Source organism: Shinella yambaruensis (genome assembly GCF_050859155.1).
In the GTDB taxonomy this organism is placed as follows: Bacteria; Pseudomonadota; Alphaproteobacteria; order Rhizobiales; family Rhizobiaceae; genus Shinella; species Shinella yambaruensis.
Genome location: NZ_CP150640.1, coordinates 346,029 through 403,133 on the forward strand (window position 1 = coordinate 346,029; position 57,105 = coordinate 403,133).

51 protein-coding genes (2 of these 51 running past the window's edge) are annotated in these 57,105 nt (G+C 66.4%); 17 read left to right on the forward strand and 34 right to left on the reverse strand.

The window, feature by feature from the left end; translation table 11 throughout:
* Positions 1-426: the 3' portion of an ABC transporter ATP-binding protein gene (locus tag WMC41_RS27465; RefSeq protein WP_432349457.1), read on the forward strand. 261 nt of this gene lie to the left of the window's left edge; the window shows 426 of its 687 coding nt (coding positions 262-687); the start codon falls outside the window, past its left edge; its stop codon occupies positions 424-426.
* Positions 423-1,703 carry an FtsX-like permease family protein gene (locus WMC41_RS27470; protein ID WP_432349458.1) on the forward strand — a complete coding sequence of 427 codons (1,281 nt, stop codon included), beginning with the start codon at positions 423-425 and terminating at the stop codon, positions 1,701-1,703. The genes WMC41_RS27465 and WMC41_RS27470 overlap by 4 nt, the downstream gene beginning before the upstream one ends.
* 77 nt (positions 1,704-1,780) lie before the next feature.
* On the opposite strand, the gene WMC41_RS27475 is transcribed toward WMC41_RS27470, so the two are convergent.
* The 6 genes from WMC41_RS27475 to WMC41_RS27500 form a co-directional block, all read right to left on the reverse strand.
* Positions 1,781-3,481: a dihydroxyacetone kinase family protein gene (locus tag WMC41_RS27475; RefSeq protein WP_432349459.1), complete on the reverse strand. Its 1,701-nt coding sequence runs from the start codon at positions 3,479-3,481 to the stop codon at positions 1,781-1,783.
* 35 nt (positions 3,482-3,516) lie between these two features.
* Entirely contained in the window at positions 3,517-4,455 is a 939-nt protein-coding gene (locus WMC41_RS27480) for a sugar phosphate isomerase/epimerase family protein (RefSeq protein ID WP_432349460.1), read from the reverse strand.
* A 39-nt stretch (positions 4,456-4,494) separates the two neighbouring features.
* Positions 4,495-6,033 (reverse strand): tripartite tricarboxylate transporter permease, encoded by a 1,539-nt coding sequence (locus WMC41_RS27485; RefSeq protein ID WP_244770255.1) that lies wholly within the window; start codon positions 6,031-6,033, stop codon positions 4,495-4,497.
* A 33-nt stretch (positions 6,034-6,066) separates the two neighbouring features.
* On the reverse strand, positions 6,067-6,567 hold the full coding sequence (locus WMC41_RS27490; RefSeq protein ID WP_244770254.1) for a tripartite tricarboxylate transporter TctB family protein: 501 nt from the start codon (positions 6,565-6,567) through the stop codon (positions 6,067-6,069).
* A 64-nt stretch (positions 6,568-6,631) separates the two neighbouring features.
* Positions 6,632-7,624, reverse strand: coding sequence for a Bug family tripartite tricarboxylate transporter substrate binding protein (locus WMC41_RS27495; RefSeq protein ID WP_432349461.1), 993 nt, complete (start codon positions 7,622-7,624; stop codon positions 6,632-6,634).
* A 70-nt stretch (positions 7,625-7,694) separates the two neighbouring features.
* Complete coding sequence (locus WMC41_RS27500) at positions 7,695-8,729, reverse strand: 4-hydroxythreonine-4-phosphate dehydrogenase PdxA (RefSeq protein WP_432349462.1); 1,035 nt, start codon at positions 8,727-8,729, stop codon at positions 7,695-7,697.
* Positions 8,730-8,916: 187 nt separating this feature from the next.
* Between WMC41_RS27500 and WMC41_RS27505 the strand changes: the two genes are divergently transcribed.
* From WMC41_RS27505 to WMC41_RS27530, 6 genes are all read left to right on the forward strand, one after another.
* A complete protein-coding gene (locus WMC41_RS27505; RefSeq protein WP_244770251.1) occupies positions 8,917-9,618 on the forward strand; it encodes a GntR family transcriptional regulator in 702 nt (233 codons plus the stop codon).
* Positions 9,619-10,196: 578 nt separating this feature from the next.
* Positions 10,197-11,159, forward strand: coding sequence for a galactofuranose ABC transporter, galactofuranose-binding protein YtfQ (ytfQ, locus tag WMC41_RS27510; protein ID WP_272808314.1), 963 nt, complete (start codon positions 10,197-10,199; stop codon positions 11,157-11,159).
* Between the two features lie 105 nt (positions 11,160-11,264).
* Positions 11,265-12,785, forward strand: coding sequence for a galactofuranose ABC transporter, ATP-binding protein YtfR (gene ytfR / locus WMC41_RS27515; protein WP_432349463.1), 1,521 nt, complete (start codon positions 11,265-11,267; stop codon positions 12,783-12,785).
* Positions 12,782-13,807, forward strand: a complete 1,026-nt coding sequence (locus WMC41_RS27520; protein WP_432349464.1) for an ABC transporter permease — start codon at positions 12,782-12,784, stop codon at positions 13,805-13,807. The genes ytfR and WMC41_RS27520 overlap by 4 nt, the downstream gene beginning before the upstream one ends.
* On the forward strand, positions 13,804-14,772 hold the full coding sequence (gene yjfF / locus WMC41_RS27525) for a galactofuranose ABC transporter, permease protein YjfF (protein ID WP_288079992.1): 969 nt from the start codon (positions 13,804-13,806) through the stop codon (positions 14,770-14,772). Before WMC41_RS27520 ends, yjfF begins: the two co-directional genes overlap by 4 nt.
* 189 nt (positions 14,773-14,961) lie before the next feature.
* Positions 14,962-15,684 (forward strand): FadR/GntR family transcriptional regulator, encoded by a 723-nt coding sequence (locus WMC41_RS27530; RefSeq protein WP_432349636.1) that lies wholly within the window; start codon positions 14,962-14,964, stop codon positions 15,682-15,684.
* Between the two features lie 17 nt (positions 15,685-15,701).
* On the opposite strand, the gene WMC41_RS27535 is transcribed toward WMC41_RS27530, so the two are convergent.
* From WMC41_RS27535 to WMC41_RS27575, 9 genes are all read right to left on the reverse strand, one after another.
* Entirely contained in the window at positions 15,702-16,406 is a 705-nt protein-coding gene (locus WMC41_RS27535) for a cytochrome c3 family protein (protein WP_272808453.1), read from the reverse strand.
* 2 nt (positions 16,407-16,408) lie between these two features.
* On the reverse strand, positions 16,409-16,900 hold the full coding sequence (locus WMC41_RS27540) for a nitrate reductase cytochrome c-type subunit (protein ID WP_244770245.1): 492 nt from the start codon (positions 16,898-16,900) through the stop codon (positions 16,409-16,411).
* Positions 16,870-19,374 carry a periplasmic nitrate reductase subunit alpha gene (napA, locus tag WMC41_RS27545; RefSeq protein WP_244770244.1) on the reverse strand — a complete coding sequence of 835 codons (2,505 nt, stop codon included), beginning with the start codon at positions 19,372-19,374 and terminating at the stop codon, positions 16,870-16,872. Before napA ends, WMC41_RS27540 begins: the two co-directional genes overlap by 31 nt.
* The gene (locus WMC41_RS27550; RefSeq protein ID WP_288079994.1) at positions 19,349-19,633 is read right to left on the reverse strand and encodes a chaperone NapD; all 285 of its coding nucleotides are present in this window, start codon (positions 19,631-19,633) and stop codon (positions 19,349-19,351) included. The genes napA and WMC41_RS27550 overlap by 26 nt, the downstream gene beginning before the upstream one ends.
* Positions 19,626-20,126: a ferredoxin-type protein NapF gene (gene napF / locus WMC41_RS27555; RefSeq protein WP_432349465.1), complete on the reverse strand. Its 501-nt coding sequence runs from the start codon at positions 20,124-20,126 to the stop codon at positions 19,626-19,628. Before napF ends, WMC41_RS27550 begins: the two co-directional genes overlap by 8 nt.
* Positions 20,127-20,136: 10 nt before the next feature.
* Positions 20,137-20,304, reverse strand: a complete 168-nt coding sequence (gene napE, locus WMC41_RS27560; protein ID WP_398432221.1) for a periplasmic nitrate reductase, NapE protein — start codon at positions 20,302-20,304, stop codon at positions 20,137-20,139.
* Positions 20,305-20,698: 394 nt separating this feature from the next.
* The gene (locus WMC41_RS27565; protein WP_432349466.1) at positions 20,699-21,778 is read right to left on the reverse strand and encodes a DUF2218 domain-containing protein; all 1,080 of its coding nucleotides are present in this window, start codon (positions 21,776-21,778) and stop codon (positions 20,699-20,701) included.
* A 9-nt stretch (positions 21,779-21,787) separates the two neighbouring features.
* A complete protein-coding gene (locus WMC41_RS27570) occupies positions 21,788-22,888 on the reverse strand; it encodes an ABC transporter substrate-binding protein (protein WP_432349467.1) in 1,101 nt (366 codons plus the stop codon).
* A gap of 41 nt (positions 22,889-22,929) precedes the next feature.
* The gene (locus WMC41_RS27575) at positions 22,930-25,155 is read right to left on the reverse strand and encodes a TonB-dependent siderophore receptor (protein ID WP_432349468.1); all 2,226 of its coding nucleotides are present in this window, start codon (positions 25,153-25,155) and stop codon (positions 22,930-22,932) included.
* A gap of 222 nt (positions 25,156-25,377) precedes the next feature.
* Between WMC41_RS27575 and WMC41_RS27580 the strand changes: the two genes are divergently transcribed.
* Positions 25,378-26,388, forward strand: a complete 1,011-nt coding sequence (locus tag WMC41_RS27580; RefSeq protein WP_432349469.1) for a helix-turn-helix transcriptional regulator — start codon at positions 25,378-25,380, stop codon at positions 26,386-26,388.
* A 10-nt stretch (positions 26,389-26,398) separates the two neighbouring features.
* Here the strand turns inward: WMC41_RS27580 and WMC41_RS27585 are convergent, their stop codons facing one another.
* The 5 genes from WMC41_RS27585 to WMC41_RS27605 are packed head-to-tail and all read right to left on the reverse strand — an operon-like array spanning position 26,399 to position 31,958.
* Positions 26,399-27,388 carry a phosphotransferase enzyme family protein gene (locus WMC41_RS27585; RefSeq protein ID WP_432349470.1) on the reverse strand — a complete coding sequence of 330 codons (990 nt, stop codon included), beginning with the start codon at positions 27,386-27,388 and terminating at the stop codon, positions 26,399-26,401.
* A gap of 4 nt (positions 27,389-27,392) precedes the next feature.
* Positions 27,393-28,676, reverse strand: a complete 1,284-nt coding sequence (locus WMC41_RS27590; protein WP_432349471.1) for an aspartate aminotransferase family protein — start codon at positions 28,674-28,676, stop codon at positions 27,393-27,395.
* Positions 28,673-30,040, reverse strand: coding sequence for an aspartate aminotransferase family protein (locus WMC41_RS27595; protein WP_432349472.1), 1,368 nt, complete (start codon positions 30,038-30,040; stop codon positions 28,673-28,675). The genes WMC41_RS27590 and WMC41_RS27595 overlap by 4 nt, the downstream gene beginning before the upstream one ends.
* A gap of 11 nt (positions 30,041-30,051) precedes the next feature.
* Positions 30,052-30,705, reverse strand: coding sequence for an HAD family hydrolase (locus WMC41_RS27600; protein WP_432349473.1), 654 nt, complete (start codon positions 30,703-30,705; stop codon positions 30,052-30,054).
* Complete coding sequence (locus WMC41_RS27605; RefSeq protein WP_432349474.1) at positions 30,702-31,958, reverse strand: Tm-1-like ATP-binding domain-containing protein; 1,257 nt, start codon at positions 31,956-31,958, stop codon at positions 30,702-30,704. The genes WMC41_RS27600 and WMC41_RS27605 overlap by 4 nt, the downstream gene beginning before the upstream one ends.
* 581 nt (positions 31,959-32,539) lie before the next feature.
* Between WMC41_RS27605 and WMC41_RS27610 the strand changes: the two genes are divergently transcribed.
* Positions 32,540-34,033 carry a pyridoxal phosphate-dependent decarboxylase family protein gene (locus tag WMC41_RS27610; RefSeq protein ID WP_432349475.1) on the forward strand — a complete coding sequence of 498 codons (1,494 nt, stop codon included), beginning with the start codon at positions 32,540-32,542 and terminating at the stop codon, positions 34,031-34,033.
* Positions 34,034-34,093: 60 nt separating this feature from the next.
* On the opposite strand, the gene WMC41_RS27615 is transcribed toward WMC41_RS27610, so the two are convergent.
* Together WMC41_RS27615 and WMC41_RS27620 are read right to left on the reverse strand one after the other, a co-directional pair.
* A complete protein-coding gene (locus WMC41_RS27615) occupies positions 34,094-35,572 on the reverse strand; it encodes an aldehyde dehydrogenase (protein ID WP_432349476.1) in 1,479 nt (492 codons plus the stop codon).
* Positions 35,573-35,618: 46 nt separating this feature from the next.
* Complete coding sequence (locus tag WMC41_RS27620) at positions 35,619-37,070, reverse strand: APC family permease (protein ID WP_432349477.1); 1,452 nt, start codon at positions 37,068-37,070, stop codon at positions 35,619-35,621.
* Positions 37,071-37,337: 267 nt separating this feature from the next.
* Here WMC41_RS27620 and WMC41_RS27625 point away from each other — a divergent pair, with 267 nt between their 5' ends.
* Positions 37,338-38,087 (forward strand): IclR family transcriptional regulator, encoded by a 750-nt coding sequence (locus tag WMC41_RS27625; protein WP_064334037.1) that lies wholly within the window; start codon positions 37,338-37,340, stop codon positions 38,085-38,087.
* Positions 38,088-38,102: 15 nt separating this feature from the next.
* Here the strand turns inward: WMC41_RS27625 and WMC41_RS27630 are convergent, their stop codons facing one another.
* Entirely contained in the window at positions 38,103-38,567 is a 465-nt protein-coding gene (locus tag WMC41_RS27630; protein WP_064333838.1) for an Lrp/AsnC family transcriptional regulator, read from the reverse strand.
* A 125-nt stretch (positions 38,568-38,692) separates the two neighbouring features.
* On the opposite strand from WMC41_RS27630, the gene alr reads away from it, so the two are divergent.
* Complete coding sequence (alr, locus tag WMC41_RS27635; RefSeq protein WP_432349478.1) at positions 38,693-39,826, forward strand: alanine racemase; 1,134 nt, start codon at positions 38,693-38,695, stop codon at positions 39,824-39,826.
* 27 nt (positions 39,827-39,853) lie between these two features.
* A complete protein-coding gene (locus tag WMC41_RS27640; RefSeq protein ID WP_432349479.1) occupies positions 39,854-41,104 on the forward strand; it encodes a D-amino acid dehydrogenase in 1,251 nt (416 codons plus the stop codon).
* Positions 41,105-41,150: 46 nt separating this feature from the next.
* Here the strand turns inward: WMC41_RS27640 and WMC41_RS27645 are convergent, their stop codons facing one another.
* The 4 genes from WMC41_RS27645 to WMC41_RS27660 are packed head-to-tail and all read right to left on the reverse strand — an operon-like array spanning position 41,151 to position 44,922.
* The gene (locus WMC41_RS27645; RefSeq protein ID WP_272808333.1) at positions 41,151-42,200 is read right to left on the reverse strand and encodes an extracellular solute-binding protein; all 1,050 of its coding nucleotides are present in this window, start codon (positions 42,198-42,200) and stop codon (positions 41,151-41,153) included.
* 15 nt (positions 42,201-42,215) lie between these two features.
* Entirely contained in the window at positions 42,216-42,989 is a 774-nt protein-coding gene (locus tag WMC41_RS27650; RefSeq protein WP_244770223.1) for an ABC transporter permease, read from the reverse strand.
* Positions 42,986-43,858, reverse strand: coding sequence for an ABC transporter permease (locus tag WMC41_RS27655; RefSeq protein WP_432349480.1), 873 nt, complete (start codon positions 43,856-43,858; stop codon positions 42,986-42,988). The genes WMC41_RS27650 and WMC41_RS27655 overlap by 4 nt, the downstream gene beginning before the upstream one ends.
* Complete coding sequence (locus WMC41_RS27660; RefSeq protein ID WP_432349481.1) at positions 43,855-44,922, reverse strand: ABC transporter ATP-binding protein; 1,068 nt, start codon at positions 44,920-44,922, stop codon at positions 43,855-43,857. The genes WMC41_RS27655 and WMC41_RS27660 overlap by 4 nt, the downstream gene beginning before the upstream one ends.
* 562 nt (positions 44,923-45,484) lie before the next feature.
* Between WMC41_RS27660 and WMC41_RS27665 the strand changes: the two genes are divergently transcribed.
* Entirely contained in the window at positions 45,485-46,720 is a 1,236-nt protein-coding gene (locus WMC41_RS27665) for a flavin-containing monooxygenase (protein WP_432349482.1), read from the forward strand.
* A 49-nt stretch (positions 46,721-46,769) separates the two neighbouring features.
* Here the strand turns inward: WMC41_RS27665 and WMC41_RS27670 are convergent, their stop codons facing one another.
* The 7 genes from WMC41_RS27670 to WMC41_RS27700 all read right to left on the reverse strand — a co-directional run bounded on the left by WMC41_RS27670 (position 46,770) and on the right by WMC41_RS27700 (position 54,781).
* Positions 46,770-47,780, reverse strand: a complete 1,011-nt coding sequence (locus WMC41_RS27670) for a D-alanyl-D-alanine carboxypeptidase family protein (protein WP_432349483.1) — start codon at positions 47,778-47,780, stop codon at positions 46,770-46,772.
* Between the two features lie 200 nt (positions 47,781-47,980).
* Positions 47,981-49,294 carry an MFS transporter gene (locus tag WMC41_RS27675; protein ID WP_432349484.1) on the reverse strand — a complete coding sequence of 438 codons (1,314 nt, stop codon included), beginning with the start codon at positions 49,292-49,294 and terminating at the stop codon, positions 47,981-47,983.
* Positions 49,295-49,518: 224 nt separating this feature from the next.
* Positions 49,519-50,175 carry an SGNH/GDSL hydrolase family protein gene (locus tag WMC41_RS27680; protein ID WP_432349485.1) on the reverse strand — a complete coding sequence of 219 codons (657 nt, stop codon included), beginning with the start codon at positions 50,173-50,175 and terminating at the stop codon, positions 49,519-49,521.
* Between the two features lie 32 nt (positions 50,176-50,207).
* Positions 50,208-51,158: an ABC transporter permease gene (locus WMC41_RS27685; protein ID WP_432349486.1), complete on the reverse strand. Its 951-nt coding sequence runs from the start codon at positions 51,156-51,158 to the stop codon at positions 50,208-50,210.
* A 2-nt stretch (positions 51,159-51,160) separates the two neighbouring features.
* On the reverse strand, positions 51,161-52,135 hold the full coding sequence (locus tag WMC41_RS27690; protein ID WP_432349487.1) for an ABC transporter permease: 975 nt from the start codon (positions 52,133-52,135) through the stop codon (positions 51,161-51,163).
* Positions 52,136-52,151: 16 nt separating this feature from the next.
* Positions 52,152-53,645 carry a sugar ABC transporter ATP-binding protein gene (locus tag WMC41_RS27695; protein ID WP_244770215.1) on the reverse strand — a complete coding sequence of 498 codons (1,494 nt, stop codon included), beginning with the start codon at positions 53,643-53,645 and terminating at the stop codon, positions 52,152-52,154.
* A 59-nt stretch (positions 53,646-53,704) separates the two neighbouring features.
* Positions 53,705-54,781: an ABC transporter substrate-binding protein gene (locus WMC41_RS27700; RefSeq protein WP_244770214.1), complete on the reverse strand. Its 1,077-nt coding sequence runs from the start codon at positions 54,779-54,781 to the stop codon at positions 53,705-53,707.
* 264 nt (positions 54,782-55,045) lie between these two features.
* Between WMC41_RS27700 and WMC41_RS27705 the strand changes: the two genes are divergently transcribed.
* The 3 genes from WMC41_RS27705 to parS all read left to right on the forward strand — a co-directional run.
* Complete coding sequence (locus tag WMC41_RS27705) at positions 55,046-55,696, forward strand: SGNH/GDSL hydrolase family protein (protein ID WP_432349488.1); 651 nt, start codon at positions 55,046-55,048, stop codon at positions 55,694-55,696.
* Between the two features lie 53 nt (positions 55,697-55,749).
* The gene (locus tag WMC41_RS27710; RefSeq protein WP_432349637.1) at positions 55,750-56,823 is read left to right on the forward strand and encodes an ROK family transcriptional regulator; all 1,074 of its coding nucleotides are present in this window, start codon (positions 55,750-55,752) and stop codon (positions 56,821-56,823) included.
* 101 nt (positions 56,824-56,924) lie between these two features.
* Positions 56,925-57,105 carry the beginning of a type II RES/Xre toxin-antitoxin system antitoxin gene (parS, locus tag WMC41_RS27715; RefSeq protein WP_244770211.1) on the forward strand. Its footprint extends 302 nt past the window's final position, so the window shows 181 of its 483 coding nt (coding positions 1-181); it begins with the start codon at positions 56,925-56,927; its stop codon lies off the right edge, out of view.

The window sequence follows — 57,105 nt, forward strand, 5'->3', positions numbered from 1 at the left end:
GTGATGCAGGATTTCCACCTCTTCCCCGGCCTTTCGGCCTACGAGAACGTCGTGCTGCCGGTGCGGCTCGCCCGCCGCCTGAAGCCGGGCGAGCGCGAACGCGCCCTCCACCTGCTCGAAAACACCGGCATTGCCCGCCCCGGCCAACCCATCGAGACGCTGTCGCGCGGCGAGATGCAGCGCGTGGCGGTGGCGCGCGCGCTGCTGCCGAAACCCGGCGTGATCGTCGCCGACGAACCGACGGCGAGCCTCGACCGCCGCATCGGCGGCGAGGTGGCCGACCTCATCGTGCGGCTTGCCCGCGCAGAGGGTGCCACGCTGCTCGTCGTGACCCACGACCCGGCCCTGGTGGAGCGCATCGGCCGGCATATCGTCCTCGACGGCGGCCGCATCATCGAGGACGCCGGGAAGGCGGAAGCGGCATGATAAGCTTCATCCTCGCCGATCTTCGCCGGTTCAAGGGCGGCGCGCTCGCCGTCGTCGTGCTGATCGCGCTTTCGGTCGCGCTCAGCGTCGCCGTCACGCTGCAGGAGCGGGCCGTGCGGCTCGGCAGCGCGCGGGCGGCGGAAAAGTTCGACCTCGTCGTCGGCGCCGCCGGCAGCGAGACGCAGCTTGCCCTGTCGGCCGTCTTCCTCCAGCCATCCCCCCTGCCCCTGATGTCCGGCGCCGTGCTGGAAAAGCTCGCGCGGGACCCGCGCGTTTCCTTCGCCGCCCCCGTCGGCTTCGGCGATTCCGCCGATGGCCGCCCGGTCGTCGGCACGACGACGGCGCTGGTCACCGCCCTGTCGCCGACGCTTGCGGAAGGGGCGGTCTTCGCCCGCCTCGGCGAGGCGGTGATCGGCGCCGACGTGCCGATGCGCCTCGGCGCGCAGATCAAGCCGATGCACGGCGCGGCCGATAGCGGCGGCCATACCCATGTCGAACTCGCCTATACGGTGCGCGGCCGCATGGCGCCGACCGGCACCGCCTGGGACCGGGCGATCCTCGTGCCGATCCGGGCCGTCTGGCAATTGCACGGCATGGGAGCGGAGACCGAGCACGAACACGAACACGGGCACGGGCACGACCACGGCGACGAAGCGCCAGACGGTGCCGCGACAGAGGATCACGACCACGCGGTCCATGTCGAGCCGGACGCGGCGCTCGACGAACATTTCGATGCCGAAACGCCCGGCATCCCCGCCGTCCTCGTCAAGCCGAAGACCATGGGCGACGCCTACCGCCTGCGCCAGGAATATCGCAGCGAGACGACGCTCGCCGTGTTCCCCGCCGAAGTGCTGACCCGTCTCTATGCGACGCTCGGCGATGCCCGCAGCCTGCTGCTCGCGATCGCCATCGCCACGCAGGCGATTGTCGTCGCCGCCATCCTGCTCGTCACGATCATGCATGTCGGCGCCCGCCGGCGGCAGATCGGGGCGCTCAGGGCCTTTGGCGCCCCGCGGCGGGCGGTCTTCGCCATCGTCTGGGGTGAACTCTTCCTGCTGCTGCTGGCCGGTTTCGCCCTCGGCCTTGCCGTCGGCTATGGCGCGGCGCGGGCCATCTCCGCCGCCCTCGCCTCCGCGACGGCGGTCCATATGCCCGTGGAATTCGCCCGGGCTGATCTCCCGCTGGCGATGTGGTTTGCCGCTCTTGCGGTCCTGGTGTCGATCGTACCGGCGCTCTCGGCTCTCCGCCTCAGCCCGGCGGCTGCCTTGAGAGCCTGATGCAGCTGAAGGCAGGACGGTTCGCGTGGGCCCGGCAAAAATCGCCGGGTCGTTTCCGGAATTGCAATATCGACCGGTCAGATAGCCTCACCGATGATCCTTGCGACCAGCGCCAGTGAGATCGCGCCGGCATCCGGATGGCCGATGCTGCGTTCGGCGAGCGGACGGGCACGGCCGAGTTTCGGCGTCAGCGCGGCGGTGGCGTCGGCCGCTGCCGTCGCAGCGGCCGCGGCATCGATCCAGGCGGATTTCAGCGGCTTGCCGGCCGCAAACGACGCCTCCAGCGTCTCGACGAAGGGCACGAGCGCATCGACGAGGGTCTTGTCGCCAACGCGGGCGCGGCCAAGCCGCGTCACGGCATCGAGCGCAAGACGCGCACCCCTGACCACGGCGGCGTCATCGAGAACGGCATCGTCGGAAAGCGCGTTGCTCCAGGCACGCAGCAGCAGGCCCCAGATGGCACCTGACGTGCCGCCCGCCCGGTCCGCCCAGGCATCGCCGGCGACCGCAAGCGTGCTCGCGGCGCCGGCACCGGCGGCGAGTGCCTGCCCAACGGCGTCCTCGGCGGCAGCGGAGCCGCGGCGCATGCCCTGGCCATGGTCGCCGTCGCCGGCCTTCGCGTCGATGCGGCCCAGCTCGTCCTCCGCGTCCTTCAACCCTTTCGCGGCGAGGCCGAGAAGCCTTGCGATGCAGGCCGCGTCCTTGCGCGAGGCGGCCGAGGACGGGCCGAAGGTCGGCGCCGCATCCTCGTTGACGATGGCGTCGGTGGCCGGCTCCGTGCGGATCTCGCCGCCGCGCCGGAGGACGGGCGCATCGCAGGCCGCGGTCCAGTAGGTTTCGAGCTCCGCATCCAGCCACATCAGCGTCAGCGAGCAGCCCTGCATGTCGAGGCTGGTGACATATTCCCCCGCCTCGGGCGCCACGATCTCCAGCCCCGCCGCCTTCAGCAGCCCGGAGATCGCGGTCCAGAGGACGAAGAGCTCCTCGTATTTCGTGGCGCCGAGACCGTTCAGCACCGCCGCGACACGCGTGACGCCCTGCGGACGCTCGGCAAGAAGCCTTTCGATGAGGAGGGCCGCAAGATCCTTCGCCGGCACGACGGTCTCCTCGCGGATGCCCGGTTCACCATGGATGCCGAGGCCGAGCGCCATGCGGCCTTGCGGCACGGTGAAGAGCGGGCCGCCGGCGCCGGGCAAGGTGCAGCCGTCGAAGGCGACGCCGAAGGAGACGGTGCGGTCGTTGGCATGGCGCGTGATGCGCTCCACCTCGTCGAGGGAAAGGCCGGCTTCCGCCGCCGCGCCCGCGACCTTGAACACGGCAAGATCGCCCGCAATGCCGCGGCGCTTTCCATGCGCCTCGGCCGGCGCGCTCGCCACGTCATCGGTGACGGGAACGATGCGGACATCGATGCCCTCGGCCCTGAGACGCTCGGCGGCGACACCGAAATTCAGCACGTCGCCGGCATAGTTGCCGAAGCCGAGCAGGATGCCGCCACCGTGATCGGCCTGCCGGCAGACGCGGGCGACCGCCGCCGTCGAGGGCGAGGCGAAGACATCGCCGGCAACCGCCGCGTCCGCCATGCCCGGGCCGACATAGCCGGCAAAGGCCGGATAATGCCCCGAACCGCCGCCGACGACGACCGAGACCTTGCCCTTCGGCACCCGCGTCGCCCGCACCACGCCGCCGCGCACGAGGCGGACATGGCGGCTGTAGAGATCGGCAAAGCCGGCAAGGGCGGTGGCCGCGAAATCCTCCGGTGCATCGAAGATGGTGGTCATGGTGATCGTCCCTCGTCTTGTGCTGGATCGTCTTGTCAGCGGCGCGGCAGGATGCGCCGCAGGTAATCGCGGTTGGCGGCCGAGACCGAAAGGCCATCGCCGCCGTAGTGCTCGCAAAGGAAAGCGCTGCGGAAGCCGTGCGCAAGCGCCATGCGGATGGCGGCGCGGTAATTGATGATGCCGGTCTCCAGCGGCGCCGGATGGGTGACGATCGCCCCCGTTCCCGGATCCTCCGTGCGCGTATAGTTCTTGACGTGCCAGTATTTCGCGAAGGGCGCGACCTTCTCCATCATCTCCTGCCAGTGCTCCACGGGGCGGTGCAGGCGGATGAGGTTGCCGATATCCGCATTGATGCCGACATTCGGCAGGCCGACCGCCTCGACGAAACGCACGCTGCTGTCCGCCGTGCCGAGATAGGTGTCCTCGTACATTTCCAGCGCCATCTCGATGCCGAGCTCCTCGGCATGGCGACCGAGCTCGCGGATGCGCGCGACGGCCTTCTGCCAGACGGCCGGATCATCGGGATTGCACGGGCCATCGACCGTCCAGAACCAGAGCGCCTTCTTCTGCCCGGCCGTCAGCGGCTCGAAGAGGCCGAAGGAAACGGCGCCCGCGCCGATCGCCTTCGCCGTGTCGATGACGCGGTGGCCATAGGCGAGATAGGCATCGCCGTGGACGGCATCGATGACGCTGCGGCGGGAGATCGAGATCGCCGGGATCGTCAGGCCGAGCGAGCGCACCAGCGCCATGAAGGCATCGAGCCGCGCCGGCGAAAGATCGGCGAGCCGCAGCCAGCTGTCCGTCGGGTCGAGCTCGGTGAAGCCGGCATCGACGACGTCGTCGAGCGTCGCGGCCCATTCCTCGACGGACTGGTCCTGCACCGAACGGCCATCCGCCAGGAGGTTCGGATACTGGATCATCGCGGCCGCGATCGGCCAGGTTTCACGGGTCCATGCGGGCGCCGGAACGGTCATGACGAACTCCTGGTGCGGAAAAGGCGGGGAGCCGGCGGATCAGACCGCAGGCGTGCCGTCCTGCGGGGACTTGGGAACGCCGAGCCGGCGGCGGCGCGAGATGCCGAGAAGCCAGAAGACGAGCGGCGAGAAGAGCAGCGCAAGGCCGACCAGCATCAGCGTCGTCACCAGCCCGTTCGACCAGAAGACCGAGAGCTGGCCGCCGGACAAGAGCATGGACTGCCGGAAGGCATCCTCCGCCTTGTCGCCGAGCACCATGGCAAGCACGAGCGGGGCAAGCGGATAATCGAGCTTCTTGAAGACATAGCCGAGGAGGCCGAAGACAAGCACCAGCCACATGTCGCTGACGGCATTGCCGACCTGGTAGGCGCCGGACAGGATGATGGCGACGATGATCGGCCCGATGATGGCGAAGGGCACGCGCAGGATCGAGGCATAGAGTGGCACGGTGGCGATCACCAGCACGACGGCGACGATGTTGCCGAGATACATGGAGGCGATCAGGCCCCAGACGAAATCCGGCCGGTCGGTGAAGAGCGTCGGACCGGGCGTCAGGCCCCAGATCATCAGGCCGCCCATCATGACCGCCGCGGTGGCCGAGCCCGGCACGCCGAGCGCCAGCATGGGCAGCAACGCGGAGGTGCCGGCGGAATGGTCGGCCGTCTCCGGCGCGACGACGCCGCGCGGATCGCCCTTGCCGAATTGCGACTTGTCGCGGGCCGAGCGGCGGGCGACGCCGTAGCTCATGAAGGAGGCCGCCGTCGGACCGGCGGGCGTGATGCCCATCCAGATGCCGATCAGCGTGGAGCGGGCGATGGTGAACCAGTAGCGCGGCATCTCGACCAGCGTGCGGCCGATCTCGACGAGCCTCACGCGTGCCTTGATGCCCTCGAAGCGCAGCCCCTCCTCCGTGGTCAGCAGCAGTTCGCCGATGCCGAAGAGACCCATGACGGCGATGAGGAACGAGACGCCCTTGATGAGTTCGGGAATGTCGAAGGTCAGGCGCAGGTTGCCTGAGATCGTGTCCATGCCGACGGAGGCGAGCGCGAAGCCGATCATCATGGAGACGAGCGTCTTGAACGGCGACTGGGCGCCCATCGAGATGAAGCTTGCGAAGGCGAGGAAATAGACGGCGAAATATTCCGGCGAGGAGAAGCGCAGCGCGAAATTGGCGACCCAGCCGGAAAGCAGCGTGATCATCACGACGCCGGCAAGCGCGCCGAGGCCGGCCGAGACGAAGGCGAGCGTCAACGCCCGGCTCGCCTCGCCCTTCTTGGCCATCGGATAGCCGTCGAAGGTGGTGGCGACGGAAGAGGGCTCGCCCGGAATGTTGAAGAGGATGGAGGTCGTCGACCCGCCGAAGAGCGCGCCCCAATACATGCAGGAGAGCAGGATGATGGCCGAGATCGGATCCATCGAGAAGGTGAGCGGCAGGAGCAGCGACACGCCGTTCGGCGCCCCGAGGCCGGGCAGCACGCCCACCAGGATGCCGAGCGTGACGCCGAGCATCATGAGCAGGATGTGGTTGAAGCTCAGGATATGGCCGAAGCCGTCCATGAGAAGACCGATATTTTCCATGTCTTTCCTCCGAAGACCGGCGCCCTCGCGCGATCAGTAGATCCCGAAGAAGGCCTCGACCGGACCCTTCAGGAGCGGAACCTTGAAGCCGATCTCGAAAATGACGAAGAAGAAGAGGGCGACGCCCATGCCCGCGGCAAGGCCGGCCCACCACTTGTACTTGCCCTGGAAGGTCATCGTTCCGGCGATGTAGAGCGCCGTGCCGACATAGAGGCCGAGGAGGGTGGAGACCGCCGCGAAGGCGACGAGCGGCAGCAGGAAGCCGAGCACGACCTTGAAGCGCGCCATGTCGACGAAGATCTCGCCGCTGCCGCGATGCTTGACGACAGCGTAGACGAGGTTCATCGCGCTGCCGAAGACGATCAGCAGGCCGATATAGAAGGGGAAATAGCCGGCATCCGGCCCCATCTCCGTCCAGCCCGCGCCGGCCTCTATCGAGCCGTAGGCGACGGCGATGCCGAAGGCGCCCGTCAGGAGGGCGACGCCCGTTTCCATGGCGAAACGGGAAAGCCCATTCGCGCTGTTCTCACGCATGGATCAGACCTTTCCGAAAGGGGGTGCGGATGCCGTGGGGCATCCGCGCGGAACCTTGGGAGGTTCAGTTCGCAAGCCAGCCTTCGCGCTTCAGCACGGCGCTGACGGCGGCCTCGTCCTTCTTGATGAAGTCCGCAAACTCCGTGCCGCTCATATAGGTGCCGGACTGCGAGGTGTCGGCAAGATATTTCTGCCATTCCGGCGTCTCGGACACCTTCTTCAGGACATCCGCATAGAAGCTGACGACCTCCGGCTCGACACCGGCGGCAAGCCAGACGGTGCGGGGCATGGCGTAGTTGTCGATGGCGATGCCGCTGTCCTTGCAGGTCGGGATGTCGGCCCAGCCCTGGTCGCCGGCCACCTTCGCGTCGCTCTTCAGCTTTTCCGACTTGAAGACGCAGACCGGCTTGACCATGCCGGCCTGCCACTGGCCGAGGTTCTCGCTCGGATTGTTGACATTGGCCGCGACGTGGTCGCCGGCAAGCTGCACGGCCGCCTCGCCGCCGCTCTTGAACGGAACGTAGCCGATATCGGCACCGGTCGCCTCGTTGATCATCGAGGTGAGGATCTGGTCGACGTCCTTGGACTGGCTGCCGGCGACCTTCAGCGTGCCCGGCGCCGCCTTGGCCTTCTCGACGAAATCGGCGGCCGTCTTGATGTCGGACTTGCCGTTGACCCAGAGCACGAACTCGTCGGAGGCGAGCGCGGCGACCGGCGTCAGGTCGGCAGCGGCGTAGGGCACCTTGGCGCGGACCGGCAGCAGATAGGCGTTGTTCGTGCCGAAGGTCAGCTTGTGGGCATCGCCCTTTGCGGTCGCGGCATAGACGAAGCCCTCCGCGCCGCCGGCGCTGCCCTTGTTCGTCACTACCACCGGCGCCTTCATCAGCTCGTACTTGGCGATGATCGACTGGATGGTGCGGGCGAAGATATCCGTGCCGCCGCCGGGGCCGGCCGTGACGACGAATTCGACCGGGCGCTCCGGCTCGAAGGCGAAGGCCGGCAGGGCGACGCCCGATGCGGTCGCGACGATGCAGGCAATGGTAAGGGACTTTTTCATCTTGCTCCTCCGTTGGGATGATCCCGGCACGAACCTCCTCCGTGCCGGTATACCTCAAAAATTCGACAGGTCAGGCGGCGGCCGAAAGCGCGGCGGCCTTTTTCGCCATGCGCGCGGCCAGAAGCAGCGCCTCGCGGCTCGCGCCGACATCGGCAATGCCCTTGCCGGCAATGTCATAGGCCGTGCCGTGGGCCGGCGTGCAGAGCGGGAACGGCAGGCCGCCCATCATGGTGACGCCCTTGTCGAAGCCCATGAGCTTCATCGCGATCTGGCCCTGGTCGTGATACATGGTCATGACCGCCTGGAAGCCGTCCTTCAGGGCGCGCAGGAAGACGGTATCGGCCGGGAACGGACCCTCGACATCGAAACCGCGCGCCTTCGCCGCCGCGACGGCAGGCTCGATGATGTCGATCTCCTCCATGCCGAAGGAACCGCCGTCGCCGGCATGCGGGTTGAGGCCCGCAACGGCGATGCGCGGATTGTCGTAGCCGGCATTGCGCAGGCAGGCCGCGGTGAGCTCGATCTCGGCGAGGATCGCCTCGACCGAAAGCGCCGCCGCCACGTCCTTCAGCGGAATGTGCGAGGTGACGCGCGCATTCCAGACCTTTTCCAGCACGTTGAACTCGCGGACCTTGCCGGTGAAGCCGATGACATCGGCGACGAAGCGGATCTCGTCGTCATACCCCGGATAGGCGTAGCGCATGGCCTTCTTGTTGAAGGGCGTGAAGCAGACGGCCCCGGCCTTGCCCTGATCGGCAAGCTGCAGCGCGGCGCGGAAATTGGTCGTCGCGAAGGTGCCGCCGGCAAGCGTCGCCTCACCGCGCACCACATCCGCCGGATCGAGATGGGCAAGGTCGATGAAGACATGGCGCTCGCCGCCCGCCGCACCGAAGGTCTCGAGCGTTGCGGCCTCCAGGTCGAGGGTGAGGCCGGCCGCCTTCGCACCCTCGTCGAGAATGCGGCGATCGCCGATCACCACGAGATGGGCCGCGGCCTTGACGTCGTCGAGCGCAATGATGCGGGCGGTCAGCTCGGGGCTGATGCCGGCCGGGTCGCCCATGGCGAGCGCGATAACGGGACGCGCGTCTTTTGCGCTCTCGGTCATGATGAAGCTCCTCCGCTGCATTCTGTATGCAATTCTCATACGGCATCCAAAATGCTGCATCAAGTCTTTTGTATTCTGTATGCAGCATTTTTTATTGACGCCACCGTCCCGGCTCTCCATGCTCGCACCAAATCGCCAACGCGGCCGGCGCCCTCGGGCCGGACCTGAAAGACGCAAGATCAAAGACATGGATGAGATCAGAAGCTTGGGGCTCCCAGAAAGTAGCCTGCCGGAACCGATCCGCCGCACGGCGCTGCACGACACGCTCGTCGGCCGCCTGCGCGACATGATCATCGAGGGGCACCTGTCGCCGGGAACGCGCCTCAACGAAGGCCAGCTCGGCCAGATGCTCGGCGTTTCGCGCACTCCCCTGCGCGAGGCCATCAAGTATCTGGCGAGCGAAGGCCTGGTCGAGCTCGTTCCCAGCCGCGGCGCCGTCGTGAAGCGCTTCGGGGCGAAGGACGTCAAGGACATGCTGTCGGTCCTCGCCACGCTGGAGGAACTGGCCGGCAGGCTTGCCTGCGCGAGCGCGCGCGATGAGGAGATCGCGGAAATCCGCGCCCTGCACGACCGCATGGTCCGGCATTACAAGGCGGGCGACCGCCTGGAATATTACAAGCTCAACCAGGCGATCCACACGCGAATCGTCGCCATTTCCGGCAATGCCGCGCTGGCCGAAGTGCACGGCATGCTGCAGACCCGGCTGAAGCGCATCCGCTTCGTCGGCCACGAGGGCGCCGAGAAATGGGCGGCCGCGGTCGGCGAGCACGAGGAAATGGTCGCCGCGCTGGAGGCGCGCGATGCCGACCGGCTGTCCGAAGTTCTGGGACGCCACCTGAAAAAGGCCTGGGAGCGCGTCAGCGAGACGCTGGAAGGCGCCGGCCGGTAAGAAACCGGAAGCCCCTTATAAACCGATCCCCTGTGGGAATGCCCCGCCTGCTTCCCCTTCCCTGGGGAAGGAAAGAACGGCAATGTTGCATTCCAAAGGCAATTGCCCCGCTTGTAGACCAGATGGTTCGCCCTGTTTCGACGAGAGCGCTCCGCTTTGCCGTCGTCGAGGTTCCGGCCATATCTCGGCAGCACCGGCCCCGAGAGCGTGCATGCTTCGATCGCACGGGCGAATCATCGATCGGCTATCCACTGTGGGACCCTTGCCCGTTCCACGGTTTCGCCGGCATCCCTGTCGGCCCCTCGTTCTTCTGTTCGCCGCCTTGCCCGCCAGCATGGGCTCGCGAACGGCAGCGGCGCCTCCAGCGCGCGTTCAGTGTTTCCGCCGAAAGGCAGGCGATCTTTCGCATTCGCCGACAAGCCCTTGAAACAGCTTGCAGAACCCATCCGGCAATTCGCGCCCCTACCCGCCTCTACGCAAAGAAAATCCCGGCACCGCAAATTTGATGGTTTACAATAGTAATACAATATGATGTTTTACCTTCGCTGCTGAGGAGCAGCTTTCTTTGGGAGGACATCATGAAATTCAAAATCGCACTCGCGAGTGCCACGATCCTTGCTGCCTCGATGTTCAGCGCCGCGTCCGCGGCCGAGCTGACCGTCGGCTTTTCGCAGATCGGGTCCGAGTCCGGCTGGCGCGCCGCCGAGACGACGCTCACCAAGCAGCAGGCCGAACAGCGCGGCATCGACCTGAAATTCGCCGATGCGCAGCAGAAACAGGAAAACCAGATCAAGGCCCTGCGCTCCTTCATCGCGCAGGGCGTCGACGCCATTCTCGTCGCCCCGGTCGTGGCAACCGGCTGGGACGAGGTGCTGCAGGAAGCCAAGGATGCGGAAATCCCGGTCATCCTGCTCGACCGCACGGTCGACGCCCCCGACGACCTCTACCTGACCGCCGTCACCTCCGACCTCGTGCACGAGGGCAATGTCGCCGGCAAGTGGCTGGTCGACACGGTCGCCGGCAAGCCGTGCAACGTCGTCGAGCTCCAGGGCACGACCGGTTCCTCACCCGCCATCGACCGCAAGAAGGGTTTCGAGGAAGCACTCGCCGGCCATGACAACCTGAAAATCGTCCGCAGCCAGACCGGCGACTTCACCCGCACCAAGGGCAAGGAAGTCATGGAGAGCTTCCTGAAGGCGGAAGACGGCGGCAAGAACATCTGCGCGCTCTACGCCCACAACGACGACATGGCCGTCGGCGCCATCCAGGCGATCAAGGAAGCCGGCCTGAAGCCGGGCACCGACATCCTCGTCGTCTCGATCGACGCCGTGCCCGACATCTTCCAGGCGATGGCCGCCGGCGAAGCCAATGCCACGGTCGAGCTGACGCCCAACATGGCAGGCCCCGCCTTCGACGCCCTCGACGCCTTCCGCAAGGACGGCAAGGCACCGCCGAAGTGGATCCAGACCGAATCGAAGCTCTATACGCAGGCTGACGATCCGGCGAAGGTCTACGAGGAGAAGAAGGGCCTCGGCTACTGATCTCACCCTGGAGCCCCGTGTCCGGCCAATGGCCGGGCGCGGGGCCTCCGCCAGGCCCGTTCGCCTCCTAGGCTGCGGGCGGCCATCCTCACCCGGGTCGGGACCATGCAGCCTGCCAGTTCCTATATTCTTTCGGCGACGGGGATCGACAAGATCTTTCCGGGCGCCAAGGCACTGAACCGCGTCGATTTCTCTCTGCGGCGCGGCGAGGTGCATGCCCTGCTCGGCGAAAACGGCGCGGGCAAGTCGACGCTCGTCAAGTGCCTCACCGGGGCCTATCGCCGCGACGGCGGGCGCATCCTCGTCGATGGCGCCGATGTCGATCCGCAGAGCACGCTGGAGGCCCAGAACCTCGGCATCGGCACCGTCTACCAGGAAGTGAACCTGCTCTCGAACCTGACGGTCGCCGAAAACCTCTTCCTCGGCCGCCAGCCGAAGCGCTTCGGCCTCGTCGACGCCCGCGAGATGAACCGCCGGGCAAGGGCGCTGCTTGCCGAATACGACCTCGATATCGACGTCACCGCCGAACTTGCCGCCTATTCCGTCGCCGTGCAGCAGGTCGTCGCCATCGCCCGCGCGGTCGACCTGTCGGGCAAGGTGCTGATCCTCGACGAGCCGACCGCCAGCCTCGACACGCACGAGGTGGCGATGCTGTTCCGCATCGTGCGACGGCTGAAGGAGCGCGGCCTCGGCATCGTGTTCATCACCCACTTCCTCGAGCAGGTCTACGCGATTTCCGACCGCATCACCGTGCTGCGCAACGGCCAGCTCGTCGGCACGCGCGAGACCGCCGACCTGCCGCGCCGTGACCTGATCGCCATGATGCTCGGCCGCGAACTGGTGCAGGAAGTGGCGGGCGAACATGGCGCGAAGGGCGAGGCCGGCCCCGTTCGCTTCCGCTTCCGCGATTTCGGCCGCAAGGGCCATATCCAGCCGTTCGACCTCGATGTCGGCGCGGGCGAGGTCGTCGGCATTGCCGGCCTGCTCGGCTCCGGCCGCACGGAAACGGCCGAGATCCTCTTCGGCGCCGAGCGCGCTGACACCGGCACGGCGGAGAGAGACGGCCGGACGCTCGACCTCTCGTCCCCCCGCGCCACCATCCGCGAGAAATTCGGCTTCTGCCCGGAAGACCGCAAGGTGGACGGCATCGTCGGCGACCTCTCCGTGCGCGAGAACATCGCGCTCGCCCTCCAGGCCCGGCGCGGCTGGGCCCGGCCGATCAGCCGCGGCGAGCAGGACCGGCTGGCGGACCACTACATAAAGGCGCTCGACATCCGCACGAGCGACCGCGAGAAGCCGATCAAGCTGCTCTCCGGCGGCAACCAGCAGAAGGCGATCCTCGCCCGCTGGCTCGCCACCAATCCGGATTTCCTCATCCTCGACGAGCCGACGCGCGGCATCGATGTCGGCGCCCATGCGGAAATCATCCGCCTCATCGAATCCCTGTGCGAGAAAGGCATGTCGCTGATCGTCATCTCCTCCGAACTCGAAGAGCTGGTCGCCTATTCCAGCCGCGTCATCGTGCTGCGCGACCGGGCGCATGTCGCCGAACTCACTGGCAGCGCGGTCACCACGGACGGCATCGTCGAGGCGATCGCCGCTTCCGCCGGGAGGGCCGATCCATGAGCGCGACCTTGAAAACCTATGCCGTCAGGCTCTTTCCGCAGGTCGCCGCGCTCGTCGTCATCCTCCTGATGGTGTCGATCGCCTTTCCGGGCTTCTTCCGCCTCGAAATGCAGAACGGACGGCTCTATGGCAGCCTCATCGACATCCTCAACCGCGGCGCACCGGTGGCTCTGCTGGCGATCGGCATGACGGTGGTGATCGCCACCAAGGGCATCGACCTGTCGGTCGGCGCCGTCATGGCGATCTGCGGGGCTGTCGCCGCCGCCTGCATCACGGCGGGTTACGGCCTGGCGCTGACGCTGCTCGTCACCATCGGCACCGGCCTCCTGTGCGGCCTGTGGAATGGCCTCCTCGTCGCCGTTCTCGATATCCAGCCGATCATCGCGACCCTGGTGCTGATGGTCGCCGGCCGCGGCATCGCCCAGCTCATCACCGAGGGGGCGATCCTCACCTTCAACGATTCCGGCCTCATCTTCATCGGCAGCGGGTCGTTCCTCGGGCTGCCCATGCCCGTCGTCATCTGGCTGGTCTTCGGCCTTGCCGTGGCGCTCATCGTGCGGCGCACGGCGCTTGGCATGCTCATCGAGGCGCTCGGCGTGAACCGGCGCGCCTCCATGCTCTCGGGCGTTTCCACCGGCGTGCTGCTGATCGCCGCCTATGTGCTCTCGGGCCTCTGCGCCGCGCTCGCCGGCATCATCGCCACCGCAGACATCCGCGGCGCGGATGCCAACAATGCCGGCCTCTGGCTGGAGCTCGACGCGATCCTCGCCGTCGTCGTCGGCGGCACCTCGCTGCTCGGCGGGCGTTTTTCCATCGCTGCCTCGCTGCTCGGCGCGCTCATCATCCAGTCGATCAACACGGGCATCCTGCTGTCCGGCTTCCCGCCCGAATTCAACCTGATCATCAAGGCGGCGATCATCGTGCTGATCCTCGTCATCCAGTCGCCGCGCGCGCAGTCGGCCTTCGTCTTCCTCTCCCGCCCGCAGGCGGCGGCAAGCAAGACGGGCGAGGAGACGAAATGAACCCGCGTTATCTCCCCCTCACCGCCACGATCGCCATCTTCCTCATCGCCTATGCCGTCTGCATCGCGCAGTATCCCAACATGCTGTCGACGCGGGTGATCGGCAACCTCCTGACGGACAATGCCTTCCTCGGCATCGCGGCGGTCGGCATGACCTTCGTGATCCTGTCGGGCGGCATCGATCTTTCCATCGGCGCGGTCATCGCCTTCACCGGCGTCCTTCTCGCCGTGCTGCTGCAATCGACCGCGATCCATCCGCTTGCCGCCTTCGTGCTGGCGCTTGCCGTCACCACGGCCTTCGGCGCCCTGATGGGCGCGATCATCCATCACCTCGAAATGCCGCCCTTCATCGTCACGCTCGCCGGCATGTTCCTGGCGCGCGGCATGGCCTTCGTGCTGTCGATCGATTCGATCCCGATCAAGCATCCCTTCTACGCCACGCTGAAGAGTGTCTATTACAAGCTGCCCGGCGGCGGACGCATCACCCTCATCGGTGGCCTGATGCTCCTCGTTTTCACTGCCGGCATCCTGATCGCCCACCGCACCCGCTTCGGCGCCAATATCTACGCGCTTGGCGGCGGCACGGCGACGGCGCGGCTGATGGGCGTGCCGATCGGACGCACGACGGTGATGATCTACGCCCTCTCCGGCTTCCTCGCGGGTCTTTCGGGCATCGTCTTCTCGCTCTACACCTCCGCCGGCTATTCGCTGGCCACCGTCGGGGTGGAACTCGACGCCATCGCCGCGGTCGTCATCGGCGGCACGCTTCTGACGGGCGGCTCCGGCTTCGTCGCCGGCACGCTGGTCGGCATCCTCATCCAGGGCCTCATCCAGACCTACATCACCTTCGACGGCTCGCTGTCGAGCTGGTGGACAAAGATCCTGATCGGCCTCCTGCTCTTCGCCTTCATCCTGCTCCAGAAGGGCCTGATCCTCGCGACGGACCGGCGGAGGCGGCATGCCTGACATGCGTCCCGCCGCCCTCGCCCGTACCCGAAACCCCGACGGCGAGAGCACTTCCGCTTTTCTTCAGAACGCGAAAGCGCTCTAGCCTTTTGTTTTAACGCAATTCCGGACGCAAAACCGCTTCGCACCTTTGCTGGAATTGCTCGATGCGAGGACGGACCGGTGCGCAAGAAGGGCCTGCTCGAAACGATGATGAACGGACCCGTGGCCCGCACCAGCCACTCGCAGGTCGTGGGCGAGCTCGGCAGGGCGATCGTCGCCGGTGAATTCGCCGTCGGCGCCACGCTGCCGGGCGATGCCGAACTCGAGGCGCGCTTCGGCGTCTCGCGCACGGTGCTGCGCGAAGCGATGAAGACGCTGGCGGCCAAGGGGCTGGTCGTGCCGCGCGCGCGCATCGGCACGCGCGTCACCGCAAAGACCCAGTGGAACCTCTTCGACAGCGACATCCTCACCTGGCATTTCGCGGTCGGCGTGGACGAGCAGTTCCTCGTTCATCTCAGCGAGATCCGCCTCGGCTTCGAGCCGCAGGCCGCCGCCCTTGCCGCCCGTCACGCGAGCGAGGCCGACATCAACCAGATGATGCTGCTCGCCGTCGCCATGGGCGATCCGGCCCACACGCCGGAGACCCTGGCGCTCGCCGACCTGCGTTTCCACCTCAGCGTCATCGATGCGGCACGCAATCCCTTCATGCGCACGGTGGGCAGCCTCATCGAGGCGGCGCTGGCCGGCATCTTCAAGCTCTCCTCGCCCGCCTCCGACCACATCAAGATCGGCGATGTCGCCGCAAGCCACATGCGCATCGTCGAGGAGATCCGCCGGCGCGACGAGGACGGCGCGCGGCGCGCCATGGAAACCGTCATCCGCGTCGGCCGCAGCCGCCTGACGGATACGCTGGTGCAGAAGCGGCCATAGCGCCCAAGCCCCCGGAACTAGAACGTCATCGCCCCATGGGCGCTTGCCACCGCCTTGCGCAGGTCCTCGATCGCTCCGTTGGACGCCGCGGGAAGCTCTTCGCCCTCCAGTTCGCGCGGCATCTTCCAGCCGGGATCGACGCCCTCCATGTTGGGCAGCTCGTGGGCGATGCCCTTGTGGCAGTCGATGCACGTCGCCTTGCCGGGCAGGAGGAACTTGGCGTGGATATCGGCCGCGCGCTGGGTCTGCTTGGTGAAGTCCATCGCGACGGCCGAGTGGCAGTTGCGGCATTCCAGGCTGTCGTTCGCCTTCAGCCGCGCCCATTCATGCTGGGCAAGCTCCAGCCGATGGTCGAGGAATTTCTCGCGCGTGTTGATCGTGCCGAAGATCTTGCCCCAGACCTCCTTCGAGGCCTGCATCTTGCGGGCGATCTTGTCGGTCCATTCATGCGGCACATGGCAATCCGGACAGGAGGCGCGCACGCCGGAGCGGTTGGTGAAATGCACCGTGTTGGTCAGCTCCTGGTAGACGTTGTCCCGCATCTCATGGCACGAGGTGCAGAACTTCTCCGTGTTCGTCAGCTCCAGCGCGGTGTTGAAGGCGCCCCAGAACATGACCCCGCCGACGAAGCCGCCGAGCGTCAGGAAGGCAAGGCTGAGGGTCGCCGCAGGCGTGGTCAGAATGGTCCAGACCCAGGCGAGGACGGCCTTGATGCGCGCCACCATCATTCGCTTCCCGCCTTGGTGACGCCCATGTCGCTCATGTCCTTGAACGTGTTCTCGACGAGCGGCTTGTGATCGGCCTGCGGCACATGGCAGGCGGTGCAGAAATAGCGCCGCGGCGAGACGTCGGCGAGCATCTGGCCCTCGCGCGTCATGTAATGGGTGATGCTGATCATCGGCGCGCCGGCATCCTGCGAGAATTCACGCTTGTGGCAGGAAAGACAGCGGTTGGCGTTGACCGACAGCTGGTAGCCGTCGATCGAATGCGGGATGACCGGCGGCTGTTCCGGATAGGCGCGCATGCGGCGGATGTCGTCGATGACCCATTTCGGCAGGGGATCGGCCGGCAGGGTCTGCATCGCGTCGCCCTGCGGGCCGGAAAGCTGCGGCACCATCTGTGCCATGGCGCCGGTGGCAAGCACCGCCACGCCGATCGCGGCGAAAATCCATCCGGGGCTCGGGGTCAGGCGACGGGTTCGATCTTGACTGCGCATTTCTTGAAATCCGTCTGTTTCGAGATGGGGTCGGTGGCGTCGAGCGTGACCTTGTTGATGAGCTGGCTGGCATCGAACCACGGCACGAAGATCACGCCCGGCGGCATGCGGTTGCGCCCGCGCGTCTCGACGCGCGAGCGGATCTCGCCGCGCCGCGAGATGATGCGGATCTCCGATCCCTGGTTGAGGCCGCGCTTGCGCGCATCATCGGCATTCATGAAGCAGCGCGCGCCGGGAAAGGCCTTGTAGAGCTCGGGGACGCGCATGGTCATCGAACCGGAATGCCAGTGCTCCAGCACGCGGCCCGTGACGAGCCAGATGTCGTATTCGTCGTCCGGGGATTCGGCCGGCGGCTCGTAGGGCACGGCGATGATCGCCGCCTTGCCGTCCTTGTTGCCGTAGAACTTCACGCCCTCGCCGGGTTTCACATAGGGATCGTACCCTTCGCGATAGCGCCAGAGCGTCTCCTTGCCGTCGACCACCGGCCAGCGCAGGCCGCGCACCTCGTGATAGGTGTCATAGGGTGCAAGGTCGTGGCCATGGCCGCGGCCGAAGGCGGCATATTCCTCAAAGAGGCCCTTCTGGATGTAGAAGCCGAAATGCTGTGCCTCGTTGTTGGCGTGCTCGGGCTTAACCTCGTCGATTGAAAATTTCGCGACGTCGCTCTCGGCGAAGAGCACCTGATAGAGCGTCTTGCCCTTGTAGTCCGGGTTGGCGGCGAGAAGCTCCGCCGGCCAGACCTCGTCCGTGGTGAAGCGTTTGGAGAATTCGACCATCTGCCAGAGGTCGGACCGCGCCTCGCCCGGCGCCTGCACGAGCTGGTGCCAGACATGGGTGCGCCGCTCGGCATTGCCGTAGGCGCCCTCCTTCTCCACCCACATGGCGGCGGGAAGGATGAGGTCGGCGCTCATCGCCGTGATCGTCGGATAGGCATCCGACACGACGATGAAGTTTTCCGGATTGCGGTAGCCCTGATAGGTCTCGTTCGAGGTATTCGGGCCGGCCTGGACGTTGTTGTTGACCTGCACCCAGTAGAAATTGAGCTTGCCGTCGCGAAGCATGCGGTCCTGCTGGACGGCATGGTAGCCGGGCTTTTCCGGAATGATGCCATGCGGCACGCGCCAGATCTCTTCGGCATGCTTGCGGTGTTCCGGGTTCGTCACCACCATGTCGGCGGGCAGGCGGTGCGCGAAGGTGCCGACCTCGCGCGCCGTGCCGCAGGCCGAAGGCTGGCCGGTCAGCGAGAAGGGGCTGTTGCCGGGCTCGGAAATCTTTCCCGTCAAAAGGTGGAGGTTATAGACCATCTGGTTCGCCCAGACGCCGCGCACATGCTGGTTGAAGCCCATGGTCCAGAGCGACATGACCTTGCGGTCGGGATCCGCATAGAGCTCGGCGAGCTGCCTGAGGAAGCCGGCCTCGACGCCGGTCATCTCGACCGCCTTTTCCAGCGTGTATTCCGCGACGAAGGCCTTGAAGGCCTCGTAGTCCATCGGCTCCGTCTTGCCCGGATCGGCGGAATTGGCGGCATTCACCTCCACCGGATTGTCCGGCCTGAGGCCATAGCCGATATCGGTGACGCCGCGCACGAACTTCGTGTGATTGCGCACGAAATCCTCGTTCACCCGGCCGGACTGGATGATGTGGTTGGCGATGTAGTTGAGGATCACCAGGTCCGTGCCCGGCTTGAAGACCATCGGGATATCGGCGAGGTCCATGCTGCGATGGGTGAAGGTGGAAAGCACCGCCACGCGCACATGCTCGTTGCCGAGCCGCCGGTCGGCGATGCGCGTCCACAGGATCGGGTGCATCTCCGCCATGTTCGAGCCCCAGAGCACGAAGGCGTCGGCATGCTCGAAGTCGTCGTAGCAGCCCATCGGCTCGTCCATGCCGAAGGTGCGCATGAAGGCGACGGCTGCGGACGCCATACAGTGGCGGGCATTCGGGTCGAGATTGTTCGAGCGGAAGCCGGCGCGCATCAGCTTTGTCGCGGCATAGCCCTCGAAGATCGTCCACTGGCCGGAGCCGAACATGCCGACGGCGGTCGGCCCCTTTTCCTTCAACACCTTCTTGGCCTGTTCGGCCATCACGTCGAAGGCTTCTTCCCAGGTCACCGGCTCGAACTCGCCGTCCTTGGCATAGACGCCGTTCCGCCTGCGCAGGAGCGGCGCCGTCAGGCGGTCGGAGCCATACATGATCTTCGAGAGGAAATAGCCCTTGATGCAGTTGAGGCCGCGGTTGACCTCGGCCTGCATGTCGCCGTGCGTGGCGACGACCTTGCCCTCCTTGACGCCCACCATGACGCCGCAGCCGGTGCCGCAGAAGCGGCAGGGCGCCTTGTCCCATTTGATCTCCAGCGCGCTCACCCCGCCCGGAACCGGCTGCGCGGCAGCGGGAAGCGCGATGCCCGCCGCCGCCGCCGCGACGCCCGCCGCCTGGGCCTTCAGGATGTCACGCCGCGTCAGTTCGCTGCCCATGCACCTCGTCCTCTTCCAATTCGACATGTTCGAAAACCATGTTCGCCGCGATCACGCCGTCGAGGACGGAGATGCGCATCAGCGTATCCCCGAGCACGCCGGTGCTCGGCCCCTCGATGACCACGACGATCCTGCCCTTGTCGCAGCCGTGCACCTCGACATTGGCAAAGCCGGCAAGCGCCTCGAGCACGCCCGCCATGAAGTCCGGCCTGACGGCGATCACCGCGCTTGAAATGTGATAGCGGCGCCCATCAGGCATAGGCCACCTCCACGCTGCGGGGCGCGATGGCGACCGCGCCGGCCGGACAGACGGAAATGCAAGCGCCGCAGCCGGTGCAGGCCTCGGCCACAAGCTGCGGCACGAAGGGGCCGCCGCGCACCGGACGGAAGCGGATCGCCTCCGCCGGACAGACGTCCCGGCAGGCCTGACAGTCGACACCCTGGAACGGCAGGCAGGAGGACGCGATGGCGACGACATGATCGAAGCGGCCGGCGACGCCATCGGCGAACACCGGCTCGGGACAGTGCTCCGCGCAGGCACCGCAGAAGGTGCATTCCGCCGCCGCAAAATCGAGCGCGGGCAAATCGTCAGTGAGGCGTATCACGCCGGTGGGACAGTGCTCGACGCACGACCCGCAGCCCGTGCAGGCGGCAAGGGCGTCCTCCGCGATGCCGGGCGGACGGATGCGGGCGGTCGCGTCATGCCTTCCGCCGCGCAGGAAATTCCGCCTGGAAAGGACTTGCTGCGTCATGGCCTTCCCCTCAATGGCCCGGCGGACCGGGCGGCCCATAGAGGATCTGGAACATCCAGACGAGGAAGCCGTAGCCGCCGACGACACCGACGGCGACGATGGGCCAGATGCCAAAAGCAAGGACGAAGAACGTGATAAGCTCGCGCCGCCGGCGTGATCCGGGCGTTTGTGGCGTCAGTTGTTCCGGGGCGACGTCAGACAAGGTATGCGTCCTCCGATACCAATCATCGTCGTGATACTAGCATCGCCCCAATGAAAATAAAGTGAAATAAACTTTCCACTTTCACTCATGAATATACTTGTGAAACATCAATTATCGATATATTTCTATAAATATAACGAATTGAAGAATTTCGTATAAAATGAACAAAAAATACAGGATTAATTCATATTACGCCGGAGAAATATTAGAAGACCATCATTCCAAAGACATGGCTATTCATGGAAGCCCGGCTTTCGCACCGCAATCGACGACGCAAAAGCCGGATATTGCCGGCACGCATCCGGAGCTACTCCGGAACCTTGTTTTACCTGGATTGTCCGGCACCGAAGCGATGCCGCTGCGGCCGGTTCTAGTCCTCTTCCGCGCGCCCGCGACGCCAGTAGGAAACGACGAGGTGCTCGGTGTTGGAAAGGCGCCTTTCCTGCCGCGCGAAGCTGCGGATCGCCCGGAAAGCTTCGAACTCGCAGCCCGCCCAGACATAGACGGCCTCGCCATCCATCGGGAATGCCACGGACCGCACGGCATCGATCAGCAGGCTCGTGCTACCCGCCGGCCGGCCATCGCGGAACAGCCATTCGACGGCGACCGCGGGCGGCGGCGCAAGGGCCTGGACCTCACCGGCATCCTCGACTTCAATGAAGACCCGGCCGCGTGCGCCTGCCGACAGGTTTTCCAGCATGCGGGCGATGGCCGGCAGCGCCGTCTCGTCGCCGGCGAAGAGATACCAGTCGGCCGCAACGAGGCCGCCGCCGCCGGGACCGACCACGCCGACCCGGTCGCCGACAGCCGCGGCCGCCGCAAAGCCGGAGCCGGGACCTGCATCCGCATGGAGCACGAAATCGATATCGAGCGTGCCGGCGGCCAGATCGACGGAGCGCACGGTATATTTGCGCATCAGCGGGCGCAGCTCGGGTTTCTCCCAGGCAATCACCCCGTTCGCGCCGACATGCGGCCATTGCGGTTCGCCCGCCTCCGGCCGCTGTACCATGAGATTGAGATGCAGCGCGTCGAGCCCGGCGAACCGCGCGACGTTTTCGCCGGACAGCGTCAGGCGGCGCATGTGCGGCGTCAGCGTCCGGCAGGCGACGACCTCGAGTATCTGGAAGTTCGGCGGGCGGCCGATCTCCCCGCCATCGCCCGTCCAGGTGATGGCCGGCGGATCGTCGCCGGCAAATTCCAGGATATGCGAGGCGACGGCCATGCGGGCGAGATAGAGCCCTTCGAGATCCGGCGCGGCGACATCGACCAGCGTCGCCTCGCCCTCGCGCGAGAACTGCGCGCGGATGCTCCCGAGCCGAAGCAGCGGGCCGGTCGGCCCCTCGCTCACTTCTGCATTGTGCTCCTGCATGTGGTCGCAGAATTCCGCGATGACGGGAGCGGGGTTGCGCAGGGCGATCCGCGCCCGGGCGGTGTACTGTCTTGCGTGCATGTCAATTTCCTATTGCGCGTCGATCCAGAAGGTGCCCTCCAGCGGCACCGCCAGGAAACGGTCGTTGATCTCGGCGAGCGTCTTGGCGGGATCGACGTCCGCGAAGAGATCGGGGTGCATCCACTTCGCGAAACACTCGAAGACGAGGATGTTGAGAACCGAGATCGACAGCTGGTGCGACACCGCATGCGCCCGGCCCTGCTGCACCGCCGTCAGCCCGTCGCGCAGGCCCTTGCCGAGAATGCCCGCGAAGGATTTTCGCGCGCTTTCGGCATCGACATCGCCGCCGAGCACGAGGCCGCCCTGGGCGGCAAGATGCGGGCCGCCGGTCGCGATATAGACCGTGGGATCCGCGCCGAGCACGAATTCCGGGCTGAGCTGGCCGTCATAGCCCGGCACATCCGCGCCGATGCTCTCGCCGCCCGCAAGCCGCAGATAGTCCGTCATGCGGTTGCCCTTTCCGGGTGTCGAGCAGCACGTAGCCCCCGCATGGGCATCGACCAGCACGGAAACCGACTTCGCCCTCGCCGTGCGCTCCGTGATGCGCCGGTAGCGTTCGCGCAGGAAATCGCCGAACGCCCTGCCCTTCGCCTCCTGGCCAATGGCGGCGGCAAGCAGCGTGACGGAGAAGGCGGTCGTTTCCGCCGGTCCCTTGCCGTCATTGACAGGTCCGTCAAGGAAGAGGACTGGCACGCCCGCCGCCTCCAGCGTCGCGGCCGCCTCCGTCCAGCCGCTCTCCCAGATGGAGACGACGAAAAGGTCCGGCTTGACCGAGAGGATCGCCTCGACAGAGGTCTTCCCCGGCAGCACGGCGCCGACGGTGGGGATGGCGTCGATGGCCGGGAAGCGCCGGCGATAGGCCTCGTACATGCCGCGATCGATGCGCTGCGGCGCGGCCCAGCCGGCGATGCGCGCGACGGGATCGGGATCGACAAGGGCGAGCGAGAGGAGCAGCAGGCTTTCGTTCGTGACAATGCGACGCGCCGGCTCCGCAAGGCGCACGCTGCGCCCGGCGGCATCCGACAGCAGGATCTCGGCCCGCGCCGGCAAGGCGAATGCCGGAAACGCCAGCAGTAACAGGAGCGACAGCCGACAGAGGGCCGCCGGCAAGCCGGCGCCCCCTCCGCTTGTCCCGGTTCGATGCGAGGCGCTCACCACGAATATTTCAGGCTCGCGGTGATGGCACGGCCCGCGCCGTAGTTGCAGCTTCCGCCGGTACTGTTGAGGCAATGGGAGACGTACTCCTTGTCGAACAGGTTGGTGATGTTGACCCGAAGCTTCGTGCCGGAAAAGTCCTTGTCGATGGCGCCGAAATCGTATTCCGCGCCGATATCGACAAGCGCCCGGCCGGGAATGCGCAGCTCCGCCTTGTAGGTGCTGTCCGTCTGGTAGGAGGACATGGCCCGCACGCCCCCGGTGAGCGTCAGCCCGTCGGCGAAGGCCGGCCGATAGCTGAGCCAGACGCTGCCCTGATGCTCGGGCAGGCGCAACACCTCACGGCCGAGCTCGACGGGATTGTTGGACTTCAGCACTTCCGAATGGGAATAGGCATAGGCGGCGAGAAGGTCGAGCTCTGGCGTCAGCTCGTACTTGCCCTCGATCTCCAGACCCCGCACCCGCTGCCGGCCCGATTGCACGTCGAACAGGATATCGGCCGGGTCCGGCGTCAGGGCATTGTCGAGCGTCAGGTCGAAGAGCGAGGCGGTGATCATGCCGCGGCCGCCCGGGGGCTCGTATTTCAGGCCGATCTCATACTGCCCGGCCGTCTGCGCCCGGAAGGGATTGCCGTCCCGATCCGTGCCGAGCGTCGGCAGGAACGAAGTGGCGTAGCTGGCATAGGGCGCAAGACCGTTGTCGAAGAGATAGGTGAGGCCAGCGCGCCAGGTCAGCTCCCGGTTCCGTGTCGTCACGGCCGGCGTGCCGGCAAGGCGGTTCGTGCTGTCGATCTCGGACAGGTCGTAGCGCAGGCCGAAGGTGCCCACCCAGTTGTCGTAGCGGATCTGATCCTGCATGTAGAAACCGATCTGCTGCTGCTCCTGCAGGCCGGAGCGCTGGATGGCCGGCACGGGGATGTCCACCTCGCCGTAGCGCGGGTCGAAGAGGTCGAGCGGCGGAACACCGGCAATGGCATTGCCGAAATTGGTGGAGGACGTCGCCTTCAGGTAATCGAGGCCGAAGAGCATCGTGTGGTCGAGCGCGCCCGTATCGAAGCGGGCTTCGAGCTGCGTGTCGACATTGAAGGCCGAGACTCGGTCGTCGGAGATCGCCGAGGCGCGATTGAGCGTGTGCCCGTCCGGCTGCCAGGCGAAGGCCGGGTTGACGAGGACGAGGAACATGTTCTGGTCGGAGCGGCTGTAGCGCAGGTTCTGCCGCACCGTGAAGGTCTCGTTGAACTCATGCTCGAATTCATAGCCGAGGGCATAGAAATCCCGGTCGAAGACATCCGCATTGGGATCGCCGAGATAGATGTCGCGCGGCACGCGTGCGGTCGGATTGTCGATCAGCGTGCCGACGGCGGGGTAGAAGCGCGGGCTGAAGGTCGGGCGGTCCTTCTTGTAGTAGCCATAGAGCGTGAGCGTGGTCTGGTCGGTGGGCGACCAGGTGAGGCTCGGCGCCAGCATCAGCTGCTTCTCCCGTTCCCTGTCGACCTGGCTGCCCATGTTCTTGCCGAGCGCGACGAGGCGGTAGAGCCAGTCGCCGTCCTCGGTCAGCGGGCCGGTCATGTCGAGCGTCGCCTGCACGCCGCCGTGCGAGGAGGTCTGGAGGCCCACCTCGTTGTGCGCCGTCGCCTGCGGGCGCTTGCTCACCTGGTTGATGAGGCCGCCCGGCACGGTGCTGCCGTAGAGCACGGAGGCTGGCCCCTTGATGACGTCGATGCGTTCCAGCGCGAAGGCATTGACGCTCGGCGTCGCATAGTTGCTCGGGTCGCCCGGCAGAATGAGCCCGTCGAGCCACATCGTGCCATAGGCGTTGAAGCCGCGGATATAGAGCCAGTCGTAGCGGATGTCGTAGCCGTTCGGATCCGGATGCACGCCCGGCGTATAGCGCAGCGCCTCGGCGACCGTGTTCACGCCCTGCGCATCCATCTGGTCGCGCGTGACGACGCTGACCGCCTGCGGCGTTTCGAGCAGGGACGTGTCCGTCTTGGAGGCGCTGAGGCTGCGCTTTGCGACGATGCCCTGGTCCGGCCCCTTCGGGTTGTCCTCGCCGCCCTCGACGGTGATCGTCTGGAGCGCCGTCGCGCCGGCCTCCTGCGCCTGTGCCGGGCCGGCAAGCCCCGCCAGCGCCACGGTCGCGGCCAGCCACAGGCGCCTGCGCCAGATCGCGCGCCCCGCCTTCTCCGTTGCTCCCGTCACCGTCTCTTCTGCCAATCTCATGATCGCGGTCCCACCGTCCGATAGCCTTTTCCTAAACTTGACCTCGTAAATCAAGTTAAGCTATCTCTAGGGCAACACTTGCACGACGGACAATGTCGGCACCTTTGCGCACCGCGCAGATGCCTTTGCGCACCGGCAAATCTCCGCGCGGTGCCGGAATTCGATCACCAATCTCGGGTCATCCTGCGCAATGCCGGTGACCGGAACAGTGAAGGACAGGGGATGGCGGCCGCACCTGGCAACGCCGGAAACGAGGGCAAGGGGGGCCGCGTGCGCGTGCGCGATTTCCTGCGCCACGAGGGCATCGCCTTCGACAGCCCCGACGACCGGCTTTCGCCCGACGACACGCTGATGAAGGGTAAGTTCCTGCACAGGGAGCTGCGCCGCGGCCTCGTCCTGCATGTCAGCGACGCGATCGAGGAGCGGGCCTTCACGGCCACCTCGCTCCTGCCGGAGGAGCTTTCCTGCATCTTCTTCCTGGAAGGCAGCGTCGATCTTTCGATCGGCGACCGCCGGTTTGCCTTCCAGGCGGACCGCAGCACGGTGCGCGGCGTGGCGATCATGAATGCCTGCCCGGAAAATTTCGAACGCGCCTCGCGCGGCGGCCAGCACCTGCGCCATCTCGTGGTCTCCGCAACGCCGGAATGGCTGCACCGCGACGCGCTGGAAGCCGTGGCGGATACGACGGGCGGCGCGCGGCTGCTGCGCGATCACCTCAGCGAGCACCGCTGGACGCTGACGCCGCGCATGATGGAGCTGGTGCGGCAGATCTTCAGCCCCTCGCCGCTCATTCCCGAACTGCGCGACCTCTATCTCGAAGGCCGCGCCGTCGAGCTCGTGGCGGAGACGATGGCGGCTGTGCTGCAGGCCGACCGGCGCGGGGCGGGCGGCACGCTGCTGAGCCGGCAAGACGCGATCTGCCTCGGCCGCGCCCGGGACTTCATCGCGGCCCGCGCCACCGAAGCGCTGAGCGTGGAAACGATCGCGCGCGAGGCCGGCATCAGCGCGAGCGGCCTGCAACGCCTGTTCCGCGTCGCGGAAAACCGCAGCGTCTTCGACTATGTGCGCAATATCCGGCTAGAGCGCGCCTTTGCCGCCCTCGACCGGGAAAACGTCACCGTGCAGGAGGCGAGCGCGATCGCCGGCTATACCAGCGCCGCCAATTTCGCCACCGCCTTCCGCCGCCGCTTCGGCATCGTGCCGACGGCCGTGCGCAAAGCCGATCCGCGCTGACAGGCTGCCGTCAAAGGCCGAGATCGCGCGCAAGCTTCTCCATGTCGCCAAGATAGCGCTGCAGGCGCGCGGAATTGTCCGGAAGCTCCGGACGCGCCGCCGCCCAGCCGATATAGGTGAGCGCGCGCAGCAGCAGGAACAGCGGCAAGTGCCGGAACTCCGCTTCCGCCTGCGGCCGGACGGCGGCATATCCCTCCAGCAGGGCCGCACGCAATCGCGGATAGTCGGGTTCGTGCCGGTTGCGCAGCAGCGCGGTGGCCAGATCGAACAGCCGGAAGCCGAAGCCGCAATCGTCGAAATCGATGAAGGCGACGGCGCCTCCCGCCACGAGGACATTTTCGCGGACCAGGTCGGCATGGATCAGGCCGTAGTCCAGCCCCGGCGCCAGCGCCGAAAGCCGCGGCAGGAGGCGGGCGCGCAGGCGCGCCAGGTCGTCCCGCTGCACCGGCGTGATGACCGGGCAATCCCAGAACCGGCCCCAGAAGGGCGCTTCGCCCAGCAAGCCCTCGACATCCCAGGCCGGGCGCTCGAACCCGGCCGGCCGCACGAAGGCATCGGCCGCATCGTGCAGGCGCGCCATCTCCCGGCCGATGGCGCCAAAGAGCGCCGGCAAATCCCGGCCGCCCCGGGGAAGCGGAGCGCCCGTATCGCCGAGTGGCTCGCCCTCCATCCAGTCGATCAGGTCGGCATAATGTGGTTCGCCCGGCGCCGGAGATGGCAAGGCGGCAAGCAGGCTGCCGTCCGGCGCGGCGATCGGCAGCGGCACGGCGATGCCCTTTTCGCGCAACGCCGCCATGAAGGCGAGTTCCGAGGCGAGCGCCGCCGGCGAATGATAGGCCGGGCGGTGCAGCCGCAAGGCCGCCGGCCGGCCGTCGTGCAGGCGAACCTTGAAGACCGCGTTCTCGCGGTATTTCAAGAGTTCGGGCACCTGGTCCGGCAGGTTCCAGTGAAGAAGGGCGCCCGCCGCCCGGGCCGTCAGGGCCGCGATCATGTCGTCCATCGCGTCACAGCCCGCTCAGCACGTCGTCGAGCACCGCCAGCATCAGGTCGGCATTCTCCCGGGAAAAGGGCATGGGCGGGCGGATCTTTGTGGCGTTCTGGTGAATGCCGAGCTTGCCCATCAGGACGCCGCGCTCGCGCATGCCGTTGATCACCCGCGTGGCGATGTCCGAGGCCGGCGTCTTTTTCTGCCGGTCGAGCACCAGTTCCGCGCCGAAGAACAGGCCGCTGCCGCGCACATTGCCGATCAGCCCATGCTTGTCCGCCAGCTTCTGCAGCCCCTCGCGGGCATGGGCGCCGACATGAAGCGCGTTCTCCTGCAGCTTCTCCTCCTCAAGCACGTCGAGAACGGCCATGGCCGCCGCGCAGGAGACCGGATTGCCGCCGAAGGTGTTGAAATAGCGGAACGCCTTGCGGAAGGCATTCAGCGTTTCGGATGCCGCCACGACGCCGCCGACCGGATGGCCGTTGCCCATCGGCTTGCCGAGGGTGACGATATCGGGAAGGATGCCGGCCTTCTGATGGCCCCAGAAATGCGCGCCGGTGCGGCCGAAACCGGGCTGAACCTCGTCGCAGATGACAAGGCCGCCGGCCTTCCTGACAGCCGCGACGGCGGGCGCGAGGAAATCCGCCGGCAGGTCCGGAAAACCCTCATTGGCGAAGAAGGGGTCGATGATCAGCGCGGAGAAGCCGAAGGGGCTTTCCTGCAGCGCGGCGATCGCCGCCTCCACCGTGGCGGCCCAGGCCTCGGCGAAGGCCTCGCCGCCCTCTCCCCCAAGCGGACGATAGGCATCCGGCGCCGGCACATGGCGTACATGCCCACCATAACCGCCGACCGGCGGCATGCGCGTCGAGAGCTGCGAGACCGCCGTCGTGTTGCCGTGATAGGTGAAGTCGGTGGCGATGACGCCCGTCCGGCCGGTCACCGCCTGCGCCATGCGCAGGGCCACGTCGTTGGCCTCGCTGCCGGTGCAGGTGAGGATCGCCGTGTCGAGGCTCCTGTCGAAGGTCGCCGTCAGCCGCTCGACATAGTCGAGAATGCCCTCGTGCAGGTAGCGTGTATGGGTGTTGAGTATCGACGCCTGCCGGCAGATCGCCTCGACCACCCGCGGATGGCAATGGCCGACATGCGGCACATTGTTGTAGCAGTCGAGATACCGTCGCCCGTCCGCATCCCACAGCCAGACGCCCTCGCCCCTCACCAGATGCACCGGGTCATCGTAGAAGAGCGACATGTTGCGGCCGAGCAGCCGCTCGCGGCGGACGCGCAGGGCCTGCACATCGGTCATGGCGACACCCCTCTCTGCGCCGTCGACAGTCCCGCATCCAGCGCCGAGACGATCTTCTGCACATCGGCCGCCGTGATGACGAGCGGCGGCGAGATGATGACATTGGCGCCCGACGTGCGGACCATCACGCCCTCGTCATAGGCGGCATCATAGACCTTCTGCACCACGTCCCTGGCGGCCGCGCTCTTCGTCCGGCGGTCGGAGACGAGCTCCAGCGCCGCCATCAGCCCCTTGCCGCGCACGTCGCCGACCAGTTCGTGCTTCGCCTTCAGGCCTTCCAGCCCGGCGATCAGCTCGGCGCCGCGCGCGGCGGCATTGGCGGCTGTGTCGATCCGGGCGGTTTCCTTCAGCGTCGCCAGCGCCGCCGCCGCGCCGACCGGATGGCCGGAATAGGTGTAGCCGTGGCCGATGGTCCCGAAGGAATCCCTGTTGGCTTCGAAGACACCGGCGACCTTGTCCGCGATCATCACCGCGCCGAAGGGGAAGTAGCCGTTGGTGATCGCCTTGGCGGTGGTCATCATGTCGGGCTTGACGCCAAAGCCGCGCGAACCGGTCCAGGCCCCGGTGCGGCCGAAGGCGGTGATGACCTCGTCGGCGATGAGGAGGATACCGTGCCTGTCGCAGATCGCGCGCATCAGCGGCATGAAGGTCTCGTGCGGCACGATGACGCCGCCGGCGCCGAGCACCGGCTCCATGATGAAGGCGGCGATGGTGTCGGCGCCCTGGAAGGCGATCTCGTCCTCGAACTGGCGGGCGATCGCCTGGGCGATCTCCGCCGGATCGGCCGTGTTGAAGGGGTTGCGATAGGGATAGGGCGCGGCAAGGTGGAAGACGCCGGGCAGCAGCGGCTCGTAGTTGCGGCGGAAATTGGCATTGCCATTGACCGAGGCGCCGCCGAAATGCGTGCCGTGGTAGCCCTTCTTCAGCGCCACGAACTTGGTGCGCTCCGGCTGGCCGTTGATCTTGTGGAACTGGCGGGCGAGCCGCAGCGCCGTCTCGACGGAATCCGAGCCGCCCGAGGTGAAGAAGGCCCGGGTGAGCCCGTCCTCCCTGAAGAACGCCGCCAGTTCATAGGACAGTTCGATCAGCGGCGAATTGGTGGTGCCGCGGAAGGTGGAATAATAGGGCAGCTCGTCGAGCTGGTCGCGGATCGCCTTCTTCACCGGCTCGCAGGAATAGCCGAGGTTGACGTTCCACAGGCCGCCGACGGCATCCAGCACCGTCTTGCCATGGATATCCACCACCGAAACGCCCTCGCCCGCATTGATGATGCGCGGGGGCTTGGCCTGCATTTCCGCCGGATGCGCCATGGGATGCCAGAGATGACGGGCATTGTTCTCGATCAGGAAGTTGGAATCGCGCATGGGATATCCTTTCAAAGTCCAAGCATGTTCAGCGCCTGCGCATAACTTTCCGCAGGCCGCGTCACGTCGAAATGCACATGGGGAAGGCCGACGGCCGCCGCGCCCTCGATGTTCTTCTTCTGGTCGTCGACGAAGACGCAGTCGGCACGGCTGAGAGCGAGTTCCGCCAGCACCTGTTCATAGGCGCGCGGATCGGGCTTCAGGATCTTCGTGTATGTCGCATCGACGATGACGTCGAAAAGGTCGATCAGCGGGAAGCGCCTGCGGAAGCTCTCGCCGTAGAAGAGGTCGAGCTCGTTGGAGAGGATGGCGAGCTTCAGCCCGGCTTCGCTGGCTTTCAGGATCGCGTCGCGCGCCTCGGGGCGCAGGACGAGTTCGGGATCGGCCCCGCGCGCCCGCTGCACGAAGGTCTTCATGTCCGTCCAATCCTCGCCGAGCAGCGCGCCGACCTCCCGCGTGCGCATCATCCAGTAGTCGCGCTCGGTGATTTCTCGCGCCTGCATCGACTGCCAGAGCGGATCGCTGGCCGGGTCGAAGGGACCACGCCAGGTCAGCGTGCCGGCCGGCAGGCCGAGCGCCCGCTCGGTGATGTCATGCGTTTCGAACAGCGTGCGGGTGACGACGCCGCCAAAATCAAGGATCAATGCCCGCTTGGCCTCCGTCATGCCGCCTGTCCCTTCTCGACGATGCCTTCGGCCACCCAGCGGTCGAAGATTTCCAGCGCTCTTTCGGCAAAGTCCGGGGCGTTGATATGCGCGTCGACCTCCTCGAAGGCGACGGAGGCCGGCACGGCCCGGCGCATCTCGTCGAGGAAGGCCTCCAGCGCGTCCGGTTCGTGCAGCGGCTCGCCCTCCCGGTCCCATTCCTGGATGCCCTTCGTCGGCAGCAGAAAGGCGACGGGGGCGCTCGCCCTCTCCAGCTTGGCGGCGACGACGCGGGCGACCGCACGGCGCTCGTCGGGCGGGACGGTGACGGAGGCGATCAGCCGGTTGTGCGCATGATAGGGCCGGCCGACGAAGCGGTCCGGCGTCTCCTGCCAGGCGGGCATGTCAACCATGTCGACCGCGCCAGGCGCGACGATCTGCGGAATGCCGGCGCGGCCGGCATTTTCCAAACGGTCCGGCCCGGAGACGGCGACAGAGCCGTTCTGCGCATTGGTCACTTCCTGGATGCAGAAATCGAAGACGGCGGCAAAGCCCCGCTGCGCCGCCACCGCCTCATAGGCGCGCCCGCCCATGCCGGTGGAATGGAACACGGCGACGTCGTAGCCGCGCCGCTCCAGCTCCGGCTTCAGCAGCTTCATGTAGCTGAGGCAGGAGGAGCCGAGCGAGGTCATGCCCACCAGCGGGCGCTGGCGGCCGGGCCGCTCGCAGGCCTTGGCTGCGCCCACGACCGCGCCCGAAGCCTGCGACAGCACCGCCCGGCAGATCGGGTTGAGGCCGTAGAGCCCGCCGGCCCACAGGATCATCATCAGGTCGGGCGCGATGCGCTCCGGCGGCAGGAGATGGGAATAGGCGATGGTGGAGACGATGAACTTCGGCACGCCGAGCGGCAGCACGGCGGCGACGTCGAGGGCGAGGTCCGTGCCGAGCGAGCCGCCGAGCGCGATCATGCCGTCCATCTCTCCCGCGTCCGAAAGCCGGCGCACCAGCGCCGCGGCGCCCTTTGCCATCAGCGCCATGGCGGTGTTCTCGTCGCCGCTGCCGGTGATCGCCTCCATGGTGGTGCCGGCCGCGGCGGCGATGTCGTGCTTGGAATGGTCCGGCACATAGGGCGGGTCGCCGAGCACGCTGACATCGACCAGAACGGGAACGCCCCCGGCCTTGCCGATGACATCAGCCATGAACAGGAGCTCCTCGCTCTTGGTATCACCGGTGCCGATCACCAGAATATGAGGCAGACGGGCGCTCGCGCTCATCGACCATTCCTCCTCGATACGAACAGCGGAACAAATCGCCTGACCTGCCCCGAAGGTGCATCCGGCCGGCGCAAGGCCTGGCATGCCGTCTCGCTGCCAAGACGGTCTCCCGCCGGAGGATAGCGGGCCGGCCCGGTCCGCGTCAGCTCCATCTCGATATCCGGTGTGGACAAAGGGCCCCGCGGCATCCGGGCCATGTCGTCGACGTGCATTTCCGTTCTCCTCCCGCTAAGTCCGGCTCCGCCCGCAGCAGCTCTTCGGGTGTCGCGACCAATATACTTAACATGCGAATTAACTTGACAGGAAGTGCCGCCGCTTGCAAGTCTATATTTGAAGCATTGGTTCATATATTGAACCATAAAATAAGTTTTCCCGTCGCAACCGCGGCGCTCGCAGCCGCATCGACAGATGCTCCGTCGCGGGCTTGACAGGCACCAAAAATTTATTAACGCGTTAAATACATTCGTGCGGATACCCTGAGGAAACCGCGCACGGCAAGCTCGGATTGCAGGCCCCTTCACGGGCCTTGCAAATCGATGGACGAACACCGAGAACTGCGTAGCGCCAGACAGGAGCAAGAGATGGACAGCGAAGAATTCCGCAAGTGGTCGCGAACGGCCGCCGACTGGGGCGCCGACTACCGCGCGGGCCTGCGCGACCGGCCGGTGCGCGCGCAGACGAAGCCGGGCGATATCGCCCGGCAGATCGCCAGTGCAGCCCCGGAAGACGGCGAGGCGATGGAGGCGATCTTCGCGGATTTCGAGCGCATCATTCCCGATGGCCTCACCCATTGGCAGCATCCGCGCTTCTTCGCCTATTTCCCGGCCAATGCCGCCCCCGTTTCGGTGATTGCCGACTATCTCGTCACCTCCGTCGCCGCCCAGTGCATGCTATGGCAGACCTCGCCGGCCGCCACCGAGCTCGAGACGCGGGTGGTCGACTGGCTGCGCCAGGCGCTCGGCCTGCCGGACGGCTTTTCCGGCGTCATCCAGGATTCCGCCTCCACCGCGACGCTCGCCGCCGTGCTGGTCATGCGCGAGAAGGCGCTCGGCTGGAAAGGCAACAGCGAGGGGCTGGCGGCGCACGGGGCGGTGCGCGTCTATGCGTCGAAGCAGGTGCACACCTCCATCGACCGGGCGATCTGGATTGCCGGCATCGGCGAAGCGAACCTCGTGCGCATCCCGACCAAGGGCCCCCTCAACGGCATGGACCCCGAGGCGCTCGACGCCGCGATCCGCGCGGACCGTGCCGCCGGCCATATCCCGGCCGGCGTCATCGCCTGCACCGGCGGTACCTCCATCGGCGCCTGCGACCCGATCCGCGATGTTGCTGGCATCGCCAAGGCGCATGGGCTCTACCTGCATGTCGATGCCGCCTGGGCGGGCTCGGCCATGATCTGCCCCGAATTCCGCGAGCTCTGGGAGGGCGTCGAGGCGGCCGATTCCATCGTCTTCAACCCACACAAATGGCTCGGCGCCAATTTCGACTGCTCGGTACAGTTCATCCGCAGCCCGGAAGACCAGGTCCGCACGCTGGCCATCCAGCCGGAATACCTGAAGACGCACGGCCATGACGGCATCATCAACTATTCCGAATGGTCCGTGCCGCTCGGCCGCCGCTTCCGCGCGCTGAAACTGTGGTTCCTGCTGCGCTACCACGGCCTCGAAGGGCTGCGCACGATGATCCGCAATCACGTCGCCTGGTCGAGGGAACTGGCGGAGCGTCTTGCCGGCGAGCCGGATTTCGAGATCGTCAGCGAGCCGGTGCTCTCGCTCTTCTCCTTCCGCCACAAGGGCGGCGCGGAGGCCGACCGGCACAATATCGCCCTCGTCAACGCCATCAACGACGATGGCCGCATCTACCTGACACAGACCCGCGTCGACGACCGCATCGCCATCCGCTTCCAGGCCGGCCAGTTCGAGATGACCCTCGACGACGCGGACACCGCCTTCACGGTCGTCACGGAAATCGCCCGCTCGCTGGAAGATGCCCAGGACCGATCGACATTCAGTTCAGGCCGTGGCGAAAATGGTGGTTTTCCGCGACCCGGAGCGCAGCGTACTGAACGTATGTGAGCACCGGAAGCGCGGAAAAGCGCCATTTGCAGACCGGCATGGATTGAATGTCGATCGGTCCTAGAGTTGGATCCAGGCCGTCTTCAGGTCGAGATACTTGTCCAGCGCGTGCAGGGACTTGTCGTGCCCGTTGCCGGACTGGCGAACGCCGCCGAGCGGCACGGTGTTGTCGGCCCCGCCATAGGTGTTGACATGCACGACGCCGGCGCGGATGCCGCGCACCATGCGATGCGCCCGTGACAGGTCGGCGGTCCACACGGCCGAGGCGAGGCCGTAATCCGTACCGTTGGCGATGCGCAAGGCCTCCTCCTCGCTGTCGAAGGGGATGATGGAGAGGATCGGCCCGAAAACCTCCTCGCGGGCGAGCGTCATGTCCGGCGTGACGTCGAAGACGGTGGGCTGCATGTAGAAGCCGCCGGTCTCGGCAAGGACACGTTTGCCGCCGGTGCGCAGCCTGGCGCCCTCGGAAAGCGCCTGTTCGGCAAAGCCTAGATTCTTGCCGAGCTGCGCCTCGCTGGAGACGGCGCCGGCCTCGGTGGTCAAAAGCAGCGGATCGCCGACCGTCATCGCGGCGGCGATCTCGGCCACCTTCTGCGAAAATTCCTCCGCAATGGAGCGCTCGACGAGCAGCCGCGAGCCGGCCACGCAGACCTGCCCCGAATTGCGGAAGATGCCATAGGCCGAGACCTTGGCCGCGCGGTCGAGGTCCGGCGCGTCGGCGAAGACGATATTCGGCGACTTGCCGCCGAGCTCCAGATAGACACGCTTCAGGTTGGAACGGGCGGAGTATTCGAGCAGGCGCCGGCCGACGGGGCCAGAGCCGGTGAAGACCAGCACGTCGATATCCGGATGCAGGCCCATCGCCTCCCCGGCCACCGCGCCACGGCCGGTCACGACGTTCAGCACGCCCTCCGGCAGCCCGGCCTCGGCGCAAAGTTCGGCAAGGCGCAGCAGCGTCAGCGAGGCGGCCTCCGCCGGCTTCAGCACGACGGAATTGCCGGCGGCGAGCGCCGGGGCAATCTTCCACGCGCCGATCATCAGCGGGAAATTCCACGGCACGATGGCACCGACGACGCCGACCGGCTCGCGGTGGACGAGGCCGAGGATGTCGCCGGCCGTCGGCGCGATCTCGCCATAGACCTTGTCGATCGCCTCGCCATAGTAGCGGAACGTGCCGGCGGCGCTGCCGGGTTCGGCCTTCAGCGCCATGGAAATCTCGGTGCCGTTGTCACGCACGCCGAGCACGGCGAGTTCCAGGGCATGTTTCTCGATCAGCTCGCCGATCCTCAGCAGCACCCGCTTGCGCGCGGCCGGCGCCGCCTTCGCCCAGCGGCCCCTTTCGAAGGCGGCGCGGGCGGCCTTCACCGCCCGGTCGACATCCTCCGCGCCGGCATCCGCGATGGTCGTCAGCCTGCGCCCGTCGATGGGCGAGACGACATCCAGCATCGCGCCCTCCGCCGGGTCCTGCCGGATGCCGTTTATGAACAGCGCCTGCGGCGCGACGGCGAGGTAGCGGAGCGCTTCGATCTTTTCCTGCATGGTCTTTCCTTCAAGGACGGGTGGCGCCGGAGCGCCACCCGGATTCTCACACTTCCCGGCGGACGCCGAGCCGGGCAAAGGCGCCGGCATCGCCCGCCTTCAGGCGCAGGGCGCACAGGAGGCCGATGATCGCGGCGATCAGCACGAGGCCCGGCAGGAACACCGCAAGCGCCCCCTCCGCACCGGCCAGCGCGCCGAAATTCGTGGCGATGTAGAAGACCAGCGCCAGGAGGATAAGGCCCGTCAGCACCGGCAGCACCGTCGTGACGATGCGGTTGCCTTCGAGGCCCGGATTGCGGCCGAAGAAGGCGACGATGGAGAAGGCGGTCAGCGCCATCAGCAGGATGATCGCCAGCGTACCGACATTGGTGAGCCAGGAGAACAGCGCCAGCACCGGATCCTGCCCCGTGAAGGCGAAGAGCGCGACGACGGCGACAGCAATGACCGTCTGCACGAGCGAGCCGGCATGCGGGCTCTGGAACACCGGATGGGTGACGCCGAGCGCCCTGGGCAGCAGGCCCTCGCGGCCGGCGACGTAGAGATAGCGGGCGACGCCGTTGTGGAAGGCGACGACGCCGGCAAAGAGGCTGGTGATGAAGAGGATGCTCATGATGGTGGTGATGCCGCCGCCGACATAGCGGTCCGCCAGGCCGAAGAGGAAGGTGGTCGGGTCGGCGAGGCCCTGGATTTCCGGCACCAGCTTGTCGACGCCCGCGCCGTTGACCATCAGCCAGGAGGTCAGCATGTAGAAGAGGCCGATGATCAGCACGGAGATGTAGGTGGCGCGCGGCACGGTCTTTTCCGGCTCGCGGGCCTCCTCGCTGTAGATGGTCGTCGCCTCGAAGCCGATGAAGGCGGCAAAGCAGAACAGGATGCCGATGGCCGGCGTGCCCGAGAAGAAGGCCGACGGCGTGAAGGGCGCGGCGGAAAGGCCGCTGTCGCCGCCCTTCACGAGGATGGCGGCGTCTATGACCAGCACGACGAGATATTCCAGCACGACGAGCACGGCGAGCACGCGGGCGGAAAAATCCACTCGCCGATAGCCGAAGACCGCGACGAGGGCTATGCCGATATATGTCCAGACCCACCAGGGCAGGTCGAGGCCGTAGCCGGCGAGGAAGCCGGCCGTGGCGGCGCCGAACAGGCCGAAGACGCCGATCTGCATGGCATTGTAGGCGAGGATGGCGACGAGCGCCGCGGCGCCGCCGGCAAGGCCGCCAAGGCCCTGCGCCGTATAGGCGTAGAAGGCACCGGCATTGCTGATATGCCGGGCCATGGCGACATAGCCGATAGCGAAGAGCAGCAGCACCGTCGTCACGAAGGCGAAGGTCAGCGGAATGCCCGGGCCGTTACCCAGCATCATCGACAGCGGCACGCCGCCGGCAACCGCCGTCAGCGGCGCGGCCGCCGAGACGACGAGGAATGTGACCGCCCCGACGCCGAGGCTGTTCTTGCGCAACTGGTTCGCGCCGCCGGGCGGCACGCTGTGTTCTGTCATGATCTTGCTCCCATCCTGGCGGCCCTCACGCGTCCGGCGGCCGCTTGTCCGATGCCGTGCCGAGGCGACGGCGGTTCCCACGAAACATTTTCCTTGAGGTTCATTATTTGAACCAGTATTTTAATTATAGATTTGCAAAAGCCAGTTCCGCCGTCAAGTTATTTCTCATGTTAAGTATCTCGATTGGTCGAGCGTGCGGAAACAGGAATGGCAGGCAGCAGGAACTGACCCTTGCGGGATGACAGACACAACGCCGCGGAGCGCAGCATGAGCACTATCGGAAAGGCCCTTTCCCTCCTCGACCTGATTTCCGAACTCGACAAGGATATCGGCCTCAGCGACCTCGCGCGGCTTTCCGCGCTCGACAAGGCGACAGCGCGGCGCTTTCTGGTGGAGCTGGAAAGACACGGCTTCGTGGAACAGGACGAGGAGACGCGCCGCTACCGCCTCGGCGCGGCACCCGTCCGCCTGGCGCGCCTGCGCCAGGCGCGTTTCCCCTTCGTCGCCGTGGCCGCCCCCTTCGTCAAGGCGCTGGCGGAAGAGGCCGGCGAGACGGTGCACCTGTCGGAATTTTCCGGCGGGCGGCTCTCCACCATCCATGTGGAGGATTCCGCGCAGGCGCACCGCGTGATCGTCGATCCCGGGGCCGTGCTGCCCTTCCATGCCACCGCTTCGGGGCTCGCCTATCTCGCCTTCCTACCGCCCGGCGAGATCGACCGCGCGCTGGCGCGGCCGCTGGAGCGCTTTTCCGCCCATACGGCCACGGATGCGGACGCCGTGCGCACGCTCCTGCGCGAAACGGTGGAGCGGGGCTATTCGATCAGCCAGCAGGGCTTCGAGATCGGCGTCATCAGTGCCGCAGCGCCGATCCTCACGCCCGGCGGGCGGCCGATGGGCGCGCTGGCGGTGGCGGCGCCGACCGCGCGCGCCGACATGGCCCGCATGCATGAGATCGGCCGCAAGGCCGCCGCCGCCGCCCGCGGCATCGCGGAGAAATACTACGGCGGCCGGACCTGACGCCCGGGGTTCCGCCTACCGCCGCCCCCGCGGCCGCGTCGCCAGCACGTTGCGGATCGCAAAGCTCGAATGGATTCGCGAGACACCCGGCATGGCCGAGAGGATTTCCTTGTGGATGCGCTCGAATTCGCCCGCATTGGCCACCTCGACGCGCAGCAGGTAGTCCGAACCGCCCGTCATCAGGAAGCATTCGCGGATTTCCGGATGCTTGCGCACCGCAGCCTCGAAGCGATCGAGATGATCCTCCGTCTGCCGCTCCAGCGTGATGTTGATGATGACGGCGATGCTCGCCTCGACATTCGACGTGTCCACCAGCGCCGTGTAGCCGCGAATGACGCCCGCCTGCTCCATCAGCTTGATCCGGCGAAGGCAGGCGGACGGGGAGAGGCCGACATCGGCCGCAAGGCTGGCATTGCTCATGCGCGCATCAAGCCGCAGGAGCCGGAGGATGTTGCGGTCGATCGCGTCGAGGGCGGCCATGGCAGATCATTCCAAATCGTCGTCGTTTCGTTCAAAAATCATGCTTTGACGCAACAATCAATCGCTGTTTCCTCGGCAATTTCACGATCGTTTCACTAGGCTTCGCGCAACTGAGGGGGCTTGGGATGGACGGCGGCATACTACGGGACAGGACCGGCGGAACGACCGTGATCGACGGTGCATCGGGTTATCTCGGCATCGATCTCGGGGCGCTCGCCCGCAACTATGAAAAGCTCGCCGCCGAGGTCGCCCCGGCGCGCGCCGCTGCCGTCGTCAAGGCCGATGCCTACGGGCTCGGCGCCGGCCGGGTGGCCGAGAAACTCTACGCCCATGGCTGCCGCCACTTCTTCGTCGCGCAGTTCGTCGAGGCGCTTCGCCTGCGCCCGCTTCTGGCGGCCGACGCCGCGGTCTTCGTGCTGAACGGCCTGCAGCCCGGCAACGAAAACGCCTGTGCCCGCGACAATATCGTACCGGTCGTCAATTCGCTGGAACAGTGGCACGCGTGGAGCGGCATGGCGAAGGCCCTCGGCCGCACGCTGCCGGCGGTACTGCAATTCGACACCGGCATGTCGCGCCTCGGCGTGCCGCCGGAAGAGCGCGCAGCGCTCGCCGGCCTCGTCAGCGCCGGCGGCGGCATTGACGTCCTGTTCCTGATGAGCCACCTCGCCTCTGCCGACGATGCGCAGAGCGAACAGAACGAAGACCAGCGCGCAGAGATGGAGCGCGTTGCGGCGGAATTTCCCGGCCTCGACGTCTGCTTTGCCAATTCGGGCGGCATCTTTCTCGGCAAGGCCTATCACGGCGTGCTTGCCCGCCCCGGCATCGCGCTCTATGGCGGCGCGCCGACCACCGGCCGGGCGAACCCGATGGAGCCGGTCGTCAGCCTCGACGTCGCCGTGGTGCAAACCCGCAGCGTGCCCACCGGCACGCGCGTCGGCTACGGCGCCAGCCATGTCACGGCCGGTCCGGCGCGCCTTGCCACCATCGCCGCAGGCTATGCCGACGGCCTGCCCCGCAGCCTTTCGGGCCGGGGCGCTGCCTATTGCGACGGCGTGCGCCTGCCCATCGTCGGGCGCGTGTCGATGGACAGCATCACGATCGACATCTCCGCCCTGCCGGAGGGCCGCCTCACGCTCGGCAGCCGCGTCGAGATCCTCGGCCCCAACCAGGGCCTTGAGGACGTGGCGCGCGATGCCGGCACCATTGCCTACGAAATCCTGACCGGCCTCGGCCAACGCTACCGGCGGCAGTATCGCTGAGCCATTTTCTTCCCCAATGAGGACATCATGAAAGTCATCGTTCTCGGCGCCGGCATCGTCGGCGTCACCTCGGCCTACCAGCTTGCCCGCGCCGGCCACGAGGTCACGGTCGTCGACCGCCAGCCCGGCCCAGCGCTGGAGACGAGCTTTGCCAATGCCGGCGAGGTCTCCTTCGGCTATTGCTCGCCCTGGGCCGCGCCCGGCATTCCGATGAAGGCGATGAAGTGGCTGTTCATGCAGCATGCGCCGCTGATCCTGCGCCCCAAGGTCGACATGGCCATGCTGTCCTGGATGACGCAGATGCTGCGCAACTGCACCTCGGCCCGCTATGCCCTCAACAAGAGCCGCATGCTGCGCCTTGCCGACTACAGCCGCATCTCGCTCGCCGCGCTGCGCGCGGAAACGGGCATAACCTATGACGAGCGCATGCAGGGCACGCTGCAACTCTTTCGCACCGAGGCCCAGCTCGACGCCTCGGCCAAGGACGTCAAGGCACTCGCCGCCGACGGCATTCCCTATGAAGTGCTCGACCCCGAGGGCTGCATCCGCGTCGAACCCGCGCTGAAACATGTGCGCGAAAAGATCGTCGGCGGCCTTTTGACGCCGAAGGACGAGACCGGCGACTGCTTCAAGTTCGCCAATGCGCTGGCGGCGAAGGCCGAGGCGCTCGGCGTCACCTTCAACTATGGCAGCATCATCCGGGGGCTCGACGTGGACGGCGGCCGTGTCCGCGGCGTCGTCACCGCCCATGGAGTGCTCGCGGCCGACGCCGTGGTCGTCGCGCTCGGCAGTTTCTCGCCGCTCCTCGTTCGCCCGCACGGTATCCGCCTGCCGGTCTATCCGGTTAAGGGCTATTCGCTGACGATCCCGATCACCGATGCCGCGCGCGCACCGGAATCGACCGTGATGGACGAGACCTTCAAGATCGCCATCACCCGCCTCGGCGACCGCATCCGCGTCGGCGGCATGGCCGAGATCTCCGGCTATACCAACGATCTCGGCGAACCCCGCCGCCTGACGCTGCAGCACTCCGTCACCGATCTCTTCCCCGGCGGCGACGTGTCGAAGGCGAGCTTCTGGTCCGGTCTTCGCCCGATGACGCCGGACGGCACGCCCGTCATCGGCCCGACCAAGGTCGCCGGCCTCTTCCTCAACACCGGCCACGGCACGCTCGGCTGGACGATGAGCTCCGGCTCGGCCCGCGTCATCGCCGACCTCGTTTCCGGCCGGAAGCCGGAGATCGACGCCACCGACCTCGCCGTCGCGCGTTACGCCTGAAGTCGCACCGGCGCGGCCCGCGAAGGGCCGCGCGGTCTCTGCGGCGTCAACCCTTCAGGCGCGTCCAGATGCGGTCGCGCAGCTCGCGGGCCTTGCCGTTGCAATCCTGCGTGGCCACGAGGCGCGAGGCAAAATCCTCGGGCATGTTGATGGCATCCATCTTGCGCCATTGGTCGCTCAGGAACTCGTCGGACTTCATGGCATTGGCATAGGCGATGGCGTTGGAGACGGCCGCGGCGTTTTCCGGCGCCATCATCCAGTTGATGAAGATCTTCGCGTTTTCCGGATGGGGCGCATTGGCGGGAACCGCGAAATTGTCACGGAACATCGGCGTCCCCTCCTTCGGATAGAGGAAGCGGATCGTATCGCGCTGGGCGGTGGCCCGCGCCGTGGCGCCGTTCCACAGATGGTGCATCGCCACCTCGCCCGAGGCCATGCGGTCGACGGTGCTGTCGGAGCTGTAGAGCTTCAGCTTCTCCTTCTGCGCCTGCAGCAGCGCCAGGATGCGGGCGGCATCCTCGTTGCTCTCCGTGCACTGCGGAATGCCGAGATAGAGCGAGGCGGCGAGGATCTCGTCGCTTGCGGTGTCGAGCGCGGCGATCTTGCCGGCGAGCTCCGGCCGCGGCTCGAAATACTCCTTCCAGCTCGGCTCCAGCGTGCCGCCCGGCACCTGGGCGCTGTCATAGGCAAGGCCGGTGACGCCCCACAGATAGGGCGCGGAATATTCGTGCCTGGGGTCGAATTCCGGGTTCTTGAACGCGTCCTTCATATGGGCGTAGTTCGACATGGCATGCGTGTCGATCTTCATCAGCAGCCCGTCCTTGACAAGGCCGGGGATGACATAGTCGCTGGGCACGATCACATCGTAGGAGGCACCGCCCGACTGCAGCTTGGCGAGCAGCGTGTCGTTGCTGTCATAGCCGTCGAGGATGACCTTGATGCCCGTCTCCTTCTCGAACTTCGCCAGAAGCTCGACCGGGTAGTAGTCGGTCCAGTTGTAGAAATAGAGCGTCTTTTCCGCATCCTGCGCGCCCGCGGGCGACGCAAGAAGGGCGACGGCGGCAAAGGCCGCGCCGAGGCAGGATTTCAGGGACATTGCAGCTCCTCCAGGTTATCGGCGCAGGCGGCCGAGGAAAAACGAAAGCGACACGAGCAGGACCGAGACGACCAGCATGACCGCCGAGATCGCGTTGATCTCCGGCGAGATGCCCGCGCGGATGGCGGAGAAGATGTAGACGGGCAGCGTCGTCATGCCGGGGCCGGCGAGAAAGAACGAGGTCAGGAAGTCGTCGAGGCTGGTGACGAAGGCGAGCGTGAAGCCGGCCATGACACCGGGCCAGAGCAGCGGCATCGTCACCCGGCGGAAGGTGCGGACGCGGTTGGCGTAAAGGTCGTGCGCTGCCTCCTCGTAGGTGCCGCTGATGCCCTCCAGCCGCGCGCGGATCGGCAGGTAGGCGAAGGGGATGCAGAAGGCGGTGTGAGCCGCCACCATCGCGCCGAGCCCGAGCTTCACGCCGAGCGAGACGAAAAGGATGAGCGTGGCGACCGCCACCACGATCTCCGGCAGGATCAGCGGCATGTTGAGCACCGCCTCCGAGGCGCCGCGGCCGAGAAAGGCACGACGGGTCGCAAGCGCCGCCAGCAGCGCGAGGACGGTCGCGGCCGTGGCGGCGCAGACCGCGATGACCAGCGAGTTCCAGGCCGCCGCCTGGATCGAGGGATTGACGAGGATGCGGCCGTACCAGTCCACCGAGGCATGGGTCCAGACCGTCGCCGTGCGATTGGCATTGAACGAATAGACGATCAACACCGCGACCGGCACATAGAGATAGGCCAGCACGAGCAGCGCGGTTTCGCGCGTGAAGGGGAAACGCCGCGGGCTCATGCGGTCCTCCTGTTGCGCCAGAGCGCCATGGCGGTCATCACGACGAGCATGATGGCGAGCAGCACGACCGCGAGCGTTGCCCCGAAGGGCCAGTTGCGCGAGGCGCCGAACTGCATCTGGATGATGTTTCCGAGCATCAGCGTCTTGCCGCCGCCGAGCAGCGCCGGCGTCACAAAGGCGCCGAGGCAGGGAATGAAGACGAGCAGCGCGCCCGCCACGATGCCGGGCGTGGCGATCGGCAGCACGACCCGGCGCAGCGCCCGCCGGCGCGTCGCGCCGAGATCGTGCGCGGCCTCCAGCAGGCGCCAGTCGAACTTCTCGAACACCGTGTAGAGCGGCAGGATGGTGAAGGGCAGGAAGGAATAGGTGAGCCCGATCGCCACCGCCGCATCGTTGTAAAGCAGCTGCACCGGCGAGGGCGAGAGCATGTTGACGAATTGCGAGACCCAGCCGTCCTCGCGCAGGATGATCAGCCAGGCGTAGTTGCGCACCAGAAGGTTCGTCCAGAACGGAATGGTGATCAGCAGTAGCATGACGTCGCGCCCGGTGCGCGAAAGGCTCGCCATCCACAGTGCCACCGGCAGGCCGAGCGCAAGGCTGAGCACGGTGGTGACGGCGGCGAGCGCCACCGACCGCAGGAAGATCAACAGATAGCCGGTGTTGAGGATCATCGTTCCGTCGAAATCCTCCTCCCAGACGAGGCGCACATAGTTCGCCGCCGAGGGAGCGGACGACCAGTCGACCCCGGCGCTGCCGCCCTTGTCGAGCAGCGAGACCCAGGCCATGAGGCACAGCGGCACGCCGACCAAAAGCAGGATGACAAGAAGGGCCGGCGACAGGAGGCAGAGACGGCGAAAGGCGACGCTCATTGCGCGAGCACCCGCAGCGCCTCGCCGGGCAGAGAAAGGCCGACGCGGCGTCCCGCTTCCGGCGCGGCCTCGGCGGGATCGGACTGGCGCAGCAGGAAGGTACCGCCGCCGGGCAGCTCGAGCTTGTGCAGCATGGCAGTGCCGAGATAGGCGGAATGGACGAGCGTCGCCTCCAGCGCCCCCGTGCCGGCCGGCACCAGCCGCGCCCGCTCGGGGCGGATGGCGACCGTCACCCGGCCGGATGCGGCATGAGCGGTCGGCAGCACGGTGCCGCTGTCGAGGCGAACGCCGCCGCCCGGCAGCGCCTCGCCATCGAGCAGGTTGATGTCGCCGATGAAGTCGGCGACGAAACGGTGGGTCGGCGCCTCGTAGATCTCGCGCGGCGGCCCCATCTGGAGGATCCTGCCGGACTGCATGACGGCGACGCGATCGGAGAGCGTCAGCGCCTCCTCCTGGTCGTGCGTGACGAAGAGGAAGGTGATGCCCGCCTCCTCCTGCAGCATCTTCAGCTCGATCTGCATTTCCTTGCGCAGCTTCAGGTCGAGCGCCGAAAGCGGCTCGTCCAAGAGGAGCACGCGCGGCCGCGGCGCCAGTGCGCGGGCAAGCGCCACGCGCTGCTGTTGGCCGCCGGACAGCTCGGCCGGGCGACGCCTGGCGAAGGCACCCATGCGCATCATCTCCAGCGCCTCGCCGACGCGCCTGCGGATCGCATCGCGCGCCATGCCCTGCTCCTCGAGCGCGAAGGCGACGTTCTGCTCCACCGTCAGGTGCGGGAACAGCGCATAGCTCTGGAACACGGTGTTGACGGGACGGTGAAACGGCGGCCTTGCCGTGACGTCCTCGCCCTCGATGGCGATGGCGCCGCTATCGGCCGTCTCGAAACCGGCGATCAGCCGCAGCAGCGTGGTCTTGCCGCAGCCAGACGGCCCGAGCAGCGTGAAGAACTCGCGCCGTCCTATGTCGAGCGAGACATCGTCGAGCACGCGAAAGGCATAGATTCCCTTGCCGAAGCTCTTGGAAACCGTCCGGATCGAAACCGCTGGGGATGGGGGCACCTGGGTCATGCTTTCCTCTTGGCCATTTGACCAAGCGTCCTACAAGCTATCACATCTGTCAATATTGTATGCAAATATTTGCAACAATCATGCATGCGATTATGCCTGGGATGGCCAGAATTACCTTTCCGCTTCCACTTCGAGACGAGCCCCGGAAAAGAAGCAGCCAGCCGCTCCCGGCTCGGCGCCACCATCCAAGATCCTTAGATTTTTTATTATTTTTCAAATGTTAAGCGTGCACGATATGATATGAAACCCCATCCTGGCGTCTCCAATCTGAGGCCACCTTTTTGTACGGAGCGAGTCGTTCTCCGAAAATCTTCTGCTGAAAAATGTACGGCGTGCGAACCTACGGCGGGTGAAGAAGCCCAGCTCGCTCACAAATCTCCGGTTTTATTCAATGAAAGCAGAGAATAATTGTATACATAAATCATGATCCAGGGGCGAGCTTAGCGGCCGCCTAACCAGCGCTGAACCAAACGCTCATGTCCGCCTCTTTCGCCTTCCACTACACAAATCGGCATGGGTCGGCTGCAAGGTCGACGCTTCGGCAAGGGAAGAGGAAAGCGGCATGCCAGTGGAAAAAGTGGACACGCTCGTCATCGGTGCCGGCCAGGCCGGCGTCGCGATGAGCGAGCATCTCGGCAAACGCGGCGTTCCCCATCTCGTGATCGAAAAAGGCAGGATTGCCGAAAGCTGGCGCAGCGCCCGCTGGGACTCCCTCGTCGCCAACGGCCCCGCCTGGCACGACCGCTTCCCCGGCATGACCTTCGAAGGGCTCGACGGCGACGCCTTTGCCTCCAAGGAACAGGTGGCCGACTATTTCGTCACCTATGCCGAGAGGATCAAGGCGCCCATCCGCTGCGGCGTCGAGGTCAGGGTCCTGCGCAAGGAGGGCGACGCCTTTCGTGCCGAGACGTCCGATGGCGTGATCGAGGCAAGACGCGTGGTCTCCGCCACCGGCGCCTTCCAGCGCCCGGTCATCCCGGCCGTCGTTCCGGCCGAGGCCCGCATCCGGCAGATGCATTCCAACACGTACCGCAATCCGGACCAGTTGCCCGAAGGTGCGGTGCTGGTGATCGGCGCCGGTTCGTCCGGCACGCAGATCGCAGACGAGCTGCTGCGCGCGGGCCGGCGCGTCTATCTCTCCGTCGGCCCGCACGACCGTCCGCCGCGGCGCTATCGCGGGCGCGACTTCTGCTGGTGGCTGGGCGCGCTCGGCATCTGGGACCTCAAGGTTCCCGCCCCCAATACGGAACATGTCACGATCGCGGTCAGCGGTGCCTATGGCGGGCAGACGGTCGACTTCCGCCGGCTCGCGGCGCGCGGCATGACGCTCGTCGGCCGCGCCGAGGCCTTCCGGGACGGCGTGATGACATTCGCGCCGGATCTCGCCCGGAACATCGCGCTCGGCGACGCCAACTACCTCTCCCTGCTCGACCGCGCCGACGACTATGCCGCCCGCAACGGCCTCGACCTGCCGGAAGAGCCCGCTGCGCGCATCCTGGAGCCCGACCCGGCCTGCGTGACCGATCCGCTGCTCACGCTGGACCTCCGCGAGGCCGGCGTCACGACGATCCTGTGGGCGACCGGCTATGCGGTCGATTACGGCTGGATGAAGATCGACGCCTTCGATGACAAGGGACGGCCGGTGCACGAGCGCGGCGTCTCCAAGGTGCCGGGCCTCTATTTCCTCGGCCTGCCCTGGCTGTCGAGGCGCGCCTCGTCCTTCATCTGGGGCGTCTGGCACGATGCCGACCATCTGGCAGGCCACATCGCCCGGCAACGCGAGGCCGCATCCTCATGAAGGGCCGCCCTTTGGAGGGCGGGTGCCGCCAAGCGGTTCGTTGCAGCGGTCAGGAAGGACGACGCGTGGGTATCGGCACGTCGTCCGCTTTGTCCACGGCCCAGGTGCTGATCACGCGGACCTGCCCCGGCACCTCATCCTGCAGATAGGTCTCGTGACCCGGCAGGCCCATCGGATAGAGCGCGTTCCGGCTCGCCTCGTAGGCCGCGCTCTTGTCGGTGCAGAGAAGGATGCGCATGTCCTGCGGCGCGACATCGGTCCGGTTCTTAAGGTCTTCCAGAAGTCCCGCATCGGAAGACAGGCGGCCATCGAAGGCCTCCGTCAGGTATTGCGCCGACCGTTCGTTGCGTTCCCGTTCGGTCGTTGCACCCAGAACGACCACCATCACGCGTTTTCCATTGCGCGTCGCCAGTCCGACGAAATTCCGCCCGGATGCGCACAGGAAGCCGGTCTTCATTCCGATGGTGCCGCTGAAGCGGGTCAAGAGCAGGTTGTTCGACTTGATCTCCTTGCCGTCGATCGTGACGGCCGACGCCAGAAAGAAGCGGCGATATTCCGGGAACAGCCGGTCCACTTCCATGCCGAGAACCGCAAGATCGCGCGCCGTCGTATAGTTCTTCCGGTCGAACAGGCCGTTCGGATTGGAAAAATGCGTGCCGGTGAGCCCGATGCGCGCCGCCGTCTCGTTCATGCGTCGAACGAAGGAGGCCTCATCGGAGGCCACCGCCTCCGCCAGCGCCACGGCGACATCGTTTGCCGAAGCGGTGATCATGGCAAAGAGCGCGTCTTCGAGCGTCATCGTCCGCCCGAGGGTGAGGCCGGATTCCAGAAAGGCCTGTTTCGTTGCGTTGCGGGTCATGGTGACGGGTGTCGTCAGGGTCACCTCGCCGGCGCGGATCGCTTCGAACACGACGAGCGCCGTCATGAGCTTGGTCGTCGAGGCGGGATACCAAGGCACCCCGGCATCCTCCGCATGCAGCACCCGATGATTGTCGGCATCCACGACGAGCACGGGCGTTGCATGTGCCGATGTCCACAGGAAAAGGGATGCAACAAACACCAGGCTCTTCCATGGTCGTCCGGCCATTGTGTTCTTGATCATGTACCAGTCTCCGCAGGAAGACGTCCTAATGGCATGATGCGCCCCGGCAGCACAAGGGTTTGCTGTAGCGCGACGCCGGCTGTGCCGCGCCGAGGCGGAGCAGGCAGCGCTTCGCCGCCCCCGCCTTTGCCGCAGGATTTCGCCGGGTTGGGGCCGGTTCAGGCCAGCGATGCCTGCCGCGTTTCCGCATCGATCAGGAAAGCCGCGACCGCTGCGGCGACGAGAAGGCCGGCAAAGATGCCGATGGCAAGGCCGAAACTCTGCTCCACGACAAGCCCCGTCAAGGACGGCGCCAGCAAGCCGCCGAGCCGGGCCACGGCGCCTGCCGTGCCCATGCCTGTCGCCCGCGATGCCGTGGGATAGAGCTCCGGGGTAAAGGCATAGAGCGCGCCCCAGGTGCCGAGCAGGGCGAAGCTCATGAGCAACAGGGACGCACCGATCAGCGTCCCCGTTCCGGCGACGACGAACAGCAGGCATCCCAGCGCCGACAGCAGGCAGAAGCCCGTCAGCGTCGGCCGGCGTCCCCATGTCTCCACGCCGTAGGCGGCCAGCGCATAGCCGGGTATCTGGGCCAGCGCGAGGAAAACGAGGAAGCCGTATCCCCGGACGAAGCCGAAGCCCTCTCCCGCCAGCCTCGGCGGCAGCCAGGTAAAGACACCGTAATAGGAGACGGAGACGAGAAACCAGATCGCCAGGATCATCAGGCTGCGCTGGCGCAGATCGGCGCCGAAGATGCCGGGTTTACCGACGACGGGCGGCGAGACCAGGGGCACATCCGCCGCCAGCGGCGCCTTGCCATTGGCAACGAGGATCCTGTCGAGGACGGCCTTCGCCTCCTGCGTCTTCCCGAGGCGTAAGAGGTAGAGCGGGGATTCGGGCACCAGGAAGCGCAAGCCGATGCCGATGAGCGCCGGAAGCGCCGTCGCCGCGAAGATGTAGCGCCAGCCGTCCGCGATGCCGGCAAGGCTGACGGCCCAGGCGACAAGCGCGACGATGAGCGTACCGACGGCCCAGAACCCTTCGAGCATGACCAGCCAGCGGCCGCGGTTCCTGGCCGGCAGGAACTCCGCCATCATCGCATAGTCGACGGGCAGCGTACCGCCCACGGCCACGCCGGTGAGGAACCGCAGCACGAGCAGGATGGTGAAATCCGGCGCAAAGACCGACAGCGTGCCGAAGAGCGCATCGCAGGCGACCGTGACGATCAGAACCCGTCGCCGGCCTATGCGGTCCGCAAGCCTGCCGAAACCGGCGGCGCCGACGAGCATGCCGAGGAAGAATAGCGTGCCGGTCTGCAAGGCTTGCGGAACCGTGAGGCCGAACGTGGCGGCGATCGATGCCGCCGTAAAACCGACCGCGAGCACCTGCATCGCATCGGCCGTCCAGACCAGGCCGAAGATCGCCAGAAGCCGCCGCTGATAGGCCCCGGCGCCGGCACGGTCGAGGACCGCGTCCACTGTGATTGTCGTCATTCGGCCGCTCTCCGCATGTGCAGTCCCCTGGCAATGGCAGCGGCACCTTAGCCGCCCGGCCGGACCGGTGGAATTGCCTGTGCGAGGAAATCCACCGGGAAGCGCAGCGGCAAGCATTCAAATGACATGATGCGGCGCGACAGCGGCCGACCCTGCCGACATTCGACAGGAACGAGGCCTGGGAAGGTGCCACTCCGGCCGGGGAGGAGCCGGAGTGGCCTTGCTCAGAACAACGCCGCGACCTTGTCCGCGATGACGTGCCCGAGCTTGATATTGGTTTCCGCCGAGAAATGAATGCCGTCGACGCCATCGGTGGCGACGTGGTCGCCGGCGGCCAGGAACTCGACCTTCATGAAATCGGCAAGTGCCTTGTAGAGGCCGGCCAGCTGCTTCGACTTCTCGTAGCCGCCGCCGAACATGCCCTCGAACCACGGGTCGGGCATCGGCGCCAGCGGCGGCGGGGCGACGACGAGCACCCGCGGCGCCGGATAGGGCGTGCCGACGCCGCCGGCCGAGGTCAGCACCTGGCCGACGAGCTTGCCCATGCCGTTCGCGATCTCGTAGGGCGTGCGATGGAAATAGGATTTCGTGTCGTTCGTGCCCAGCATGATGATGACGAGATCGAGCGGCAGGTGGCTGGCGAGCGCGGCGGGAAGATAGGCACTGCCGTTGAGCCGCGTGTCGTTCGGGTCGTCGAGGCTGGTGGTGCGGGCGCTGAGGCCTTCCTCGATGATATGGTAGCCCGTGCCAAGCCTTGCGGCCATGGCCCCGGTCCAGCGTTGCTCATAGGGATAGCGCAGGGTCGGTGCGGATTCCTTCACCGGGATCCAGCCCCATGTCAGCGAGTCTCCAAAGCACAGGATTGAGCGCTTGTCCGCCATTGACGTCCTCCTTGAATGGCTGTCGGTTGTTGTCACTTGCCGGCGCGAAGGCCGTAGAAAATGGCCGCGAGCAGGATGATCAGGCCCTGGGCGACGAGTTTGCCGGCGTCGCCCACGCCGAACATCGTCATGACGACGAAGAGGAAGGCGAAGCAGAGCACGCCGAAGAACGGCCCCCAGACGCCGCCCTCGCCCCGCCCGAAGACGACGCCGCCGAGAATGGTCGCGGCGACCGAGAGAATCGGCAGGTCGAGCCCGACGCGCACGCTGCCGACGGCGATGGAGGCTGTCTGGACGAGCGCGGCAAGCGCGGCCATGAGGCCGGCGAGCGTGTGGGCGAGGATCACCGTGCGCTCCACCGGCACGGCGGAGAAATGCGCGGCCGGCATGCTTTCCCCGACGGCGGCGACGAAACGGCCGAAGACGGTCTGCGACAGCAGCAGCGCCATCAGCGCGGTGAGCGCGATCCAGAAGAGAACCGGGCTCGGCAGGCCAATGAAGCGGGTATTGAACAGCTCGCCGAAGATTTTCGGCACGTCGCCCGGCGGCTTGCCGCTCGAAAGGTATTGCACGAAGCCGACGAGCACGATGGAGAGCGCCAGCGTGACGATGACCGCCGAAACGCGACGCTTGGCCACCATCAGGCCGTTGAAGAGGCCGATGGCAAGGCCGGTCGCCAGCGCGAGCGCGACGTAGAAACCGAGCGAGGCGCCGGGAAAGATGCCGGACGAGATGCAATAGTTGATGAGAAGGATGATGCCGCCACCCGACAGGTCGATCGACTTCACCCGCATCACCAGAAGCTGGCCGAGCACGAGGATGCCGAGCGGCACAACCTGGCGCACGAAGACGCCGAGCACATTGGCGTTGAGCATCTGCGGGCGCGCGACGAAGAGGATGACGAGCAGCGCGGCGAGCAGGTAATAGGATGGCGGGACCTTGGAAATCCGCCGGAAGAGAGGCGAGCTGACGAAAGCCGACATGGTCACAGTCCGATCTTCTTGCGCGACTGGAGCGCGACGACCGCCAGGAGCAGGACGCCCTTGACCGCCGTCTGGACGAAGGGGGTAACGTTGAGCAGGTTCATGCCGTTGGAGAGCAGCGCGAGCACCGCAACGCCGATGATGGTGCCATGCAGGCTGCCGACGCCGCCGGAAAGCTGCGTGCCGCCGATCGCGACCGCCGTGATGGCATCGAGCTCCATCAGCAGGCCGACGTTCGGATCCCCCGAGACGATGCGCCCGGCAAGGAACACGCCGGCAAGAGCGGCAAAGAGCGAGCAGATCACATAGGCGAGAAGGATGTTGCGGCTGGCGGGAATGCCGAAGTTGCGTGCCGCATCGCTCGAGCCCGAGGCAACGCCGCCGCCGATGGCGAAGAGATGCAGGCCGTAGCGCGAGCCGTAGAGCAGCTTCCAGGCGAGAAGAATCGTGACGATGCCCCAGAAGACCGGCAGCGGAAGGCCGAGAAACGTTCCCTCGACCATCCAGCGCACGCCATCCGGCACCACGCCGCCCGAGACCGGGCGCAGCACGCGGGTGATGCCGAGCACGACATATTGCATGGACAGCGTCGCGACGATCGGGTGCACGTTGAGCCGGGTGATGCAGTAGCCGTTGGTCGCGCCGATCAGCGCGGCAAGCAGGAAGACGCCGGGAAGGGTGATGACGCCCGGCAGGTCGAGCGCAAGGATCGCCGTGGTGAAGCTGACGACGGAACCGATGGACAGGTCCAGCCCGCCGACGAGCACGACGAACATCTGCCCGACCGCGGTGATGAGCAGCGGCATGCCCTGCGCGACGAGATTGGCAAGGTTGCTCCACTGGCCGAACTGGCTGGTGGCCGCCGCAAGCCAGAGCGCCATGGCAAGCGCGATGACGAGCGGCAGCAGCCAGAGGCCCTGCCGGCTGCCGCGGCCCGCCAGCAATTTTCCGAAGAGGGAGGAAGAAGAAGGGTTCATCGGGCGGTCCATTCCGTCATGCGCTGAGGGCCGCGTCGAGAATGCCGTGCTCGGTCGCATCCCTGGCCCGCATTTCCGACACGACGGTATTGCCGTGGATCACGTAGAGGCGGTCGCAGAGGCCGATGAGCTCGACCGTCTCGCGCGAGAGCACGAGCACGGCGCCGCCCGCCTCGGCGAAATCGCGCAGGATCCGGTAGATTTCCGCCTTGGCGCCGACATCGACGCCGCGCGTCGGCTCCTCGATCAGGAGGAGGTCGGCATCGGTGGCGAGGTAACGGCCCAGCAACACCTTCTGCTGGTTGCCGCCGGAAAGCGCGCCGACAGGGGCGGACGGACCCGAGGCCTTGATGTTCAGCCGGCGCATCGTCTCGGCGATGACGGTGCCGTAGCGCCTGGCTGCCTTCAGCGCCGGCCGGCCGGCATGCAGCGCCGCGACGATGTTCTGGCCGACGGAATGGCCGAGGAACAGTCCCTCGTCCTTGCGATCCTCGGGCACGAACGCCCCGCCGAGCGCCTGCCAATGCCGCACGCCGCTTTCCTTCGCCACGGGCAGGCGGATGGTTTTGCCGCGCCGGGACACCACGCCTTCAACGGGCGCGAATTGCCCGACCAGTGCCCGCAGCGCCTTCTGCTGGCCCTGCCCTTCCAGCCCGGCGAAGCCGACGATCTCGCCCTTTTCGACCGTGAACGAAAACGGCCGCGCCGCCGCATCGAGCCGCAGCCCGGAAACCGAGAGCGCGGCCACGCCTGTTCCTTCGCCCCGTTCCGGGAAGAGGTCCTGCAGCTCGCGCCCGACCATCATTGCGATCAACGAGGCCGGCGTCATCTCGGCGAGCGGCTTCGTGCCGACGCGCTGGCCGTCCTTCAGCACCGTGACCACGTCGCAGATCGCAAAGATCTCGTCCATGCGATGGGAGATGTAGACGATGGCCTTGCCAGCATCGCGCAGCGCGCGGATATGCCGGTTGAGGATCTCGACGTCGGCGGCGTTGAGCGCGGCGGTCGGCTCGTCGAGGATGAAGACGTCGGCATCCGCATCGATACCGTGGGCGATCTCGACGAACTGCCGCTCGGCGATGGACAGTTCGGAGACCAGCATGTCCGGATCGAGCGTCAGGCCGAGGCGGGCGAGCGCGCCCTTCGTCTCCTGCCGCATGCGCCGCCGGTCGATGCCGCCGAGACGGCCGGCCGGCTCGCGACCGAGGAACATGTTTTCCGCGATCGTCATGTTGGGCAGCAGCGACAGCTCCTGGAACACCGTCGATATGCCCGCTTCCAGCGCGGCGCGCGGATTGGCGAAGGCGACGGGGCGGCCCGCGCGGCGGATCTCGCCGCTGTCCGGCTGATGCACGCCGGCAAGGATCTTCATCAGCGTCGACTTGCCGGCGCCGTTCTCGCCCATCAGGGCGTGCACGGTGCCAGGCGCCAGTGCCAGCGACACGTCCCGAAGTGCGACGCTGCCGCCGAATGCCTTGGATATTCCGGACATTTCAATGAGATGCGACATGGATTCCCTCCGCCGTGATGGCGGAAGGCGGGTGATGGCCCGCCTCCCGTGCGGCGCGCCTACTGCTTGGCGTAGAACTGCTTGAGCTGATCCTCGGAGAGCTCCGACGGCCACCAGACATTGGCCGAAAGGTCGTCGCGGTAGTACTTCTTGACCTTTTCAAGGTCCCAGCCCGGCGGGTTGTAGTCGTAGTGCTTGTGGAGCGCCTTGCCTTCCAGGAGGGCAACGGCGGCGCGGATGCCGGCAGCGCCCTGGGCGGGGCTGTATTCGGACGAGACCGACTTGAAGCCGTCGGCGATCCACTGGCCGAAGAAGCCGTTGTTGCCCTCGCCGGAGATCGGCGGAATGGCGGCGCCGAACTGCTTGAAGACGTCAACGCAGGCACGCGTCATGTCCGCGCCCGACGACCAGATGCCGGCGACATCGGGGTCGTTGAGATAAAGCGTCTCGCAGACCTTCTTGGCCTTGTCATATTGCCAGTCGCCATGCTCCTCGGCGGTGATCGTGATCTCGCTGCCTTCGAGCGCCTGCTTCAGGCCGTTGTAGCGGTTCGTGTCCTCCGGGTGCCCGGCGAGGCCGCGCAGCACCCAGATATTGCCCTTGCCGCCGAGCTCCTTGACGAGGAAATCGCCCATGACCTTGCCGAAATGCTCGGCGCCGCCCTGGATTTCCGTCGTATAGGCATCGGATTCGATGCGGCCCGTGTGCAGCACGACGGGGATGCCCGCCGCCACGGCCTTCTCGATGCTGGCATTGGCCGAGGTCGAGGTGACCGGCTGGACGATGATCGCATCCACCTTCTGGGCGATCAGGTCCTCGATATCGGCGACCTGCTTCTTCTGGTCGAAGCCGGCATCGAGCAGGATGAACTTGGAAATGCGCGTGTCGCGGTCGGCGGCGGCCTGCGCCTCGTGTGCCACCTGCACCGTCCAGGTATTGGCGTTGACGCCGAAGCTGCTCATGCCGATGACCCAGGGGGCATCCTTCTTGTATTTGCCCTCTTCCACCGTCGGATTGTTGTCCGCGCGGGTCGTCACGCCGTCGAGCAGAGGCACGTCCTGCGCCAGGCTGTTCGTTGCGAAGACCACGCCGGCCAACAGAACCGACAGGCCGATTTTCCTGATGATGCTGCTCATACTTCTCCTCCAAAAGCTGGCGTCCAAAGAGGCCAAGGCCGGCCGGAAGGCATGCGGCACCACCAGCCCGCGACCCATGTCCGGTGCTCGCCCGCAGCCTTTGAAACGACCTGAAACTCTCCTCCGGCCGACACAAAACCACTGGCGCTTTCGGCTGTCAATAGTTATTCAGACTGAATGAATAATCTACCGTCCTTGCAAATCGCCCCTGTGGATGCGAAATCTCAACCGCAATTACGGGCATACGGCCCGGTGGAGGAGACAGTGACGCGGACCGTTCTATGCTTCGGGGATTCCAACACCCATGGCCAGATTCCCGGCCGCGGGCCGCTCGAGCGCTATCGCCGGGAACAGCGCTGGGCCGGCGTTCTCGAAGGCCAGCTCGGCCCCGGCTGGCATGTCATCGAGGAGGGCCTCAGCGGCCGCACGACGGTGCATGACGACCCGATCGAGGGCGCCTTGAAGAATGGCCGGACCTATCTGCGCCCCTGCCTGCAGAGCCACGCGCCGCTCGACCTCATCATCATCATGCTCGGCACCAACGACCTGAAACGGCGCTTCAACATGCCGCCATCCGAGGTCGCCATGGGTATCGGTTGCCTGGTGCACGACATCCGCGAGCTGTCCCCCGGCCCGGCCGGCCACGATCCGGAGATCATGATCGTCGCCCCGCCGCCGATGCTGGACGATCTGAGGGAATGGGAATCGATATTCTCCGGCGCGCAGGAGAAATCCCGCAGGCTTGCGCTGGAATTCGAGATCATGGCGGATTCGCTGGAGGCCCATTTCTTCGATGCCGGCACGGTCTGCCGGTGCTCGCCGGCCGATGGCTTTCATATCGACGAACAGGCGCACCGCCAGCTCGGTGAGGCGCTTGCCCAGGAAGTGCTGGCGATCGGGTGGCCGGATGCCTAGGCGTTTCCACAGCACCGTCATCGCCCTTGCCGGGGAGCGCACCCATGCCTGACATGCGTTTCGCGCCGCCCAACCCGCTCCGCATCGCGGACCGCGCCAGCGGCCTCAACTCGCTGAGCGTGCGCAGCCACAACGAGCGTCTGGTGCTCTCGCTGCTGCTGCAGAACGAAGCGACGACCCGCCTCGAGATCGGCGAGAAGACCGGCCTTTCGGCGCAGACGATCTCCGTGATCGTGCGCTCGCTCGAACAGGAGGGCCTTGTCGTGCGCGGCGCCGCGCAGAAGGGCCGCGTCGGCCCGCCGACGACGCCTCTCATGCTGAATTCCGAGGGTGCCTATTCCGTCGGCGTCAGCGTCGGCTACCGCAACACCCACATCGTCGTCGTCGATTTCATCGGCAATGTGCAGCATCACCGCGTGATGCCGCACAGGGCGGCCGATACGTTCGACGCACCGGAAGCCCTGGCGCTCGAAATCCACCAGGCCATCGCCGGCCTTTCGGAAAGCCGGCAGGCGCGCATCGCCGGCGTCGGCCTGGCGCTGCCCACCCCGCCGATCCGCTCCGGCCCGGACCATGACGTGCTGCACCGCCATCTGGAGGCCGAGCTCGGCCTGCCGGTTTTCGTGCAGAACGACATCACGGCGGCGGCCGGTGGCGAAAGCCTGTTCGGCACGGCGCGGCAGTTGCAGGATTTCCTGTTCTTCTATCTCGGCGCCCGCCTGCACGGCCGCCTCGTGCTCAACCACCAGATCTACAACGGCAATTCGCCGCTGAGCTACGATGTCGGCGTGCTCGCGCTGGAACGCGCCCTGCCGTCCGGCAGCACGCTGGCGGAAAACCTCTGGGGAGAGGTCTCGTCATGGCCGCCCATGGGGCCGGCCCTTGCGGCCTGGCAGCAGGCCTGCGCGGAAAGCCTCATCCAGCTGACGCAATCCCTCCTGCAATTCATCGAGCTTAAGACCGTCGTGCTCTCGTCCTTCGTCCCCACCGAGATCTGCGAGGCGCTATGCAGCCTCATCCGGCAGGAAATCCCCTCGGTGAGCGCCGTCGTGGGAAGGACATCCGCAGCCCCGAAAGCCGTCGGCGCCGCAAGCCTGCCCTTCAGTTCGCGCTTCATGGTGCATTAGGCCGGATCCATATTCCGCAGACGGCCCGGATGCGATCCAGGCCTTGAAATTGCATGCGACAGATGACATATTCCAAGCGACAGATGACGCGGAGAATAACCATGGCCGTCGCAGCAAAAGCATCGCAGGCAGCAACCGGTGGCGAACTGCAGAAAATCGAAGCCCTGCTCGGCGGTTCGCGCATCCTGTCGCGCCGCCTGACCAATGCGCTCGACGCGCATGAACTGCTTCTGCACGGCCTGCCCGCATCGGCGCTGGATCACCTTGTCGGCAATCTCGTCT

Coding starts and splice junctions, on each gene's coding strand:
- WMC41_RS27470 (WP_432349458.1), top strand. CDS start 423: ATGATAAGCTTCATCCTCGCCGATCTTCGCCGGTTCAAGGGCGGCGCG.
- WMC41_RS27475 (WP_432349459.1), bottom strand. CDS start 3,481: ATGACCACCATCTTCGATGCACCGGAGGATTTCGCGGCCACCGCCCTT.
- WMC41_RS27480 (WP_432349460.1), bottom strand. CDS start 4,455: ATGACCGTTCCGGCGCCCGCATGGACCCGTGAAACCTGGCCGATCGCG.
- WMC41_RS27485 (WP_244770255.1), bottom strand. CDS start 6,033: ATGGAAAATATCGGTCTTCTCATGGACGGCTTCGGCCATATCCTGAGC.
- WMC41_RS27490 (WP_244770254.1), bottom strand. CDS start 6,567: ATGCGTGAGAACAGCGCGAATGGGCTTTCCCGTTTCGCCATGGAAACG.
- WMC41_RS27495 (WP_432349461.1), bottom strand. CDS start 7,624: ATGAAAAAGTCCCTTACCATTGCCTGCATCGTCGCGACCGCATCGGGC.
- WMC41_RS27500 (WP_432349462.1), bottom strand. CDS start 8,729: ATGACCGAGAGCGCAAAAGACGCGCGTCCCGTTATCGCGCTCGCCATG.
- WMC41_RS27505 (WP_244770251.1), top strand. CDS start 8,917: ATGGATGAGATCAGAAGCTTGGGGCTCCCAGAAAGTAGCCTGCCGGAA.
- ytfQ (WP_272808314.1), top strand. CDS start 10,197: ATGAAATTCAAAATCGCACTCGCGAGTGCCACGATCCTTGCTGCCTCG.
- ytfR (WP_432349463.1), top strand. CDS start 11,265: ATGCAGCCTGCCAGTTCCTATATTCTTTCGGCGACGGGGATCGACAAG.
- WMC41_RS27520 (WP_432349464.1), top strand. CDS start 12,782: ATGAGCGCGACCTTGAAAACCTATGCCGTCAGGCTCTTTCCGCAGGTC.
- yjfF (WP_288079992.1), top strand. CDS start 13,804: ATGAACCCGCGTTATCTCCCCCTCACCGCCACGATCGCCATCTTCCTC.
- WMC41_RS27530 (WP_432349636.1), top strand. CDS start 14,962: ATGATGAACGGACCCGTGGCCCGCACCAGCCACTCGCAGGTCGTGGGC.
- WMC41_RS27540 (WP_244770245.1), bottom strand. CDS start 16,900: ATGCGCAGTCAAGATCGAACCCGTCGCCTGACCCCGAGCCCCGGATGG.
- napA (WP_244770244.1), bottom strand. CDS start 19,374: ATGGGCAGCGAACTGACGCGGCGTGACATCCTGAAGGCCCAGGCGGCG.
- WMC41_RS27550 (WP_288079994.1), bottom strand. CDS start 19,633: ATGCCTGATGGGCGCCGCTATCACATTTCAAGCGCGGTGATCGCCGTC.
- napF (WP_432349465.1), bottom strand. CDS start 20,126: ATGACGCAGCAAGTCCTTTCCAGGCGGAATTTCCTGCGCGGCGGAAGG.
- WMC41_RS27565 (WP_432349466.1), bottom strand. CDS start 21,778: ATGCACGCAAGACAGTACACCGCCCGGGCGCGGATCGCCCTGCGCAAC.
- WMC41_RS27575 (WP_432349468.1), bottom strand. CDS start 25,155: ATGAGATTGGCAGAAGAGACGGTGACGGGAGCAACGGAGAAGGCGGGG.
- WMC41_RS27580 (WP_432349469.1), top strand. CDS start 25,378: ATGGCGGCCGCACCTGGCAACGCCGGAAACGAGGGCAAGGGGGGCCGC.
- WMC41_RS27585 (WP_432349470.1), bottom strand. CDS start 27,388: ATGGACGACATGATCGCGGCCCTGACGGCCCGGGCGGCGGGCGCCCTT.
- WMC41_RS27590 (WP_432349471.1), bottom strand. CDS start 28,676: ATGACCGATGTGCAGGCCCTGCGCGTCCGCCGCGAGCGGCTGCTCGGC.
- WMC41_RS27595 (WP_432349472.1), bottom strand. CDS start 30,040: ATGCGCGATTCCAACTTCCTGATCGAGAACAATGCCCGTCATCTCTGG.
- WMC41_RS27600 (WP_432349473.1), bottom strand. CDS start 30,705: ATGACGGAGGCCAAGCGGGCATTGATCCTTGATTTTGGCGGCGTCGTC.
- WMC41_RS27605 (WP_432349474.1), bottom strand. CDS start 31,958: ATGAGCGCGAGCGCCCGTCTGCCTCATATTCTGGTGATCGGCACCGGT.
- WMC41_RS27610 (WP_432349475.1), top strand. CDS start 32,540: ATGGACAGCGAAGAATTCCGCAAGTGGTCGCGAACGGCCGCCGACTGG.
- WMC41_RS27615 (WP_432349476.1), bottom strand. CDS start 35,572: ATGCAGGAAAAGATCGAAGCGCTCCGCTACCTCGCCGTCGCGCCGCAG.
- WMC41_RS27620 (WP_432349477.1), bottom strand. CDS start 37,070: ATGACAGAACACAGCGTGCCGCCCGGCGGCGCGAACCAGTTGCGCAAG.
- WMC41_RS27625 (WP_064334037.1), top strand. CDS start 37,338: ATGAGCACTATCGGAAAGGCCCTTTCCCTCCTCGACCTGATTTCCGAA.
- WMC41_RS27630 (WP_064333838.1), bottom strand. CDS start 38,567: ATGGCCGCCCTCGACGCGATCGACCGCAACATCCTCCGGCTCCTGCGG.
- alr (WP_432349478.1), top strand. CDS start 38,693: ATGGACGGCGGCATACTACGGGACAGGACCGGCGGAACGACCGTGATC.
- WMC41_RS27640 (WP_432349479.1), top strand. CDS start 39,854: ATGAAAGTCATCGTTCTCGGCGCCGGCATCGTCGGCGTCACCTCGGCC.
- WMC41_RS27645 (WP_272808333.1), bottom strand. CDS start 42,200: ATGTCCCTGAAATCCTGCCTCGGCGCGGCCTTTGCCGCCGTCGCCCTT.
- WMC41_RS27650 (WP_244770223.1), bottom strand. CDS start 42,989: ATGAGCCCGCGGCGTTTCCCCTTCACGCGCGAAACCGCGCTGCTCGTG.
- WMC41_RS27655 (WP_432349480.1), bottom strand. CDS start 43,858: ATGAGCGTCGCCTTTCGCCGTCTCTGCCTCCTGTCGCCGGCCCTTCTT.
- WMC41_RS27660 (WP_432349481.1), bottom strand. CDS start 44,922: ATGACCCAGGTGCCCCCATCCCCAGCGGTTTCGATCCGGACGGTTTCC.
- WMC41_RS27665 (WP_432349482.1), top strand. CDS start 45,485: ATGCCAGTGGAAAAAGTGGACACGCTCGTCATCGGTGCCGGCCAGGCC.
- WMC41_RS27675 (WP_432349484.1), bottom strand. CDS start 49,294: ATGACGACAATCACAGTGGACGCGGTCCTCGACCGTGCCGGCGCCGGG.
- WMC41_RS27680 (WP_432349485.1), bottom strand. CDS start 50,175: ATGGCGGACAAGCGCTCAATCCTGTGCTTTGGAGACTCGCTGACATGG.
- WMC41_RS27685 (WP_432349486.1), bottom strand. CDS start 51,158: ATGTCGGCTTTCGTCAGCTCGCCTCTCTTCCGGCGGATTTCCAAGGTC.
- WMC41_RS27690 (WP_432349487.1), bottom strand. CDS start 52,135: ATGAACCCTTCTTCTTCCTCCCTCTTCGGAAAATTGCTGGCGGGCCGC.
- WMC41_RS27695 (WP_244770215.1), bottom strand. CDS start 53,645: ATGTCGCATCTCATTGAAATGTCCGGAATATCCAAGGCATTCGGCGGC.
- WMC41_RS27700 (WP_244770214.1), bottom strand. CDS start 54,781: ATGAGCAGCATCATCAGGAAAATCGGCCTGTCGGTTCTGTTGGCCGGC.
- WMC41_RS27710 (WP_432349637.1), top strand. CDS start 55,750: ATGCGTTTCGCGCCGCCCAACCCGCTCCGCATCGCGGACCGCGCCAGC.